Source organism: Acidovorax sp. SUPP2539 (assembly GCF_030158975.1).
Lineage (GTDB): Bacteria > Pseudomonadota > Gammaproteobacteria > Burkholderiales > Burkholderiaceae_C > Paracidovorax.
In genome coordinates, this window is record NZ_BQXJ01000007.1 from 227,293 (window position 1) to 283,459 (window position 56,167).

Consider the following 56,167-nt stretch of genomic DNA (forward strand, 5'->3'; position numbering starts at 1 on the left):
GAGCTGTTCTCGTCGTTCTTGCGCAGGAAGCTGTCCACCGCATAGCCGATCACGCGGGACAGGAACACCACGAAGGTGTTCATCACGCCCTGAATCAGCGTCATGGTCACCATGTCGCCATTGGCGATGTGGGCCACCTCGTGGCCGATCACCGCCTCGACCTCCTCGCGCGTCATGCCCTGCAGCAGCCCGGTGGACACCGCCACGAGGGCGTTGTTCTTGAAGGCGCCGGTGGCGAACGCGTTGGGGTCGCCGGGGAAAATGCCGACCTCGGGCATGCCGATGCCGGCCTTGTCGGCGAACTTGCGCACGGTCTCGACGATCCAGGCCTCATCGGCCGACCCGGTGCCGTCGATGATCTGCACGCCCGCGCTCCACTTGGCGACGGGCTTGCTGATCAGCAGCGAGATGATGGCGCCGCCGAAGCCCATGATGAAGGCAAAGCCCAGCAGTGCCCCCAGGTTCAGGCCATTGGCGGTCAGGAAGCGGTTGACGCCCAGCAGGCTGGCGACGATGCCCAGCACCACCACGACGGCGACGTTGGTCAACAAGAAAAGCGCGATTCGTTTCATCGAAGGGTTCTCCACGGAGGGATACGGGGGTGTGACCAGCGGCAGGAACGCGCTGTCACAAACCGGAAAATGGGGATGGTGCGCAGGCGTTCAAGCCGTGTTCGCAGCGTTGCGATGGCCCTGGTGTGGTTTGTTATGCGGGGCGCGCGCTGCGGAATACGAGGGAGTCATCATAGAAGCAAAAGTTCTCGTTCTCGGGCCACCAGCCGGGCACTCCGAGCACCGGCAACGGCAGAAAAGGCTTGGTGGCCAGGTGCGCCGCATCGAGCGCGCCGGCCAGCCAGGCATCCACATCCGCTACCGAATCCATAGCACCCTGCAATTGATACACATGCGCCGTGATCGGTTTCCGGGGTGCCTCGAGTTTTTCCAGCAAGGCATGGCCGAACAGCACCAGCTGCGCCTGCCGCCACAGCGGCCGCAGATCGACGAACAACCGCCGCCAGTCGCGCGCCGCCAGCGCCTGCCACAGCGGCGCGGGGGCGAGCAGCACGGCGCCGTTTTCATCGAACAGCGTGATCGCGTCGCGCAGCGGCCCGCGCACCGCACCCACCCCGGTCTGGGCGATGGCCTCGGCCTGCAGGGCATTCAGCCGGCGCTTGGCCTGCGGATAGCGCAGCCAGACCAGGCCGTTGAAAAAATCGTGCAGGTTGTCGCGGGTGGGGACGGTGCCGGTGTCGAAGATGAACGCCTCGTAGGCCCGGCCCGCCGGCAGGGCCGAGTGCGACACGAATCGCACGGCGGCGCCCGGCATCCGGTTCAGGGCGTCCGGCAGGGGCGTGCCGGCCTGCCATGCCGCCCGGACCCCGGGGCCCAGGTCTTCAAACGGCTGCAGCCAGGGCGGCACCGCGCCGAACGCGCCGGGGTCCACGGATTCAGCGTGCCTCAGGGAGGTAACGGACCGCGTTGGGCTGCGTCTGGGGCTTCAGCTCGAAATGGTCGGGGAATTTCTTGAACAGCTTGGTCGATGCCGTGTTCTTTCCCAGCAGCTTGGCGTCGTGCAGCAGTTTCACGATGTCGCCCAGCGGCTGCCACTGCCCGGCTTTCAGGGCGGGGGCGTGGTCCAGGATGTGGCGGACGCTCACGGCCTCGCCGGCGCCCGAGCCCGCCCGACGGCCATCCGCCCCAGCGTTAGCCGCCGCCTTGGTCGCCGTGGTGGAAGCCGCCTTCTTGGCGACGGCTTTCTTCGCAGGCGCCTTCTTGGCCGGTGCGGCCTGCACCGCCGGCTTGGGCGCAGCGGCCTTGCGCGGGGTGGTTTTGCGCGCAGGCGCTTTCTTGGCCGCGGGGCTTCGGGGGGCCGGTGGCGTGGCCTCCGGCATTGCGGCGGGGACCTCGGTCACCTGATCGCCCTCCGGCCCGACCAGGAACACCTGGTCGTAGGCATTGACGGCCTCGGGCGCCATCTTGCCGCGATCGGAAAGGCACACCACCCGGAACCCGCGCTCGCGCAGCCGCAGCACCAGCGGCACGAAGTCGGCGTCGCCCGAACCGATCGCGATGGTGGACGGGCGCGAAGGCGCATAGGACAGCTCCATCACATCGACCGCCAGGGCCACGTCCGTCGTGTTCTTGGTCAGCGACAGGTTCATGTAGGGCCGGATCATGCGGGTGCGCAGCACCTCCCCGAGCCCCTTGAGCTTGTCGGCACTGCCGTACGCGCGGCGCAGGGACACGCTGCCCTCGTGCTGCTCCAGGGTGCGAAAGGCCTCCTCCACCCAGGCGGGCGCGCACAGGTTGTCGGCGTCGATGAAGAAAGCGGTCATGGGTGGCCTCGCAGGGACTGTCGGAGCACGGCCGCCAAGGCGGGCAGGCACGCCGGGTGCGCGGTGGCGTTCACCCCACCACCCGCCACGGCAGCGCTTCGCCCGAGCGCAGCGGTTTGAGTTCGGCCTCGCCGAAGGCGAAGCTGCCCGGCGGCGTCCACGATTCGCGGCGCAGGGTGATCGTGCCCTGGTTGCGCGGCAGGCCGTAGAACGCGGGGCCGTGGAAGCTGGCGAAGCCTTCGAGCTGGTGCAGCGCACCGGCATGGTCGAACGCTTCGGTATACATCTCGATCGCTGCATGGGCGGTGTAGCAACCGGCGCAGCCGCTCGCATGCTCCTTGAGGTGGGCCGGGTGCGGCGCGCTGTCGGTGCCCAGGAAGAATTTGTCGCTGCCGCTGGTGGCCGCCTCCACCAGCGCCACCCGGTGCGTTTCACGCTTGAGCACGGGCAGGCAGTAGTAGTGGGGGCGGATGCCGCCGGTGAAGATCGCGTTGCGGTTGTAGAGCAGGTGGTGCGCGGTGATGGTGGCCGCGGTGAAACGGTCGGCCTGCTGCACGTACTGCGCCGCATCCCGGGTGGTGATGTGCTCGAAGACGATCTTCAGTTCCGGAAAGTCGCGGCGCAGCGGAATGAGCTGCTGCTCGATGAACACGGCCTCGCGGTCGAACAGGTCGATGTCGCTGCTGGTCACCTCGCCATGCACCAGCAGCAGCAGGCCGGCCTTCTGCATGGCCTCCAGGGTGCGGTAGGTCTTGCGCAGATCGGTCACGCCGGCATCGCTGTTGGTGGTGGCGCCGGCGGGATACAGCTTGAGGGCGACCACGCCCGCCGCCTTGGCGCGCACGATTTCCTCGGGCGCCAAGTTGTCGGTGAGGTACAGCGTCATCAGCGGCTCGAAGGCGACGCCGGGCGGCACGGCCGCCTGGATGCGCTCCTTGTACGCCGTGGCCAGGGCCGCCGTGGTCACGGGCGGGCGCAGGTTGGGCATGATGACGGCGCGCCCGAACTGGGCGGCCGTGTGCGGCACGACGGTGAGCAGCGCTTCGCCGTCGCGCACGTGCAGGTGCCAGTCGTCCGGGCGGGTGATCGTGAGGGTGTCGGGGGAGTGGGCAGCGGTCATGGGCGCCATTGTCCCATCGCACCGGCCCATGAAAAAACCCTGCCCACCCGGGAGGATGGACAGGGTAAACCCCAAATAATGGGGCGAGGGGGTTGCGGGTTGGTATTTCGGATCAGCAGCCGGACGGGCGGTTGCCGCGCATGGGCACGATGCCCGAGACGGTGATGCGGTCGCCCGAGCCATCGGTGGCCGTGAGCGTCTTGCTCAGGAGGCGCACCTGGTTGGAATCGCGCGACACGGTGGTGTCGCTCCAGTCGGTGGCGCTGAACTCGCGCTGCGAGAACGTGAGGAAGGCGATGTACAGGTTGCCGGCATTGGGCTGGTAGCGCACGTCGCCGGAGGCCTGGTCGCTGGAGCCGACCTTTTTGGCGCCGTCGAAACGGAAGGTGCAGACTTCGGGCGACGAACCCACCGGGTTCTTCTTGTCCACGTCGGTCAGGTTGATGGTGCCGTCGCCGTACACGCCGTTCAGGCCCGAGACCGTGGCGTTGCTCACCGTCAGCACACCGGGCTGGTCGCTCGGGGTGGGATCGTCGTCGTTGCCGCCGCCACAGGCGGTGAGCAGCAAGGCGGTGCAGGCGGCAGCGGAAAAGGTCTTGAGAAAAGCGTTCATGGGTCAGTCAGGATCGGTCATTGGAAAGCCGCAGGAGCGGGTGTCAGATCCCGTCCTCGCAACAAGCCCCGATCCTAGAAATGGCCTTTCGCCCCTGCTGTGGGCCTTTGGCAGCGGGGTCCGTAGGACAGATTCCCGCACCGCCCGGGCCCGCCGGGCGCAGCGCAGGCGGGGAGGCAACCCTTCAGGCCAACGCCTGGGGCGCCACCGCCGGAAACCGCACGGTGAAACAAGAGCCCCCCTCCGGGCGGTTTTCCACCTCGACGGTGCCACCCTGGCGGACCACCAGGGCATGGACGATCGACAGCCCCAGGCCAGAGCCTTCGCCCCCGTGTCCGGGTGCGTGCGGAAAGCGTCGAAACGGCCGCGACAGCATCTCGGTAGGCAGCCCGGCCCCGGCATCGCTCACGCGCAGCGCCACGCCGGCAGCCGTCACCTCGACCGCCACGCCCAGCCAGCCGCCGTCGCCCGCGTGGCGCAGCGCGTTTTCGACCAGGTTGAACAGCACCTGCCGCAGGCGGTCGGGGTCGGCATTCACCAGCGCCGTGCTCGGGGCCTGCGGCACCTGCAAATCGAGCGCCACGCCGTGTTCGGCGATGCGGCTGGCGTGGCCTGCCAGCGCTTCGCGCACCAGTTCCGCCAGGTCCTGCGGCGCCATCTTGAGCGATAGCTGGCCGGCCTCGGCCATCGACAGGGTGTGCAGATCGCCGACCAGGCGCCCAAGGTACTCGACCTGCTCCAGAAGCGCGCGCGACTCGGCGGCGTCGGCCTCGATGACGCCGTCGCAGATCGCGTGCAGGCGCGCGCGCAGCACGGTCAGCGGCGTGCGCAACTCGTGCGAGATGGAGGCGGCGGTGGCGCGGCGCTCGCGCGCCATGTCCTCCAGCGCATCGGTCATCTGGTTGAAGTGGCCCACCATCTCGGCCATCTCGCCCTTGTAGCGGCCCGGCTGCGCCCGCACGGTGAAGTCGCCCATCGCCACGCGCGTGGCGGCCTCGGCCATCGAGGCCACGGGCTGCGTGACCAGGCGCGACACCCAGAACCCCACGGCCAACCCGAAAGGCAGGCACACCACCAGCCCGACGACCAGCGACCACTTCTCGCCGAACAGCAGGTCGCCGCGCCAGTACTGCCCGTAGATCGCCATCGCCTGGGGGCTGTCCTCTTGGTCATGGTCGTTGAGCTCGTCCAGTTCGTGCTGCACGGTGGCGGGCAGGCTGCGGTAGAAATCGCGGTACTGCATTTCGGAGAACACGACCACGCTGGCCGCCAGCAGGCCCATGGTGGCGAGCAGCGTCCCGGCGATGTATAGCCCGAAGCGGACCCAGATGCGATCGAGGATGGAGCCTTGCATGGCGCGGGGCTCGGGTCAGGCCTCGGCGGACTCGCCGGGCCACAGGCGGTAGCCGATGCCGCGCACCGTCTCGATCAGCTCGCCCTGCCCGGCCTGCTGCAGCTTGCGCCGCAGCTTGGACAGGTGGGAGTCGATCACCCGGTCGAGCGCGTCGCTCTCGGGCAGGCAATGCTCGATCAGGTGGCCGCGCGAGAAGCAGCGCTTGGGCTGCGCCGCCAGGCAGGCCAGCAGCCGGAACTCGGTCAACGTGAGCGGCAGCGGCACGGCGCGCCCGTCCTCGCCATAGGCCAGGGCGGCATGGGCCTGCTGGTCGATCTCGATCCGGCCCACGCGGATCGGCGTGGTGGCAGGCGCTTCCTGCGACCGCGTGCGGCGCAGCACGGCGCGCACACGGGCCACCACTTCGGGCGGGCTGAAGGGCTTGACCACGTAGTCGTCGGCCCCCAGGCGCAGGCCGAGCAGCTTGTCGATATCGTCCGCCAGCGCGGTGACCATGATGACCGGGGTCTGACCCTCTTCGCGGATGGAGCGCAGCACGTCCAGCCCGTCCATGCCGGGCAGGTGGATGTCCAGCAGCACCATGTCGGGCCGCAGCTGGCGAAACAGCCGCAGGGCGTCCAGACCGTTGCCGGCCTGCTGCGCCCGCAGCCCGTCGCGCTGCAGGTAGGCCGTGAGGATGCTGGCGATCCCGGGTTCGTCCTCGACCACGAGGACAAGCGGACCAGGCAGAGGGGCAGGACTGTTCATGGCACCAGGGGCTAGGGCGGCGGCCACGGGGCCCGGGGAGGGTCCGAGGGCGGCACACCGCCGGCCGATTATCCATGGGCCGCCCTCCGCACCGGGCCCCGGCGCGTCTCCACGCTTTCTCCACACGGTATTCACGGCTGCGCGAATTTTGGCGGGCCCAATGCCCGCTGAAAACCTTCCCGAATGCCCTTCCCCCTCCAGGTCCTGTCCGCGTGAACCGATCCCTTCGCCTCCTGCCGTGCGCCGCGCTGTCCGTCCTGGTGGCCGGGTGCGCCGCGCTCGGGGGGGCCGACGCCCCCTCGGTGCAGGGCGTGGCCCCGGTGCCAGCGGCCTGGAGCCAGCCGGCGCCCGCCGGTGCGCCGGCAGCCGACCTGCGGTCCTGGTGGAAAGCCTTCAACGACCCTGCGCTGGACGCCCTCGTGCAGGAAGCGCTGGCCAGCAACCTCGACCTGGCGCAGGCGGCCAGCCGGCTGCGGGAGGCCCGACTGCAATCGGGCCGGGCGGCCCTGCAGTTCCGGCCGTCGCTAGGCGCCAGCGCCCGTTCGCTGCAGGACATTTCGGCCACCGACACCTACTTTCACGCCAGCCTGGACATGGTGTGGGAACTGGGCCTTTTCGGCGCCGGCGAAAGCACGCGCCAGGCCGGCGAAGCCGAGCTGGATGCGGCCGGGGCCGATGCCCAGGGCGTTCGCGTGGCGGTCGTGGCCGATGTGGTGCGCAACTACCTCGACCTGCGCGCCGCGCGCCGCCAGGCCCAGCGGCTGGCGCAGATGGCCGCCCTGGACGAACGCAGCGCCGCCTTGGCCGAGGTGCGGCTGCGCACCCGCCTGGGGCCGGCGGACGAGATCGTGCAGGCCCGCGTGCGGGCGGCACAGGCCCGCGCCGCGCAGGCGCCCCTGACCGAAGCCGGTGCCCGTGCCGCGCAGGCCCTGGCGGTGCTGCTCGGCCGCACCACCCCCGATCCGGCCTGGAGCGCCGAGGTGCCCGGCAGCGCCCCTTCGGCGCTGGCGCCGTTCGCCCTGGCCGAACTGCCCGCCGATCTGCTGCGCACCCGCCCCGACGTGCACGCCGCCGAGGCGGAGGTGAACAAGGCGGCCGCGGCGCTGGGGCTGGCGCGCTCCGAGCTGTACCCGCGCATCTCGCTCATGGGTTCGCTGCTCTATTCGTACAACATCACCCAGCATTTCCGCACGCGCAGCGAAAACGCCCCCGCGCTCGGGCCCGTCATCGACATTCCGCTGTTCGACTGGGGCCGCCGGCAGATGCAGGTGCAGGCACGGCAGGAAGCGGTGAACGCCGCGCTCCTCGGCTACCGCAAGGCCGTGAACAACGGCGTGGCCGAGGTGGAGGGCGCCCTCGCGGCCCTGGGGGCACAGCAGGCCCGCGCGGACGCGCTTGCCCAGGCCCTGGGCCTGCTGCGCCAGCGCACGGCGGCCGGGCAGGCGCAGATCCGCCTCGGGCTGGCCAGCGAATACGACGGTCTGCCGCAGCGGCGCGCCGAGCTGCAGGCCGCCGCGGAATGGGACACGGCGCAGGACGCCCGCGCCCTCGCCTTCGTGGCGCTCTACAAAGCCCTGGGCGGTGCACCACTGCCGCCGGCCGAGCCCACGGCCGGGGCGGCTGCGCCCGAGGCCACGCGCATCGCCGGGACCGCGCCATGATTCCACTGGCCCGCAAGACCCTGGTACACGAATGGCGCCGCTTCGTGCCGGCGGTGTTCGCCGTGGGGTTCTCCGGCCTGCTGCTGATGGTGCAGGCCGCGCTGGTGCTGGGCATCTTCGGCAGCGCCGCCGTCTATGTGCGGGCCTCGACAGCCGATCTCTGGGCCGGCTACCCGGGCACGCAGAGCGTGAACTTCGGCCGCGCCATCGGCCGCGACGTGGAAAGCCGGATGCGCATGGACCCCGCCGTGACCGCCGTCGAGCCCTACCTATGGGTCGATGGCGACTGGCGCAGAGCCCAGGCAGGCGCGGGCGGCATCTCGGTCTATGTCTCGGGTATCCGTAGCGCGCCCGACGGCATGCTGTTTGCCCGCCTCATCGCTCCATGGCAACGCGATGCGCTGCGCGAGCCGGGCGCGGTGATCGTGGACCGGGCCGATCTGGACACGCTGGGCGTGCGGGTCGGCCAGACCGCGTGGATCAACAGCCATCCGGTGCGCGTGGCCGCGGCCGTGGACGGCCTGCGCGGCCTGGGTGGCGTGAACGTGCTGGCCTCGCTGGACACCGCACGCGAAATCGCCGGTGCCGAAGCCGGCTCCGGCAGCACCTACGTGGTCGCACGCACCCGCAGCCCTGCGGACGCCGCGGCCGCCCAGGCCCGGCTGTCGCAGGGCGACCCGGGTTTCGGCCCGTTCGAGGTGTGGACGGCCCGGCAGTTCTCTCGCCGGTCGCAGCTGTACTGGATGTTCGACACCGGCGCCGGCGTGGCCGTGCTGTTCATGGTGATCGTCGTGTGCCTCGTCGGCACCGTGGTCACCAGCCAGTCGCTCATGGGCGTGGTGGCCGGCACGGCGCGCGAATACGCCGTGCTCAACGCCCTGGGCGCCAGCCGCGGCGCTTTGGGCCGGCTCGTGATCGAGCAGGCCTGCTGGATCGGCGGGCTGGGCCTGCTGGTCGCCGGCGCCACCAGCGCGGCGCTGCTGGGGGTGGCGGCCGCCTATGGTGTGCCGGTCGCCATGACGCCACGGGTGGCGGCCGCCTGCGCGGTGCTGGTCGGGATCGTAGCCCTGTTTTCGGGTTTCTTCGCCATCCGTGGCCTGCTGCGGGCCGACCCGGCCCTGCTCCTGCGATGAACCACGGTACCGCTCCCGAAGCCCCCCGCCTCACGCCCAGCCTGCAGGCGGTGCAGGTGCACAAGTCCTTCGTGTCGGGCGTCGTGCGCGTGCAGGTCATCGAAGGCCTCACGCTGTCCATCTACCCGGCCGAGCTCACGCTCATCTCCGGCCCCTCCGGTTGCGGCAAGAGCACGCTGCTGTCGCTGCTGTCCGGCCTGCAGCGGGCGGACGCAGGCCATTCCATCGCCCTGGGCGAGAACCTGGGCGCGCTCAGCGTGCGCGCGCTCGAGCGCTTTCGGCTGCACCACACGGGGTTCGTGTTCCAGGGCTTCAACCTGTTTCCCGCCCTGACGGCGCTGGAACAGGTGCAGCTGCCGCTGGGCTACCTGGGCCTGAGCGACCGCGAGAGCGAAAAGCGCGCCCGCCGCGCCCTGGACGAGGTGGACCTGTCGCACCGCGCCAGCATGCGGCCCGCGCAGCTGTCCGGCGGAGAAAAGCAGCGCGTGGCCATCGCGCGGGCCATCGCCAAGGAACCGCAACTGCTGTTCGCCGACGAGCCCACCAGCGCGCTGGATGCCGACAGCGGCCAGCGCGTCATCGACATCCTTCACCGCATCGCCCATGCGCACGGCACCACGGTGCTGTGCGTGAGCCACGACCCCCGGCTGGTGCGCCATGCCGACCGGGTGCTGGGCATGGAGGACGGCGCCATCCGCAGCGACTGGCGCCAGCCCGACGCGCCACTGACCACGAACACCCCATGACCCGCCTGCCCCTTACGCCCCCGTCGCTGCTCGGCCTGATCCCGGCGCTCCTCGCCACGGCCGTGCTGCTGGTCGCCTGCAACGAAAAGCCCCTGCCCTCGGCCGTCGCGGCTGAGCCCCCGCCCCCGGCCCAGGTGGCCGTGGCGCGCGGCAAGATCGAAGTGCCGGGCGGCCTGCTCGAACTGTCGCCCGCCCAGGAAGGGCTGGTGCAGGCCGTCGCCGTGCAGGAAGGGCAGACCGTGCAGCGCGGCCAGTTGCTGCTGCGCCTGGCGGGCGATGCCGCGGGCAGCGAAGCCGCGGTCGCCCAGTCCGAGCTGCACCTGGCCCAGGCCCGCCACCAGGCACGCGCCCAGCGCCTGCCAGCCCTGCGCCGCACGGCGGCGCGGCTGTCCGAGGCAGTGACCGCCGGCGCCGCCGAACCCCAGCGTGCCGACGAAGCCTTGCAGGCCGTGCGCGATGCCGAAGCCGACCTCGCCGTCTCTCAGGCCGAGGCCGAAGTGGCGCGCAGCCGCCTGGCCCAGGTGCAGGCGCAGCGCGCACGGCTGGAGCTGCACGCGCCGGAAGACGGCACCGTGGTCCGCGTGGGCACGCAGGCCGGCCAGCGCGCGCCGGCGTCGGGCAGCGCAGCGGCCATCACGCTGCTGCCGCGCCGCCCGCTCGTGGTACGGGCCGAACTGAACGAAAGCTACGCGGCCCAGGTGCACGTGGGCCAGCGCGCCACCGTCACCACCGATGGCGACACCGCCGCTGCGGCGATGCCGCCGGCGCATGTGGTGCGCATCAGCCCCGTGCTCGGCACCGGGCGGCTGCAGGACGACGTCCAGCGCGGCCCCGTGCGCATCGTCGAATGTGTGTTGGAGTTCGATCAGGCGCCCACCGCGCGGGTCGGACAGAACGTGAGAGTGAGCTTCCATGAATGACGCCAGAACCCACCGCATCGCCCTGGTCGATGCACGCCATGTCTCCCAGCCCGCGACCGGCTCGGGCTGGATGGTGCAATGCGACTTCGACGGCACCATCAGCACCGAAGACGTGACCGACTCGCTGCTGCAGCGCTTCGGCCGCGACGGCTGGGAGGCGCTCGAGGCCGCCTGGGAGCGCGGTGAGATCGGCTCGCGCGAATGCATGAAGGGCCAGGTGGCCCTGCTCGACATGGACCGCGCCGAGCTGGACGCGCACCTGGCCACCATCGCGGTGGACCCGCACTTCGGCGCCTTCGTGCGCGCAGCCCGCGAGCGGGGCATGCCGGTGCAGGTGGTGAGCGACGGCATCGACTACGCCATCCATGCCGTGCTGGAACGCCACGGCCTGGGCGACCTGCCGGTGATCGCCAACCGGCTGGTGCAGACCGGCCCGCGCAGCTGGCAGCTGCAGTCGCCCTGGGCCAGCGCCGCCTGCGCGCGCGCCAGCGGCAACTGCAAATGCGAACGCCTGGCCGAGCAGCGCGAGCGGCATGGCCGCGTGCTGTACGTGGGCGACAGCACCTCGGACTTCTGCGTGTCCGGCCGAGCCGACTTCGTGCTGGCCAAGTACAAGCTCATCCAGCACTGCGTGGACCACGGCATCGCCCATGCGGCGTTCACCGATTTCTCGCAGGCGCTGGCCCTGCTGCCGCAGCCCGTGGCACTGGAACTGGCGGCATGAACGCCGCCGTGATGTCCCGCGAAACCGTCCTCCCCCTGGGCGACGCGGCGGCCCGCCCCGGCGATGCCGGCACGCAGCACGAGTACCTGCTGCGCGGGCACGGCCCGAACGCCGGCACCGGCGTGCTGCTGATCCACGGGCTGACCGGCACGCCCAACGAAATGCGCCTGCTGGCCAAGGGCCTGCACCGCGCCGGTTTCACCGTGCTGGCCGTGCAGCTGGCCGGCCACTGCGGCACGCAGGACGACCTGGTCGCCACACGCTGGCAGGACTGGCACGCCAGCGTGCAGCGCGGCGCAGACCGGCTGGCGATGGTGACCGGCGGCCGGCTCGTGGCGTGCGGCCTCTCGATGGGCGCCGTGCTGGCGCTGGCGCTGGCCGCCGATCGCCCGGCCCAGGTGGCCGGCGTGGTGGCGCTGTCGCCCACCTTCCGCTACGACGGCTGGAGCATGCCCGCGTACACGCGGCTGTCCTTTTTGCTGCCGCTGTTTCGCATGCTCGGCATCGGGCGGCACCGCGTCTTCATGGAGCAGCCGCCCTACGGCATCAAGGACGCGGCGCTACGCGAGCGCGTGGTGGCGCAGATGCAATCGGGCGACAGCGCGGCGGCCGGCCTGCCGGGCAACCCGTGGTGGTCGGTGATCGAGATGCGCGCGCTGGCGGCCCACGTTCGCCGGCGCCTGGACGCCGTGCGCTCACCCTGCCTCGTGCTGCATGCTCGCCACGACGACATCGCCTCGGCCGCCAACGCCCAGGCCATCGTGCAGGGCGTGCGGTACGCGCCGGTGGAGCTGGTGCTGCTGGACGACAGCTACCACATGATCACCATCGACCGGGAGCGCCGCGCCGTCGTGGCGCGCACCGTCGCGTTCGCGGAGCACGTCGCCCGCGGGGGCACGCCGTGAACCCGGCCGGGGCCGAGAGCGGCATCACGCCGCTGGTGGCAGCGCTCTGGGCGCTGAACATGCTGGTGGACACGGGCGGGCAGCTGGCGTTCAAGGCGGCGGCCACGGCCGACCCGCGCGCCGGCAGCGGCCTGGCCCGCTGGGCGTTCATGGCGCGCCGGCCGTGGCTGTGGATCGGCGTGGGCTGCTACATCGCCGAGTTCCTGGTGTGGTTGGCGTTCCTGTCGCTCGTGCCGCTGTCGGACGGCGTGCTGCTGGGCTCCATCAACATCGTGGCCGTCATGGTGGCCGGCCGGTTCCTGTTCCGCGAGAAGCTGTCGCGCATGCGTGTGGCCGGCATCCTCCTGGTGTCGGCCGGCGTGGCCGTCGTGGGGCTGCACGGATGAAGCGCTTCTATGCCCTCGGGTTCCTCGCGCTGGTGGCGTTCGACACGCTGGCGCAGATCAGCTTCAAGCTCGCGGGCGAGCACGCGCTGCCGCTGGAACTGTCCGCCGACTGGCTGGTGCGGGTCTTCGGGCACCCGTGGATCTACGGGGCCTTCATCGGCTACCTGGGCGCGTTCTTCACCTGGATGACGCTGCTGGAGCACGCCCCGATCGGCCCGGCGTTCGCCGCTTCGCACCTGGAAGTCGTCTCGGTGCTGGCGATCTCTGCCGTGTGGTTCAACGAACCCATCGGCTGGCCGCAGGTGGCGGGCGCGGTACTCATCCTGGGCGGCATCGCCTGCCTGGCTCGCAGCGAGGCCGATGCCGAGCCCAAGACCGAGCACGTCCCGGCGCACGATGGCGCGTGAAGCCCCGCCCACCGCGGGCCTGCCGCTGCGGATGGCCGACCTGCTACCCGGCGGCGATGCCGACCTGGGCGGCGCGCTCGCGCGCTTCCTGGGCGTGCCCGCCGTGCAGGTGGAGTGCTCCGGCACCGCCGCGCTGGTGGTCGCCCTCACGGCACTGCGCACGCTGGCGCCCGACCGCGACGAAGTCGTGGTGCCGGCCTATACCTGCCCGCTGGTGGCCATGGCGGTGGCGCACTGCGGCCTGAAGCTGCGGCTGTGCGACCTCGGCCCCGGCACGCTCGACCTGGACCTGGCGGAGCTCGACCCGCTGTGCGGCCACCGCACGCTGGCGGTGCTGCCCACGCACCTGGCCGGCCGCGTAGTGGACACGGCCAACGTGCGCAGCCTGGCGCGGGCCGCGGGCGCCTGGGTCATCGAGGACGCGGCGCAGGCCCTGGGTGCGCGCGCGGCCGGCGCGAGCGTGGGGGCCGGCAGCGACCTCGCTTTTTTCAGCCTGGCGGTGGGCAAGGGACTGACCCTTTTCGAGGGTGGCGCGCTCATCGCAGCCGACCCGCAGCTGCGCACCGCATGCCTGCACGCCAGCCGCAGCACCGTGCCGCGCCGCATCTTCTGGGAACTGCGCCGCAGCGCCGAACTGCTGGGCTACGCCGCGCTCTACCGCCCGGCCACCCTGCCGATGGCCTACGGCGCACCACTGCGGCGGGCGCTCGCCCGGGGCGACCGCGTGGGCGCCGCGGGGGACGATTTCTCGCCGCGCATTCCGCTGCACCGCGTGGGCCGCTGGCGGCAGGCGGTGGGCGTGCGGGCGCTCGCCCGGCTGCCCGACTGGCTAGCCGCGGCGCAGGCGCGCGCCGCAGCGCGGGTCGCACGGCTGCGCGGCATCGCAGGGCTGCAGGTGCTGGAGGACAGCGTGGCCGCCGGCGGTGCGCAGGGCACCTGGCCCACCCTGCTGGTGCTGCTGCCCCACGCCGCGGCCCGCGAGGCCGCCCTGGAGTCCCTGTGGGGTGCCGGCCTGGGCGTGGGCGTGCCTTTCGTGCACGTGCTGCCCGACTACGGGCGCTACGCCCACCTCGTTTCGGCGGAGGACCGCGCGGCAGGGCTGCCCCAGGCCCGGCGATTCGCCACGCAGGTGCTGTCCATCAGCAACAGCCCCTGGCTGGACGACGCGGGCTTCGAGCGGGTCTGCGCCACGCTGGCGCAGGCGGTGCGGACTCAGCCCCGCGCGCCGTTCAATCCGCCGCCATCGCCAGCTGACCCAGCAGCACCCGATTGAACGCCGCCTGCTGCGCCTGCCACTGCGGCAGCGCCGCGTCGGTCTGGGCAGTGTCCTGCCCGTCGCCCGCACTGAGCCACCGCTTCCACGCCGTACGATAGCGGTGCACGGACACCTCGCCCGTCACGTCGCTGCCCACAAGCTGCCCGCGCAGCGCGGAGATCAGGGCGGCGCCGTGGTGCGCGCTCAGGACGCCCTGGTCCCAGTTGGTGCGCACGACCGAGGGCAAGAACGCGTCCTTGTCGATGCTGAGGTAGGTGGGCTGGCGGTGGGCCGAGAGCACGCGGTACAGCGTGGCGGCGAGCGCGTCGGCATCGGGCAGGCTGCGAAACCGCGCCTGCAGACCCAGCCAGCGCGCCCAGCGTGTATCCACCCCCACGCTCCAGTAGGTGAGCCGGCCGGCCCGCAACGGCGCGAGGTAGTTCTCCCAGGCGTGGCGCAGGCCGATGTCGCCCGAGGTGATGCCGACCACGTGCACGTGCGACACCTGCGGCAGCATCGCCACGCGGCGCACCCACGAGCCGCAGTGCACGCCGAACGGAAAGCGCATGTTGTCCGGGTGGTTGTCCAGCACCACCACGCGCAGGGGCCGCGCGGCGGTGTGCCCGCGCGCGGCGATGCAGCGGGCGATCAGCGGCCAGCTCAGGTGGTGGAAATCACCGCTGCCCATGAAGACCGGGCCGTGGCGGTCGAAGGCCGGCAGACGGGCGTCGAGCAGGCCGCCGAAGGCCCGGATGCGGGCCAGGCCGCAGCCGAACCGCAGCGCCTCGTGCCAGTCCTGCGCCAGATCGATGCGCCGCTCGTCCGGCAGCGCCCCGACGGCGCCGTCGAGGTCGAGCACGACCGGTGGCCAGTCCGCCGGCCTCATGCGGCCTCCGCGCGGTCGCGCCACTGCCGGTCGCTCTCGAAGCGCCCGGCGAACCGCCGCGCCAGGGCGCGCAGCACGGGCTGGCGCACGTACACCGCGTGGCGCGTGAAGGTGAAGCGCGCGCCCAGGCTGCGCTTGACCTCGGGGTCCGTCCAGCCGGCGACATAGTGCGTGAGGCCGTGCGCCAGCGCGTATTCGAGGTTTTCCATCCAGCTCACGAAGTACAGGTTGGCCTCGCGCGCGGCCGGATAGGCCAGCCCGATGTACTTGTCCACCAGGCGGCCGCCATGCACGTAGCACAGGTTCCAGCCCAGCAGCTCGCCCGTGGCGGCGTGGCGGTATTCGAAGGCGATGCCGCCGCTGGACGCATCGCGCAGCACGGCGGCGAAGAAACCGCGCGTGAGCCGGTCGAAGTGCACCTCGCTCTGCGCGTACACCGCCTCGTACAGCGCGTAGTAGGCATCCACCACGGCGTCGTCGGCAAAGGCCTCGCCCGTGGCGATGTGACGCACCGCCAGCCCAGCGCGGCTGCGCAGCTTGCGGCGCAGGTTCTGGCGCCGGCTGGCGGACAGGCGGCCCAGGTAGTCGGCGATGTTCGCGAAGTCGATGGGCACATAGGCCAGCGCCTGCCCTTCGACCAGCACGAAACCCTGGCGCTCGCAGGCGTGCGCCAGGGCGGCCGCGTAGGCATTGTCAGCGTCGGACAGCAGGGGCGACTGCTGCGGCAGGTCCTTGATGATGGCCAGCGCGAAGCGCCGCCCCGGCCCCGCGCGCACGGCATGCGCCAGGGCCTCGGGCGCGGTGCCATCCGCGGGCAGCGGTGCGTATTCGGTCACCGTGGTGCCCACGAACCCCGTGGCCACCCGCAGCCAGCGGGACCAGCGCGCGAACAGCGGCAGCGCCCGCACCCGGGCCTTGAGCGCATCGTCCGCCGTGGTGAGCAGGTCCAGCGGCGCCGCGAAGGCCGGCGCCGGCAGGCCCTGCAGCACCGTGAAGCCCTGCGGCGGGTGCGCGGCGAAGTGCCCGGCCAGCGCCTGCGGCTCGAGCGCGTTGCGCCAGGGCATCAGCTGCGCTTGGCGCGCGTCAGGAGCTGCTCCAGCAGCACCAGGGCCTCGTCGATCTCGGGGCGCGTGATCATGAGCGAAGGTGCCAGCGTGATGACGTTCTTGTAGTAGCCGCCCACGTCCAGCACCAGGCCGCGCTTCTGGCCCTTGTATTCGAGATTGCCTTCCAGGCCGATGTCCACCATCTTATCCAGCAGCGCGCGGTTGGGCGTGAAGCCGTCCTCGGTGCAGATCTCGGCCCGCAGCGCCAGCCCCAGGCCGTCCACGTCGCCGATCTCCTTGTGGCGCTTTTGCAGGTCCTTGAGGCCTTCCAGGAAGTAGGCGCCGCTGTCGCGCACCTGGGCGCCGAAGTCCATCTCGTGCGTCATCTTCATCACCTCCAGGCCGAGCGCCGTGCCCAGCGGGTTGGAGGCGAAGGTGGAGTGCGTCGAGCCCGGCGGGAAGATCGTGGGGTTGATCAGTTCCTCGCGCGCCCACAGGCCGGACAGCGCGTTCAGGCCGTTGGTCAGCGCCTTGGCGAACACCAGCACGTCCGGCTTCACGCCGAAGTTCTCGACCGACCACAGCTTGCCGGTGCGCCAGAAACCCATCTGGATCTCGTCCACCACCAGCAGCACGCCGTGCTCGTCCAGCACCTTCTTGAGGCCCTTGAAGAAATTGGCCGGTGGCACGACGTAGCCGCCCGTGCCCTGGATGGGCTCGACGTAGAAGGCCGCGTATTCGCACTGGCGCGTCTTGGGGTCCCACACGGCGTGGTATTCGTTCTCGAACTTGCGTGCGAACTCCTGCACCAGCGATTCGGAGTATTCCTCGGCCGTCATGCCCTTGGGGCGGCGGAAGGGATAGGGAAACGGCAGGAACTGCGCGCGGTCGCCGAAGTGGCCGAAGCGGCGGCGGTAGCGGTAGCTGGAGGTGATGCTGGAGGCGCCCAGCGTGCGGCCGTGGTAGCCGCCCTCGAAGGCGAACATCAGGCTCTTGCCGCCGCTGGCGTTGCGCACCACCTTGAGCGAATCCTCGATGGCCTGTGCGCCGCCCACGTTGAAGTGCACGCGGCCCGCGTTGCCCCACTTGGCTTCGGCGTCCTGGGCGATGAACTTCGCCAGCTCGATCTTCGTGGGGTGCAGGTACTGGCTGGCCACCTGCGGCAGGGTCTGCAGCTGGCGGATCATGACCTCTTCCAGCCGCTTGTTCTTGTAGCCGAAGTTCACGGCCGAGTACCACATCTGCAGGTCGAGGTAAGGCGTTCCCTCGGCGTCGTACATGTAGCTGCCGTCGCAGCCGTCGAAGATCTTGGGCGGGTTGACGTAGTGAACGGTGTCGCCGAAGGAGCAGTACTTGGCTTCGTCCGCGAGGAGCTGGGCAGCGTCGATGGTCATGAAAGAAAGACTCCGGAAAAAAGATTTCGGCGAAGTCTGCGCAGCCAACCTTGATCGACTATCGAGCTTTTGTGCGCACTTTGTGCAGACGGCAGGAAAACGCCGCCACGCTCAGGCCGTGCCGCCCGGCGGTAGCGCCGCCTCGGCGTGCCGCAGGTCCACGTTCGCCTGCAGGAAATCGAGCACGGCGCGCGTGCGCGGGGGCAGCCGGTCGGGACGGCCGATGTAGACGGCGTGGATGGGCTCCAGGTCGCCGGCATTGAACGCCTCCAGCACGGGCACCAGGCGCCCGTTCGCCACATCGTCCCAGGCGTGGTAGAGCGACAGCCGGGCCAGCCCCGCGCCCTCCAGCGCCAGTCGACGCATCACGTCGCCGTCGTTGACGCGGATCGCATGGCCGATGTCCACGGCCACGCGCCGGCCGTCCACCATGAAGGGCCAGTGCGGAATGGCGCGCGGGTAGTTCCAGCCCAGGCGCACGTGCCGGTGCAGGTCGTCAGGATGGCGGGGCTCGCCGTGGCGCGCCAGGTACTGCGGAGCGGCCACGACGATCTGGCGCGTGTGACCCAGCAGGCGCGCCACCACGTCCGACGCGGGCAGCGCGCCCCAGCGGATCGCGATGTCGATGCCCGCGTCCGCCAGATCCACCACGTGGTCGGTGAAGTACAGGTCCAGGCTGAGACCGGGGTGCAGCGCCCGCAGGCGCGGCACCAGCGGCAGCAGCAGCACGGCGCCCGTGGACGTGCTGGCGCCGATGCGCACCGTGCCCCGCGGCGCGCTGCGGGCCGCCACGTCGGCCTCCAGATCGTTCAGGTCGGCCAGCAGGCGCTTGGCCCCCTGGTACAGCTGCGTGCCCTCCGGCGTGAGCAGCACGCGCCGCGTGCTGCGCTGGAGCAATTGCACGCCCAGCCGCGCTTCCAGCCGCGACATCGCCTTGCTGACGGCCGAGGGCGACACGCCCAGTTGCCGCGCCGCGGCGGACAGGCTGCCGCGCTCGGCCACCAGCACCAGCACCTCCAGTTCACCGGACCGATGGGTTTCGGCCGTGGTGCTGTCGGGCTGGGGCTGGGGCTGGGGCTGGGGTCGAGGCATCGGAGGCACCGGACGATGGGGTTCGGGAGGTGGGAAAAAGAAAGCCGAGAGGCCGCCGATTTGTGCCCATGAGGCACAAAGGCCTTTCCATTATTCCCGCTACACAAAAGCCCTTGGGGCCGTCACATTCCACGCATCGACCCATCTTCGTCCCTGTGGACGCTTTTTTCCATGCCTCTCTCCCTCCTCGCCCTGGCGGCCGGTGCCTTCGGCATCGGCACCACGGAATTCATCATCATGGGCTTGCTCACGCAGGTGAGCCAAGACCTGCACATCTCCATTCCCACCGCGGGCACGCTGATCTCGGGCTACGCCATCGGCGTGGCCGTGGGCGCGCCGGTGCTGACGCTGCTCACGCGCCAGTGGCCGCGCAAGCGCCTGCTGCTGGCCCTGATGCTGATCTTCATCGCCGGCAACGCGGCGGCCGTGGTGGCCCCCGGCTATGGCTGGCTGCTGGCGGCACGCGTGCTGACGGCGCTCACGCACGGCACCTTCTTCGGCGTCGGAGCGGTGGTCGCCACCGGGCTGGTGCCGCAGGAGAAGAAAGCCTCGGCCATTGCGCTCATGTTCTCGGGCCTCACCCTGGCCACCCTGCTGGGCGTGCCGGCGGGCGCCTGGATCGGCCAGCACTTCGGCTGGCGCATGGCCTTCGCCGCCGTGGCGGTCGTGGGTGTGGCGGCCCTGGCGATCCTGGCGGCCTTCGTGCCGCGCGATACGGGCCGGCCGGCCGCCACGCCCCTGCGGCAGGAGCTGGCCGTGCTCGCCCGCGCCCAGGTGTGGCTGGGCCTGGGCATCACGGTGTTCGGCTTCGCCGGCGTGTTCGCGCTCTACACCTATGTGGAGCCGCTGCTCACCCAGGTGACGCACATGGACGGCGCGTGGGTGGCCCTCACGCTGCTGCTGTTCGGCGCGGGCCTAGCGGCCGGCAACCTGCTGGGCGGCAAACTGGCCGACCGGGGCGTGATGCGGGCGCTGGCGATGTCCATCGGCGCCCTGATGCTGGTGCTGGTGGCCGGCCGCTGGGCCTTCGGCCATGCCGGCGTCGCCATGGCCTACGTGGTGGTGCTGGGCACCGCCGCCTTCGCCACCGTGGCGCCCATGCAGATGCGCGTGCTGCAGCAGGCGGGGCCCGAAGGCGCCACGCTGGCCTCCAGCCTCAACATCTCGGCCTTCAACCTGGGCAACGCCATCGGCGCGTGGCTGGGCGGGCTGGCAATCGCCCATGGCCTGGGCCTGCTCTCGGTGACCTGGGTGGCCGCCGCCCTCGCCGCGCTGGGGCTGGCGCTGGTGGGCGCGAGCACCCGCCGCGACGGACGCGCCCCGTCGAGGGACGCCCCGGCCCGCGCCTGAGAGCGCTCCCGGCGCTACCACTACCGCGCCAGCACCGGCCCCAGGGCCTTGCCCGTGTGCGTGCCCAGCCGCACCACCTCTTCCGGCGCGGCGGCCGCGACGATGCGCCCCCCTTCCCGGCCGCCTTCCGGCCCCAGGTCGAGAATCCAGTCGGCCTCGGCGATCACGTCGAGGTCGTGCTCGATGACGACCACGCTGTGCCCGCCGTCCACCAGCCGGTGCAGCACCTGGATGAGCTTGTGCACGTCGGCCATGTGCAGGCCCACCGTGGGCTCGTCCAGCACGTAGAGCGTGTGCGGCGCCTTCTGGCCGCGGCGGCCGACCTCGTCGCGCACCTTGGTCAGTTCGGTCACCAGCTTGATGCGCTGCGCCTCGCCGCCCGACAGCGTGGGGCTGGGCTGGCCCAGCGTGAGGTAGCCCAGGCCCACGTCCTTGAGCAGTTGCAGGGGGTGCGCGATGCTGGGCATGCTGGCGAAGAACTCCACGGCCTCGTCCACCTCCATCTGCAGCACGTCGCCGATGCTCTTGCCGCGCCAGGTGACGGCCAGCGTCTCGGGGTTGAAGCGCGCGCCGTGGCAGGTCTCGCAGGGCACCTTCACGTCGGGCAGGAAGCTCATGGCGATGGTGCGGATGCCCTGGCCTTCGCAGCTGGGGCAGCGGCCTTCGCCGGTGTTGAAGCTGAACCGCCCGGCCGCATAGCCGCGCGCCTTGGCCTCCAGCGTTTCGGCGAACAGCTTGCGGATGGTGTCCCAGAAGCCGATGTACGTGGCGGGGCAGCTGCGGGGCGTCTTGCCGATGGGGGTCTGGTCCACCTCCAGCACGCGGTCCACCGTCTCGAAGCCCGACAGGCCGCTGCAGCCCACGAGGGGCGGCGCCTTGCCGGCGTCCATCGCATCGCGCCCGGCCTTGGTGGAGCGCTGCTGCACCCAGGCCTGCACGTTGGCCAGCAGCACGTCGCGCGCCAGGGTCGATTTGCCCGAGCCGCTCACGCCGGTCACGGCCACCAGGCGGTTCAGCGGCACGCTGGCCGTCACGCGCTGCAGGTTGTGCAGGTGCGCGCCGCGCACGGTCAGCCAGTGCTCCGGCTGGGCGGTTTCGGCCTCTTTTTGGCCGGATGCCCTAGTACTTTCTGCCTTGTTAGCTATTAAAATAGTAGCATCCGAGCGGGCGATGTGCACGGGCGGCACCACCGGGCGACGGGCTTTGAGCGGGTGCCGCATGGCATGCAGCAGGTAGCGGCCGGTCTGCGAATCCTCGGCGGCCTGCACGTCGGCCACGCTGCCCTGCGCCACCAAGCGCCCGCCGCGCTTGCCGGCGCTCGGGCCGATGTCGATGATGTGGTCGGCGCGGCGGATGGTGTCCTCGTCGTGCTCCACCACCACCAGCGTGTTGCCCTTGTCGCCCAGCTTGTGCAGCGCGTTCAGCAGGATCTGGTTGTCGCGCGCGTGCAGGCCGATGGTGGGCTCGTCCAGCACGTAGCACACGCCCTGCAGGTTGCTGCCCAGTTGCGCCGCCAAGCGGATGCGCTGCGCCTCGCCGCCCGACAGCGTGGGCGCGCCCCGGTCCAGCGTGAGGTAGCCCAGGCCCACCTCTTCCAGGAATTCGAGCCGGCTCTGGATCTCGGGGATCAGGTCGCGCGCGATGTCGGCCTCGCGCTGGCTCAAGGCCGCGCCCTGCTGCAGCGCCTCGATCCACTGGCGGATGTCGGTGACCGACAGCGCGGCGATGTCGGCGATGCCCACGCCGGCACGGCCGGCGGCGGCGTTCTCGCCGAAGCGCACGGCGCGGGCCGTGGCGTTCAGCCGCGTGCCCTGGCAGGTGGGGCAGGCCACGTCGGCCACGTCCTCGGCTTCGGGCTCGGCGAAGGTCTGCTCGCGGCCCTTTTCCTTGTCGTCCTGCACCGAGTCGTCGAACACCTTGCGCTGCTCGCGGGTGAGCTTGACACCCGTGCCCACGCAGTCCGGGCACCAGCCGTGCTTGCTGTTGTACGAGAACAGGCGCGGGTCCAGCTCGGCATAGCTGGTCGCGCACACGGGGCAGGCGCGCTTGGTGGAGAACGCCTGCAGCGCCCCGATGTGCGCGGTGGCGGTGCCGGCCACCATGGCGTCCTTCAGGCCATCGAGCTGGCTCAGCACGTGGACCACGCCCTTGCCCAGTTCCAGCGCGCGCGCCAGCGACGAGCGCAGCAGCCCCTCGTTCTCGGGCGACACGTCCAGGCTGGCCACGGGCAGCTCGATGGTGTGCTCCTTGAAGCGATCGATGCGCGGAAAGCCCGTGGTGGGCAGGAAGTGCCCGTCCACGCGCAGGTGGGTGTAGCCGCGCGGGCGCGCCCAGTCGGCCAGCTCGGTGTAGACGCCCTTGCGGTTCATCACCAGCGGCGCCAGCAGGCCGATGTGCTGGCCCTTGAAGTGGCGCAGCAGCTGCGCGGCGATGCTGTCGGGCGTCTGCGGCTGCACGGCGGCGCCGTCGTGGATGCAGTGCTGCACGCCCAGCTTGACGTACAGCAGGCGCAGGAAATGCCACACCTCGGTGGTCGTGCCGACCGTGCTCTTGCGCCCGCCGCGCGACAGGCGCTGCTCGATCGCCACCGTGGGCGGAATGCCGTACACCGCATCCACCTCGGGCCGGCCCGCTGGCTGCACGATGGAGCGCGCATAGGCGTTGAGCGATTCGAGGTAGCGGCGCTGCCCTTCGTTGAACAAAATGTCGAACGCCAGCGTCGACTTGCCCGAGCCCGACACACCGGTGATCACGTTGAACTGGCCGCGCGGAATGTCCACGCTCAGGTTCTTGAGGTTGTGCTCCTTGGCGTTGACGATTTCGATGGCGTTTTTGGCCGCCGGCGCATGTTCCGCTAGGGCACGTTGCTTCTCTTTTCGTAGCACCGCCGCCTTCTCGTGCACCGAGTGCCCGCCCGCGCCCAGGGCCTGCTCGTACTCGCGCAGCGCGGCGCCCGTGTGCGAGGTGGGGTGCTGGCGCACGTCCTCGGGCGTGCCCTCGGCCACCAGCAGGCCGCCGCCGTCGCCGCCCTCGGGGCCGAGGTCGATGAGCCAGTCGCTGGCACGGATCACGTCCAGGTTGTGCTCGATGACCACCAGCGAATGCCCGGCGTCCAGCAGCTTGCGCAGCGCCCGCATGAGCTTGGCGATGTCGTCGAAATGCAAGCCCGTGGTGGGCTCGTCGAACAGGAACAGCGTGCCCTTGCGCGCCAGCGGCTGGCGCGATTTGCTTTCCACGCGCGCCGCTTCCGCGAGGAAACCCGCCAGCTTCAGGCGCTGGGCCTCGCCGCCCGACAGCGTGGGCACGGGCTGGCCCAGCTTCACGTATTCCAGCCCCACGTCCACGATGGGCTGCAGCGCGCGGATCACGTCGCGGTCGGCGGCGAACAGGGCGGCCGCCTCGCTCACCGTGAGGTCGAGCACGTCGGCCACGTTGAAGGAGCGGCCACCGCGCTCGATGGTCACCTCCAGGATCTCCGGCCGGTAGCGCTTGCCGTCGCAGTCGGGGCAGCGCAGGTACACGTCCGACAGGAACTGCATCTCCACGTGCTCGAACCCCGAGCCGCCGCAGGTCGGGCAGCGCCCGTCGCCCGAATTGAAGCTGAACTTGGCCGCGGTGTAGCTGCGCTGGCGCGACAGCGGCGCCACGGCGAACAGCTCGCGGATCGCGTCCCACGCGCCCACGTAGCTCACCGGGTTGGAGCGCGCGGTCTTGCCGATGGGCGACTGGTCCACGAACACGACCTCGCCCAGGTGGTCCGCGCCCAGCAGGCGGTCGTGCGCGCCGGGCGTCTCCGTCGCCTTGCCGAAGTGGCGCAGCAGCGCGGGGGCCAGCACGTCCTGGATCAGGCTCGACTTGCCCGAGCCGCTCACGCCGGTCACGGTGACCAGGCGCTGCAGCGGAAACTCCACCGACACGTTCTGCAGGTTGTGCTCGCGCGCACCCTCCAGGATCAGGCGCGGCGTGGCCTCCGTCACGCGGCGCTGGTAGCCCATGCCGATCTGCTTGGTGCCGGCCAGGTACTGGCCGGTGAGCGTGTCGGCGCGGCGCAGCTCGCCCGTGGTGCCGTCGAACACGATGGAGCCGCCGCGCTCGCCGGGGCCGGGGCCCATGTCGATCACGCGGTCGGCCGCCAGCATGACGGCCGGGTCGTGCTCCACCACCACCAGCGTGTTGCCCGCATCGCGCAGGCGCAGCATGGCCTCGGTGATGCGGTGCATGTCGCGCGGGTGCAGGCCGATGCTGGGTTCGTCCAGCACGAACAGCGTGTTCACCAGCGAGGTGCCCAGCGCCGTGGTCAGGTTGATGCGCTGCACCTCGCCGCCGCTGAGCGTGCGGCTTTGCCGGTCCAGCGTGAGGTAGCCGATGCCCACGTCGCACAGGTATTTGAGGCGCGTGGTGATCTCTTCGTGCAGCAGCTTGAGCGCCTGCGCGTCGCCACCCGCGGCGGCATCGCCCTCGGGCAGCTCCATGCGGTCGAAGAAGCGCCGCAGCCGGTCGATGGGCAGCAGCATCAGGTCGTGCAGGCACAGGCCGGGCAGCGCTTCGAGCTGCGCGCGGCTCCACTGCACGCCCTGGGGCATGAAGCGGCGGGCCGGGTCGATCGCGATGTCGGCGTCCTCCTTGCTGCCCACGCGCCACAGCAGGCTCTCGGTCTTCAAACGCGCGCCGCCGCAGGTGGGGCACGGCGTGTAGCTGCGGTACTTGGACAGCAGCACGCGGATGTGCATCTTGTAGGCCTTGCTCTCCAGGTACTCGAAGAAGCGCTTGATGCCGTACCACTGCTTGTTCCACTGCCCGTCCTTGTAGCCGGGCGCGCCGCCGATGACCCACTGCTTCTGGTCCTCGGTGAGCTTGTACCAGGGCGTGTCGCGCGGAATGCCGGCGGTCTCGGCGTGCCGCATGAGGTCGTCCTGCGCTTCCTTCCACGCCGGCGTCTGGATGGTCTTGATCGCGCCCGCGCGCAGCGTGAGCTTCTCGTTGGGGATCACGAGCCCGTAATCCACGCCGATCACGCGGCCGAAGCCGCGGCAGGTGTCGCATGCCCCCACGGCGGAGTTGAACGAGAACATCGACGGGATCGGCTCGCTGTAGCGCAGGTCGCTGTCGGGGCAGTGCAGCCCGGTGGAGAACCGCCACAGCTCCGGCTCGCCGTCGTCCACCAGCCGGTACACGTTCAACCGCCCGGTGCCGCGCTTGATCGCCACCTCGATGGCCTCCACCACCCGCGCCTTCTCGGCGTTGCCCAGGCGGAACCGGTCGGCCACCACATCGAGCAGCTTGCGGGGCCCGGTGGGCGTCGCGACCTCGCGCTCGGCCTGCACCTTGGTGAATCCGCTGGCGGACAGCCACTGCTCGACCTGCTCGGGCGAGGTGTTGGCGGGCAACTCGACAGGGAAGGTCAGCACCACGCGCGGGTCGCCGGCCTCGGCGCAGCGGCGCTGCAGCTCGGCGTAGATGGTCTCGGGCGAATCGTGGCGCACCGGCTGCGCGGTCTGCCGGTCGAACAGCTGGCCGGCGCGGGCGAAGAGCAGCTTCAGGTGGTCGTTCAACTCGGTCATCGTGCCGACCGTGGAGCGGCTGGAGCGCACCGGGTTGGTCTGGTCGATGGCGATGGCGGGCGGCACGCCCTCCACCTTGTCCACGGCCGGCTTGTCCATGCGGTCGAGGAACTGGCGCGCGTAGGCGCTGAAGGTTTCCACGTAGCGGCGCTGGCCCTCGGCGTAGAGGGTGTCGAACACCAGGCTGGATTTGCCCGAACCGCTGGGGCCCGTCACCACCGTCAACTCACCCGTGCGGATGTCCAGATCGAGGTTTTTGAGGTTGTGCTGGCGTGCACCGTGGATGCGGATCAATCCCTGGGTCATCGGGGGTCTTTCGGGTAGGGGAGGCGGAGCATTCTAGGGACGGCTTCCGCGCGCGGAAGGTAGGGCGTTTTCCCATATCGGGGCGAGGCCGCCGTTGGCAACCGCCCGCGGCATGGAAAAGGCCTTCGACCCAGGGTGTTACCTATTGTCACGAATCGTCAACTTCGGCAAGGTGGCGCCCAGGCAGAGGGCTTTCCTCGGCAACCCCTCACGGATTGGAGACACACCATGGCATTCATGCGCAACACCGGCGCCGCACTGGTCCTGGCCGCCTTGCTGTCGGCGGCCCAGGCACAGATTCTCATCGGCCAGACCGCCGGATTTTCGGGGGCAGTGGCCTCGGGCGTGCAGGAGACGACCGAGGGCGCCAAGCTGTACCTGGACGCCGTCAACGGGCGGGGCGGGGTCCACGGCCAGAAGGTGGAGCTGGTCTCTCTGGACGACAAGTTCGATCCGCAGCTGTCCGTCGCCAATGCCCGCAAGCTGATCGAGGAGCAGAACGTCTCCGCCCTCTTCCTCACGCGCGGCACGCCCCACACCGAGGCCATCATTCCGCTGCTGGACAAGCACGGCGTGGCACTGGTCGGCCCCTCCACCGGCGCCATGGTGCTGCACAAGCCGGTGCGCAAGAACGTCTTCAACGTGCGCGCCACCTACCAGCGCGAAGCCGAAAAGGCGATCTCCCACCTGGTCTCCATGGGCATCACCCGGATCGCCGTGGTGCAGGCGGACGACAGCTTCGGGGCCGACGGCATGGTCGGCGCGCAAAAGGGGCTGGAAGCCGCCAAGCTCAAGGCCGTGCTGCAGGAGAAGTTCGACCGTTCCAAGCCGGACTTCGGCCCCATCGCGCCCAAGATCGTGCAGTCGCAGGCCCAGGCCGTGCTCATGATCGCCTCGGGCACCGCCGTGGCTGAAGGCTATGCGGCATTTCGCGCCGCCGGCTCGGGCGCGCAGATGGTCACGCTGTCCAACAACGCCTCCGCCGGCTTTGCAAAAAGCCTGGGCGCCAACGCCCGCGGTGTGATCGTCACCCAGGTGTTCCCCAACGAACGGGCCATGAACTTCCCCCTGGTGCGCGAGGCGCAGGACCTCGCCAAGGCCCAAGGCAAGGAAATCAGCCCCGCCATGCTGGAAGGCTATGCCGCCGCGAAAGTCCTGGTCGAAGGCCTGCGCCGCGCCGGACCCAAGCCCTCCCGCGACCGCATCCAGGCGGCCCTGGAAGGGCTGCAGAAGTTCGACCTGGGCGGGCTGGAAGTCAGCTACAGCCCCGAGGACCACACCGGCCTGGACTTCGCCGACCTGTCTATCATCGGAACCGACGGAAAGTTCCGCCGCTGAAGGCCCGGGCAGCGTGCCCGAGCGGCCGCAATGGCCCAGCCCATCCGGGGGATATGAGGAAAGCCGCGGCCATCGCCTCGGCACAATCGCCGTACCTTTCGGTTACGTCCCTTCCTGAGAAGCGCCATCGCCGGACATGCCGGGGCCGGAGCGAGTCCGGCACGCCCCTCCATCCTTTGACCAGAGAGCTATGAGAACCCTCCAGAAAATCAGCGCGGGCGTGGCCCTGACGGCGCTGCTGTCGGCCGCGCAGGCGCAGATCCTCATCGGACAGACCGCCGGTTTTTCCGGCACGGTGGCCGCCGGGGTGCAGGAAACCACCGACGGCGCCAAGCTGTACCTGGACGCCATCAATGCACGGGGCGGCATCCACGGGCAGAAAATCCAGCTCATCTCGCTGGACGATAAGCTCGACCCCCAGCTGGCCGCGGCCAATGCCCGCAAGCTGATCGAAGAGCAGAACGTCTCCGCCCTCTTCCTCACCCGGGGCACGCCGCCCACCGAAGCCGTCATCCCGCTGCTAGACAAGTACGGCGTGGCCCTGGTCGGCCCCTCCACCGGCGCCATGGTGCTGCACCGGCCCGTGCGCCGGAACGTCTTCAACGTGCGGGCGCCCTACCAGCGCGAGGCCGAGAAGGCCATCGCGCACCTGGTGTCCGTCGGCATCACCAAGATCGCCGTGGTCCATGCGGACGACAGCTTCGGCGCGGACGGCCTAGTCGGCGCACAAAAGGGGCTGGACGCCGCCAAGGTCAAGGCCGTGCTGCTGGAGAAGGTCGATCGCTCCAGGCCCGACTTCGCCGCCCTCGTGCCCAAGATCGCGCAATCCCAGGCCCAGGCCGTGCTGATGATCGCCTCCAGCACCGCGGTGGCCGAAGGCTACGCGGCCCTGCGCGCCGCGGGCTCGACGGCCCAGATGGCCACCCTGTCCAACAATGCCTCCGCCGGTTTCGCCAAAAGCCTGGGCGCCAACGCCCGGGGGGTGATCGTCACCCAGGTGTTCCCCAGCGAGCGCGCCGTGAACCTGCCCCTGGTGAGCGAAGCGCAGGACCTCGCCAAGAGCCGGGGCAAGGAAGTCAGCCCCGCCATGCTGGAAGGTTTCGCGGCCGCCAAGGTGCTGGTGGAAGGCCTGCGCCGCGCCGGCCCCAAGCCCACCCGGGAGCGGATCCATGCGGCGCTGGAAGGCTTGCAGAAGCTCGACCTGGGCGGCCTGGAGGTGAGCTACGGCCCCGACGACCACACCGGGCTGGACTTTGCCGACCTGTCCCTCCTCGGCGCGGACGGAAAATTCCGCCGCTGAGGGGCTGAAAACCTCGCTTTCGCCCCGCCAGCCCTCCGCGCTCGGCAAAAAGCCCGCATCAGCGGGCTTTTCACGTCTGCATCGGGCAACCGCCTGCTTTAGGAAGCGCTGCTGGCTCCCGAGGCGGGCACGGCAGGCGCCGATGCGGGGCTGCTGGCCGCAGGGGCCACCGTTTCAGGCACGTGCACGGCATCGGCCCCGTGCTTTTCACCGCTCATGTCCACTTTGTCTCCGGCTTTCATGATGACGAAGAGCGACAGCGCTGCGAACAGAACGAAGCCCACGACAATTTTCCACATACCTATCTCCTTTTTAGTGAAACGAACGGCTGAAAAAAAAGCCCCACACCCCTTTCGGGATGTGAGGCTCGGATCGTCTGGAACGCGGGTTGGCAGCCGGGGCCGCCGACCCGCGTCAACCATCAGAATGCGTGGCGAACGCCCACGGCCACGGAGCTGAAGTCAGCGCCGGCGATGCCCGTCATGTAAGCGGCGTTGCGGCTGTTGTTCACCTTCGTGTAGTAGCCGTACACCTTGGTGCGCTTGCTCAGGTTGTAGTTGTAGCCCAGCGTGTATTGCGTAGCGGCGCTGTCAGCCACGTTCTTGTACTTGCCGGCGCGGCCCACGTTCACGTGGAATTCCGAAGCGCCCATCAGGTAGGCACCCGACAGACGGAACGTGTTGCGCTTGCCGCCGTTCAGGACGTATGCGTCTTCGTCACGTTGGTAGTAGCCGCCGAACATGAACGAACCCATCGTGTACAGGCCGCGCAGTGCGAACTGGTTCACGTCGCCTTGCTTGCTGTAGCCAGCGCCCAGGGCCAGAGCGCCCAGGTTGTAGTTGGCAGCCAGGTCATAGGCGTTCTTCACGCCGACAGCTTGCTCGTGCAGTGCCACGGCGCCTTCGACGGTCAGGCCGCCGAAATCGGGCGTGCGGTAGGAAATCTTGTTGGCATCGGGCATCACGTAGGCGTAGAACGCGTCGGACGACGAACCGGTGTCATGGTTGTGCAGGCTGACGTAGTCGGCCGTGGCGTAGTAGGACTCAGCCGTGAAGCGGCCCAGACGCAGGGCGCCGAAACCACCCGACAGGTTCACTTCGCTTTGACGGGCGAAGAAACCACGTGCATCGGAAGAACCGGTGTCGGAAGCGAAGCCGCTTTCCAGTTGGAAGCCAGCCTTCAGGCCACCGCCGAGGTCTTCCACGCCCTTGAAGCCGAAACGCGAAGCATTGTTGAACAGACCGGTGGTCTTGGTGTCGCCCACTTCTTGGCGTTCCACCGTGGTGTTCACACGGCCATACAGCGTGACGCTGCTTTGGGCGAAGGCAGCGGTGCTACCCAGGAGAGCCAGCACAGCCAGTGCCAAACGATTCGTCTTTTGCATGTGATTTCCTTGAATGCTTTTATCCGTCAGATGGTGTGGTAGGCACTGCAGAGCGGGTGGCCGCCGGGCGTTGGTGCAACTACTTACGAAATTCTAGGGGGTGGCGCCTCAATACCACCCCCAAAAGTCATTTTCATAACAGCGTTGATGCATCGCCACCACACTTTGGCGTTTTTTGCCAACACATGCAGCCCTTTTCCGCACTGCGGGCTCCCGATTCACGGGAGCCCGGGCGGTTCCCATCAGTCGTTGGCGTAGATGTCCACGTCCTTGGTTTCGCGGATGAACAGCGTGCCGATCACCGCCGTGGCGCCCGCGATGATGATGGGGTACCACAGGCCGTTGTACATGTTGCCGGTCTGCGCCACGATGGCGAACGAGGTGGTGGGCAGCAGGCCGCCGAACCAGCCGTTGCCGATGTGGTACGGCAGGCTCATCGACGTGTAGCGGATGCGGGTGGGGAACATTTCCACCAGCATGGCGGCGATGGGGCCGTACACCATGGTCACCAGCAGCACGAGGTAGGTCAGCAGGACGACCATCATTACCTTGTTCATCTTGGCGGGGTCGGCCTTGGTGGGGTAGCCATCGGCCTTGAGGGTGTCGGCCACGGCCTTCTTGAACTCCGCGTCCTTGGCCTTGACCTGGTCGGCGGGCAGGCCCTTGGCGCTGTAGCTCGGGATGGTGGTGGCACCGATCTTGATCACGGCGGGCGTGCCGGCCGGTGCGACTTCGTTGTCATAGCTCACCGAACCGGCGGCCAGCACCTGCTTGGCGATGTCGCACGAACTCGTGAACTTGGACGTGCCCGTGGGGTTGAACTGGAACGAGCACTCGGCCGGGTCGGCCACGATCACCACCTTGTTCTTGGCCTGCGCGGCGGCGAGATCGGGGTTGGCGGCTTCGGTCAGGGCCTTGAACACCGGGAAGTACGTCAGCACGGCGAGCACGCAGCCCAGCATGATGATGGGCTTGCGGCCGATCTTGTCCGACAGCGTGCCGAACACGATGAAGAACGGCGTGCCGATCAGCAGCGCGGCGGCGATCATCAGGTTGGCCGTGACGGCATCCACCTTCAGCTGCTGCGTGAGGAAGAACAGCGCATAGAACTGCCCCGTGTACCAGACCACGGCCTGGCCGGCGGTCAGGCCGATCAGCGCGAGGATCACGATCTTGAGGTTCTTCCACTCGCCGAACGACTCGGCCAGCGGCGCCTTGGACGTCTTGCCTTCGGCCTTCATCTTCTGGAAGGCGGGCGATTCCGACAGCGACAGCCGGATCCACACCGAAATGCCCAGCAGCAGGATGGACACCAGGAACGGAATGCGCCAGCCCCAATCGCCGAACTCCTGCTCGCCCATCACGGTGCGGGTCCCCAGGATGACCAGCAGCGACAGGAACAGGCCCAGCGTGGCGGTGGTCTGGATCCACGAGGTGTAGGCGCCGCGCTTGCCTTGCGGCGCGTGCTCGGCCACATAGGTGGCGGCCCCGCCGTACTCGCCGCCGAGGGCCAGGCCCTGCAGCATGCGCAGCGCGATCAGGATCACCGGCGCGGCCACGCCGATGCTGGCGTAGGTCGGCAGGATGCCCACGATGAACGTGGACAGGCCCATGATCAGGATGGTGACGAGAAAGGTGTACTTGCGCCCGATCATGTCGCCCAGGCGCCCGAACACCAGCGCGCCGAAGGGCCGCACGATGAACCCGGCCGCGAAGGCCAGCAGCGCGAAGATGAAGGCCGAGCCCGCATCCAGCCCGCTGAAGAACTGCTTGGCGATGATGGCCGCGAGCGAGCCGTACAGGTAGAAGTCATACCACTCGAACACGGTGCCCAGCGACGAGGCGAAGATGACTTTTCTTTCTTCCGGCGACATGGGCCGGGATGCAACATTGGTAGCCATGGTGCTTGTCTCCATTGGTGGTCGGATGGATGCGGAAATGCACGGTGCGATGGGGTTTCCGGGCACTCGTCGCAGCCTGGACCGCAATATCGGACGTGCATCTGACCAAACACTGACAAGCGCCAGGCGCCCCACGCCGCCCCGGACTGACAGCCACCTGACAAACCCCGGGCCAACCCTGTGCCCGCATTTCTCGATGCGGTAAATCGGGGGTAAAACTGCGGTGCAGCTCACCGAACGGGCCACGGAGGCACCAACGACGCACCGCCGCGCCGCGGGAAAACCCTGCCAGGGACTAACCCTGAAAGGGCGGAGATGTCGGGGGAATCGGCCGCGTCAGCGCGATCAAGCGGGCCGACTCGGTGCCTGCCACCGGGTTCGGCGGGATCAGGCGGCGGCGGGCGGCAAGCCGGAGGGCAGCGCTTCGGCACGGTCCCATGCGGGGCCGTCGAACCAGGGGTCGCCGCTCAGGCAGGCCCGCAGCATGGGCAGGCTGTCCAGCCCCCAGAACAGGCGGCCTTCCACCTCGAAAGCCGGCACGCCGAACACGCCACGCTGCGCCGCCGCGTCGGTGTTGGCGCGCAGCAGGGCCTTGGCGGCAGCGCCTGCGGGGTCCGGGCGCACCTGTTGCGCAAGCGTCTCGGCCAGCGCCTGCAGACGCGCGGGGTCGTTGGCATCGTGCCCGCCCAGCCACACGTGGCGCAGCACGGTGCCAGCCACGAAGCGGTTGATGGCGCCGTCCTCGCTGCAGGCCAGTGACTGGCGCAGCAGCGGCAGCGGGTTGAACGGGTGCTGGGCCGGCATGGCCAAGCCCGTGCCGAGCGAATGGCCCAGCCATTCGGCATGGCGGTACGTCCACAGCCGCTTGGCCGGAATGCCCGCCGGGCCCGGGTTGCCGTGGCGCTGCAGCAGCGCGCCCAGCAGAACGGGGCGGTACTCGACGCTGTAGCTCAGTCCTTCCAGGGCCTGCGGCAACTGCTCGAACGCCAGCCAGGCATAGGGCGAGACGAAGTCCAGGTAGAAGGTGATGTGTTTCACGGCAGGTCCGGGAAAGGGGATGGCGGGGGAAACGCGAAACCCGCGCGTTGCGCGAGGCGGGCCCAGATCGCGCGGCGTTCGGCGTCATCCGCGCCCGACCATGCGCGGATCTCGTCCAGCGTGCGAAAGCAGCCGTCGCAGTAGGTGCCGTCGGCCGACAGGCGGCACACCGAGATGCACGGCGAGGGCACGCCGTCCGTGCTGTCCTCGTCGAAATAGCCTCCCGCGCTCAGCAGCATCGCGCGGTTGGCGATCGATTCGGTCGCACTCATGGTTCGATCGGCGCTTGCACCACATCGACCACGGGCGCGCTGGTGAGCTTTTCCAGGTCCTGCGGGCGCAGCGCGAACACGCTGTGCGGGTGGCCGGCCGCGGCCCAGATCTCCTCGAAGCGGAACAGTTCGCGGTCGATCAGCGTGACCGGCGGCGTGGCGTGGCCCACGGGGGACACGCCGCCGATCGAGAAGCCCGTGCGCGCCTTGACGAACTCGGCATCGGCGCGGCCGATCTTGCCGACGTGGGCCTCGACCTTCTTCTCATCCACGCGCCGGTCGCCCGAGGTGACGACCAGCACGGCCGCATCGTCGCTTTTGCGCCGGAAGATGATGCTCTTGGCCACCTGGCCAACCAGGATGCCCAGGCCATCGGCCGCCTGCTGGGCGGTGCGCGCCGCATCGTCGAGCATGCGCGGCATGTGCGGATGGCCCAGCGACTGCAGCGTGGCGGCCACGCGCTGGACGCCTTCGGGAAGGGGAATGAGTTCGGCTGCGCACATGGGATCTCTCAAGGCCGGAAGGCCGGTGGTCCAAAGCGTTGATCTTAGCGATGGCCGCCGGGGCGCGCAGCCTCTCGGGGGACCTTCAAGCCTCCGCGCGCTCCTGGTGCACGCCGGGCCCCTGCTCCGCCAGATCCCAGAACAGGCCGGCCATGATCTGCAGCGATTCGCGCGTAACGTCAGCCAGGATGTGCTCGTTGGGCGCGTGCTGCGAGCACGCCGGATACGAGTGCGGCACCCACAGCGTGGGCAGGCCCAGGGTCTCGGAGAACACATCGTTGGGCAGCGAGCCGCCCAGGTTGGGTAGCAGCGCCGGGCGCCGGCCGGTGGAGCGCTCGATGGAGGCAAGGCCCCAGCGCACCCAGGCATCGTCCGGGTCCAGCCGGGTGGCGGCCATGTGCACGTCGGTGCCACGCACTTCCACGTCGGTGAAGCCGCGGGCCTGCAGGTGCTCGCGGATGTGGTCCAGGAACGCCGTGGGGTCGGAGCCCACCACGTAGCGCATGTGGCAGTGCGCGCGCGCCTCGGCGGGAATGGCATGCACCGGCATGGCCGGGTTGCCGGTGGTGAAGGCCAGCACCTCCAGGCTGTTCCAGCCGATCACGCGCTCGGACGGGGTCAGGCCGGGCTCGCCCCAGTCCGGGTCGATCTCGGGGTCGTCCGGGCCGCCGCCCACGTCGATGTCGCGCAGCGCCTCGCGCACGCTGGCGGGCAGCTCGGTGGGGCGCAGGCCCGGCACCTGGATGCGGCCGCGCTCGTCCACCAGGCTGGCGATGGCATGCGCCAGCCGGATGCCCGGGTTGCGCAGCAGGCCGCCCCAGTTGCCCGAGTGGTGGCCGCCGTCGCGCAGCTTCACGTGCAGGTCGAAATTGAAGACGCCGCGCGATCCCAGGAACAGGGTGGCGCGCGAGGCGGACACCCGGGGCCCGTCGGAGGCGATGAAGAGGTCGGCCGCGAGCGCATCGCGCTCGTTCGCGCACACCGCGTTCAGGCCCGGCGAGCCGTCCTCCTCGCCCATCTCCAGGATGATCTTGACGTTGTAGCCCAGGCGGCCGCCCCGCACCGCCAGCACCTGCTCCAGCGCGGTGAGGTTGATGGTGTGCTGGCCCTTGTTGTCGGCCGTGCCGCGGCCATACCAACGGTTGCCCTCCACCACGATGTCCCACGGCTTGAGGCCCGCGCGCCATTGCGCGTCGTAGCCGCGCACCACGTCGCCGTGGCCGTAGGTCAGCAGCGTGAAGGCCGCGCCCTCCTCTGCGCGCTCGGCCAGCAGGAAGGGGCTCTTGCCCGGCACCGGGTTGTCCACCACACGGCATGCAAAGCCCAGCGCCTGCAGTTGCGGCACCATTTCCTCGGTCAGGTAGGCGTGCAGGATGGGGCCGCTGGCGGCGTCCTGGCTTTCGGTGCGGAAGGCGACCCGGCGCGCCAGCGTCTGCTGAAAGCGCCCGTCGTCGAAGCAGGCCAGCGTCTGGGCAATGGCTTGGTCACGGCTCATGGGAAAGGTCCTCGGGTGGGGTGGGTGGAGTGAGTTGAAGGTGCGTATCGGCCGCTCAGGCCAGGGCCGCACGCTCGATGTCGGGAATGCCCAGGCCCGGCTCGGGCGTGAGCGCGGAGGCCAGCAGCCGGCGGGTGTAGGCGTGTTCGGGCCGGGCGAAGATCTGCTCGCGCGTGCCCAGTTCCACGATGGCGCCGCGGTACATCACGGCCACGCGGTCCACCAGGTGCTCGACCACGCCCAGGTCGTGGCTGATGAACAGGTAGGTCAGGCCGAACTCGGCCTTGAGGTCGAGCAGCAGGTTCAGGATCTGCGCCTGCACCGACACGTCGAGCGCCGAGGTCGGCTCGTCGCAGATCAGGATGTCGGGCCGCAGCACCAGCGCCCGCGCGATGGCCACGCGCTGGCGCTGCCCTCCTGACAGCTGGTTGGGGTACTGCGCATGGGTGCGCTCGGGCATGCCGACCAGATCGAGCATCTCGCGCACGCGCCGGCGCTGCTCCAAAGCCGTGCCCACTTGGTGCAGGCGCAGCGGCACGCCGACGATGTCGGCCACGGTGCGGCGCGGATTGAGCGACGAGTACGGGTCCTGGAAGATGGGCTGGATGCGCCGCGCCAGCGCGCGGCGCTGGCGCGGATCGATCTCCTTGCCATCGACCAGCACGCTGCCCGAGCTGGGCGGCAGCAGGCCCAGCAGCATCTTGGCGAGCGTGCTCTTGCCGCAGCCGGACTCGCCGACCAGGCCCAGCGTTTCGCCCTTGCGAACGCGCAGCGAGACATCGTTCACCGCGTGTATCTCGCCGGGCGCGCGGAACAGTCCGCGCTTCAGGCGGAAGCTGCGGTGCAGCGCGCACAGCTCCAGCGCGATGTCGCTGCCGGGTGCCGGGGGTAGGGGTTTGGGGGTCATGCGGCCTCCGCCAGGGGATGGGCCTGCACGCAGCGGACCGCGTGGTGGGCATCCACCGCCACATAGGGCGGCGTGTGCGCGCAGGCCGGTTGCGCATGCGCGCAGCGGTTGGAAAAAGCGCAGCCCTGCACGGTGCCGACGAGACTGGGCACCACGCCGGGAATGGCTTGCAGCCGGCTGCCCGGCAGCGTCTTGCCGCGCACGGGAATGCAATTGAGCAGGCCCTGCGTGTAGGGGTGCGTGGGGCGCGCGAAAAGCTCGCCCACCGGCGCGGTTTCGATCACCTCGCCCGCATACATCACCGCCACGCGGTCGGCGATGCGCGCCACCACGCCCAGATCGTGGGTGATGAAGACCACGGCCGTGCCGAACTCCTGCTGCAGCTCGCGCAGCAGCCGCAGGATCTGCGCCTGGATGGTCACGTCCAGCGCCGTCGTGGGCTCGTCGGCAATGATGAGATCGGGCTCGCACATCAGCGCCATGGCGATCATCACGCGCTGGCGCAGGCCGCCCGAGAGCTGGTGCGGGTACTGGCGCAGGCGCTCGGGCGCCTGCGGCACGCCCGCTCGCTCCAGCAGGTACACGGCCCGCTCGCGCGCCTGGGCCATGCTCACCTTGCGGTGCGCGCGCAGCGCCTCGCACAGCTGGTCGCCCAGCGTGTACGACGGGTTGAGCGAGGTCATCGGCTCCTGGAAGATCATCGCCATGCGGGCACCGCGCAGCGCCGCCATGCCGCGCTCGGGCAGGCCCTGCAGCTCGGCACCGTCGAAGCGGATGTGGTCGGCCGTGCGCACCGCCTTGCGCGGCAGCAGGCCCATGAGCGCGAGCGAGGTCATGGACTTGCCGCAGCCCGATTCGCCCACCAGGCACAGCAGTTCGCCGCGGTTCACATGGAAATCGATGCCGCGCACCGCGTGCAGCATGCCGCGCTCGGTGGGCAGGTCCACGCGCAGGTTCTTCACGTCGAGCAAAGGGGTGGTCATGGGTCTTTGCCTTTCAGTTCCGGCCATCGGGGGCCGTGAGATCGCGGATGCCGTCGCCCACCAGGTTGATGGCCAGCACCAGCACCGCCAGCACCACGCCGGGGATCAGGATCACCCAGGGCTGGAAGAACATGTAAGCCTTGCCTTCGGCCACCATCAGGCCCCACGACGGGGTGGGCGGCTGCACGCCCAGGCCCAGGAACGAGAGGGTCGATTCGAGCAGGATGGCGTGCGCCATCTCCAGCGTGGCGACCACGGTGAGTGCGCTCATCAGGTTGGGCAGCAACTCGCGCACCAGGATGTAAGGCGTAGAGGCGCCCAGCGCCTTGGCCGCCGCGATGAACTCGGCATCGCGCAGCTGCTGCGTGGCCGAGCGGGTCACGATGGCGAAGCGGTCCCACAGCAGCAGGCCCAGCAGCACGATCACCACCTGCAGCGAGCCGCCCACGAGCGAGGCCATGGCCAGCGCCACCAGCACCACCGGCATGGCCAGGCGCGTGGTGATGATGTAGCTGATGACCGCATCCACCCGGCCGCCGAAGTAGCCGGCCAGCACGCCCAGCGTGGTGCCGATGGCCCCGGCGATGAGCGCCGTGACCACGCCGATCAGCAGCGACACGCGGGCGCCGTAGATGAGCCGGCTCAGGTAGTCGCGGCCGAGCTTGTCGGTGCCCAGCACGTGCTCCCAGCTGCCCTTGGCGTGCCAGACGGGCGGAATGAGGCGCTGGGTCACGTCCTGCGCGTAGGGATCGTGCGGGCTGATCCAGGGGGCGAGCAGCGCGGCCACCAGGGCCAGCACGAGCACGATGGCGCCGAGCACCAGGCCGCGCTGGCCCAGCACGCGGCGCAGCCAGCGGCGCCAGGCCGGTGGCGACGGCAGGGCCAGGGTGGCCGCCGCGCCGGGAGAGGAAAGGGTGGTGGAAGCGTTCATGGCAATCTCCGGTGCGGCGGCTTCAGCGGGTGCGCATGCGCGGGTCGAGCGCGGCGTTGAGCACGTCGGCCAGGAAGGTGAGCGCGATGTAGAACACCGCGATGATCAGCACCACGGCCTGCACCACGGGGTAGTCGTTGCGCGCGATGGAGTCCCAGGCGAGCTGCCCCAGTCCCTGCATGGAATACACCGACTCGATCACCACCGAGCCGCCGAGCATGAAGCCCAGCTCCACCGCGGCCAGCGCCACCACCGGAATGATGGCGTTGCGCAGCGCGTGCTTGAACACCACGCGCGAGCGGCTCAGGCCCTTGGCGCGCGCGGTGCGGATGTAGTCCGCGCCCAGCACGTCCAGCATGCCGGCCCGCGTGAGCCGCATCATGGCCGGCATGGCGTAGTAGCCCAGCGCCACCGCCGGCAGCACGAAATGCTGCCAGCTCGTGTTGCCCGCCACGGGCAGCCACTTCAGGCCCACGGCGAACAGCAGCACCAGCGTGAGCGCGAACCAGAAGGTCGGCATGGCCTGGCCCACCACCGCCACCATCAATGCCAGGCGGTCGATCCACGTGTCGCGGTAGAGCGCGGCCAGCACGCCCAGTGGAATGGCCACGGCCACGGCCAGCAGCAGCGCCACGCCGCCGAGCTTGAGCGTGATGGGCAGGCGCTCGCCGACCAGCTCCATGACGGTGTTCTGGAAATAGAACGACCGCCCGAAATCCAGCCGCGCCGCCGCGCCCAGCCAGTCGAAGAACTGCTCCACGATAGGGCGGTCCAGCCCGTACTGCACGCGGATCTTCTCCACGTCGGCAGCGCTCGATTCCGGGCCCGCGATCGCGGTGGCCAGGTCGCCCGACAGGTGCAGCAGCATGAAGCTGACGACCGCCACGGTCAGCATGACGCTCAGCGCCACCAGCAGGCGGCGAAAGATGTAGATCAGCATGGCAGGGGCCCGCGAGGGTGTGGGAGGGACACGAACGCCGGGGCCGTCACTTCCAGCTGGCCTGGAAGAAGCGCGGCAGCTCGTCGGGCTGGGCCTCGAACTTCAGGTCCGAGGTGAACGCGTAGTTGGTCGAGTACGAGAACAGCGGCGCCCACATGGCCTGGGTGGAGATGCGCTGCAGCGCCTGGGCGTACTTGGCCTTGCGCTCGGCCTTGTCCACCGTGGCGTCGGCCGTCTGCATCAGCGCGATGACCTGCGGGTCCTTGGCGGTGTCGTCCGGGCCGCCCTTGAAGAAGTTGCCCACGAAGGCCGAGGCGTCGTTGATCGAGAACGATCCCCAGGCCTGGAAGGTGAGCGGCGCACGGCCGGCGCGCAACTCGGTGCGCAGGGCCGGGTACTGCACGAAGTGCAGCCGCGCGCGGATGCCGACCTTGCGCAGGTCGCCGATCATCGCCTCGGCGTACTCGCGCTCGCGGTAGGCCCACAGCGCGGTGTCGAAGCCGTTCGGGTAGCCCGCCTCGGCCAGCAGCGCCTTGGCCTTGGCCGGGTTGTATTCGTACTGCTGCACCTTGCTGGTGTCGCAGCCGAACTGCGTGCGAAAGCACGGCGCATACACCGGCTGGCTGCCGCCGCGCACCAGGCTGTCGGCCAGCCCCTTGCGGTTGATGGCGTAGTTGAGCGCCTGGCGCACGCGGGGGTCCTTGAAGGGCGCGGCCTCGGGCGTGGTGCCGTTATTGTTGATGGAGATGAAACCCACGCGCATGGTCTCGCCGCTCAGCACCGAGAGGTTGGGCGCGGCCTTCAGCGAATCCGCCTGGTCGGCTGGCACGCGCCAGATCCAGTCCACCGCGCCGGTCATGAGCTGGGCCATGCGGGCTTCCGGGTCGCGGATGACGGTGAACTTCACGGTGCCGATCTTGGGCTGGCCCGCAGGGCTGTCCTTGAAGTAGGCGGTGTTCTTCACCATGGTCACGCCCTGCCCCGGCACCACGCTGGTGATCTTGTAGGGGCCGCTGCCCACCGGCGCCTTGCTGAAACCTTCCAGCCCCACCTTGGTGAAATAGGCTGCGGGGTAGATGGGCGTGGGGCCGGCCAGGTATTCCAGCGCCGCGGGGAACGGCGTCTTGAGGTGGATGCGCACCTCGTAGTCGCTCACCTTGTCCACGCCCTTGATCCAGTCGGTGTTCTGGCGCGTGGCGATCTTGGCGTCGGGGCCGGTCACCACGTTGAAGGTGTAGGCCACATCGTCGGCCGTGAACTTGTCGCCGTTGTGGAACGTGACGCCCTGGCGCAGCGTGACCAGCAGCGCGGTGGGCGACTCCCACTTCCAGGCGGTGGCGAGCTGCGGCTTGAGCTCGCCCGTCTTCGTGTCGCGGTAGAGCAGCGTGTCCCACGCCATGGCCGCGAGCACGACGCCCTCGCGCATGTTGTTGTGGTACGGGCTCACGTTCTCGACCTCGTTGTCCGACGCGTAGGTCAGCGTGTCGTTGGCCTTGCCGGCGTGCGCGCCGGCCCCGAAAACCATCATGCCCAGTGCCAGACAGCCCCGGCGCACCCAGTGGGTGAATAAATGCCCCATTGCGAACTCCTTCATCGTGATGAAACAGGAAACACAGTGAACGGGAGCAAGAATGGGACCTCGGAGGCGTTTCCGCCATTACCGAATATCGCGGCGAGCGATCTCAAAAAGGCAATGCTCCCGCCGCATTGCGCCTATGCTCGAGGGATTGCCGCAGTGCACCACGCCCCGTCGCCCACCGCCATGAAACGCTCGCAGATCGTCGCCCGCCAGTTGCAGGACACGGCCCTGCGCTACTTCCTGGAGGTGGTGCGCTGCGGCTCGATCAGCGAGGCCTCGCAGCGGCTGAACGTGGCGGGCTCGGCCATCAGCCGCCACATCGCGCACCTGGAAGACCTCCTGGGCGCGACGCTGTTCGACCGCCACGCGCGCGGCATGGTGCCCAGCGCGGCGGGCGAGCTGCTGGCGGTGCACGCGCAGAAGTCCGCGCACGACGCGGAGCGCGTGGTGCATGAAATGCAGGCGCTGCAGGGCATGGAGCGCGGGCGGGTGCGACTGGCCTCGTCGGAGGGCTTCGCGCTGGAATTCCTGCCCCGGCTCATCAGCGATTTCCGGCGGCGGCACCCGGGCATCCAGTTCCACCTGGGGGTGTTTCCGCCGGCCGAAAGCACGCGGCGCGTGCTGCTGGGCGATGCGGACATCGGCATCACCATGAGCCGCAGCGCCGAAAAGGACATCCGCATCGAGCTGCTGCAGCCTTCGCCCGTGCTGGCCGTGGTGCAGCGCGGCCATCCGCTGACGCGCTTTCAGCAGGTCAGCCTGTCGCAGCTGCAGAACTATCCCGTGGCGCTGCCCGAACTGGACACCACCGTGCGGCAGCTGTTCGACATCGCGTGCAGCCGCCAGAAGGTGCAGATCGACCCCGTGCTCACCAGCAACTACATCGCCAGCCTGTTCGGCTTCGTCAAGCACGAGCCCGAGGGCGTGTCCATCTCGGGCGAGATCACCATGCGCTACCAGATCGAGCGCGAGGAGATGGCCTGCGTGCGCCTGCGCGACCGCGGGCTGGACCTGCGCAACATCGAGGTGCAGACGCTGATGGGCCGCACGCTGTCACGCGCGGCGCAATCGTTTCTCGCGCACCTCAAGGAGCAACTGCAGAACGTGGCCGCGCCGCTGCCCGGCGGCTGACCGCACCCAGCGCCCAGGCCCCGCGCGGCCTCAGCCCAGGCGCTTGGTCAGCAATGCCTTGGCGGCGCGCGAGTTGGACGGCCGGCCCAGGAAGTCGCTGATGTACGCGCCCGCATCGATGAGCGCGTCCAGATCGATGCCCGTGTCGATGCCCATGCCGTGCAGCATGTAGACCACGTCTTCGGTCGCCACGTTGCCCGTGGCGCCCTTGGCGTAGGGGCACCCGCCCAGGCCGGCCACCGAGGTGTCGTACTGCCAAACGCCCATCTCCAGCGAGGCCAGCGTGTTGGCCAGGGCCTGCCCGTAGGTGTCGTGGAAGTGGCCCGACACCGCGTCGATGCCGTAGTGCTGCAAGGTGGCCTCCATGGCGCGCTGCACCTTGCGCGGCGTGCCCACGCCGATGGTGTCGGCCACGCCCACGTGTTGCACACCGATCTGCTTCATCAGGCCCGCCAGGTACGCCACGCGCTCGGGCGCCACCTCGCCCTCGTAGGGGCAGCCCACGGTGCAGCTCATGGCGCCCCGCACGGCAATGCCCGCCGCGCGCGCGGCCTCCACCACGGGCGCGAAGCGCTCGATGCTCTCGGCGATGCTGCAGTTGATGTTCTTCTGGCTGAAGGCCTCGCTGGCCGAACCGAAGACGACGATCTCGTCGGGCCGCGTGGGCACCGCGGCCTCGTAGCCCTTGAGGTTGGGGGTGAGCACCGAATAGCGCACGCCGGGCTGGCGCTCGATGCCCGCCATCACCTCCACGTTGTCCGCCATCTGGGGCACCCACTTGGGCGAGACGAAGCTGGTGACCTCGATCTCCGTCAGGCCGGCCGCCTGCAGGCGGTGCACGAGACCGATCTTGACCTCGGCGGGCACGGGAGACTTTTCGTTCTGAAGGCCGTCGCGCGGGCCGACATCGACGAGTTTGACGCGGGAAGGAATGCTGCTGCTCATGGGGAAATCCTGCGGTGATGAATGCGGGGCGGTGCCCGAGGCCTAGTAGCCGCGCCGGGGATCCACGATGCCGGCCACCGGTTCGCCGCGCTGCATGGCGGCGATCTTGCGCGCGATCTGGGCGATGCTTTCTTCGCGCAGCGTGCGGGCGGAGGTGTGGGGCGTGGTCGTGATGCGGGGGTGCGTGCGCAGCGGGTGGTCGGCGGACAGGGGCTCGGTGCGGAACACGTCGAGCGTGGCCCCGGCCAGGTGGCCGGCGTCGATGAGGGCGATCAGGTCGTCTTCGACCAGGTGCGCGCCGCGCGCCACATTGACGACATAGCCACCCGGCTGCAGGCGCGAGAGCGTGTCGCAGTTCATGATGTCCTGCGTGTCGGGCGTGAGCGGCAGCAGGTTCACCAGCACGCGGCTGGCAGCCAGGAAGCCGTCGAAACCCGCCGCGCCATGAAAGGTCCGCACGCCCTCCACGGCCTTGGGCGAGCGGCTCCAGCCGTTCACCGGGAACTCGAAGTGCGCCAGCGCCCTCGCCACCCGCTCGCCCAGCACCCCCAGGCCCATGACGCCGACGGAGAAGTCGCTGCGCAGGCGCGGCCGGCGGTAGGCCCAGCCCCCGGCGCGCATGTCGGCCTCATAGGCCTCGAACTCGCGGAAGTGGCGCACCACCGCGTGGCACACGTATTCGGCCATCTGCACGGCCATTCCGGCATCGTCCAGCCGCACCACCTGCGCGCCGGGCGGCAGGCGCAGGGCCAGCAGCGCATCCACGCCTGCGCCGATGTTGAAGAGCGCATGGATGCCGGCCTGCTCGTCCATGAACTGCTGGGGCGGTGCCCAGACCACGGCGAAATCGGCCGGGGGCGCGCCGGGTTGCCAGACGGTGATGTGCGCCCCGGGCAGCGCGGCCTGCAGGCCCTGCAGCCAGGGCTCGGCTTTGGTGTGCGTACAGCAAAAGGTGATGTTCATGGCCCAGGAGCGTATCGCGGCTGCGGATTGCGCGCTGTCACGCGGGCGAGAGCTTGAGCAGCTCGGCGCCTTCGGTCACCTGGTCGCCGGGCGCATAGAGCAGCTCCTGCACCGTGCCGTCCACGGGCGCGGCGATGGTGTGCTCCATCTTCATGGCCTCCATCACGGCCAGGGCCTGGCCCTTGGTCACGGCGTCGCCCGCTTTCACGGCGAACGACACCACCTTGCCGGGCATGGGCGCGGTCAGGCGCCCGCCTTCGGACTGCGCCTCGCCCGCATGGGCGAGCAGGTCGATGGCGACGATCTGCGTGGCGCCGCGCGGCGTGAAGACGTGGTCGGTCTCCCCCTGGGCATGCACCACGGCGCGCGTGCGCTGGCCGGCGAAGTGCAGGTCCAGGCCCTCGCCATCGGCGGTGAAGGCCAGCGGCCCAGCCACCGCGGCATCGCCCTCGCCCACCGCCAGCTCCATTGCGCCGCCCGCGGCGTAGGTGAGCCAGGCGTTGGCGGGCTGGCCGCCGAACTCGAACGCGAACCGGCGGCGCGTCACGCCGTGCGATTGCCAGCCGTCGCGACGGCTGAACGGGTCGGCCCCTTCCGTGGCGCGCTCGCGCTGCAGCGTCCGGGCCACCGCTGCCGCCGCGGCCAGCGGCAGGCCCACCGGCTCCTGGTGGAACAGCACGGCCTGCTCGCGCGGGATCAGCGCCGTGTCCAGGTTGGCCTGCACGAACGAATCGGTGCGGGCCACGCGGCGCAGGAACTGCACGTTGGTGGACAGGCCCACGATGCGGGTCTGCGCCAGCGCCTCGTCGAGCCGGGCCAGCGCCTGCTCGCGCGTGTCGCCGTGCACGATGAGCTTGGCGATCATCGAGTCGTAGAAGGGACTGATGGCATCGCCCTCGCGCACGCCGTCATCGATGCGCACACCGCCGCTGCCCAGAGGCGCCCGCTCGAAGCTGGTGGCCGCGGGCTTGCGGTACACCTGCAGCGTGCCGGTAGCGGGCAGGAACTGGTTGTCGGGGTTCTCGGCGCAGATGCGCGCCTCGATGGCATGGCCGCCGATGCGCAACTGGTCCTGCGCCAGCGGCAACGGCTCGCCGCAGGCCACGCGCAATTGCCACTCCACCAGGTCCTGGCCGGTGATGGCCTCGGTCACCGGGTGCTCCACCTGCAGGCGGGTGTTCATCTCCATGAAGAAGAAGTCCATGGACCCATCGGCCCGCTGCTCCACGATGAATTCCACCGTGCCCGCGCCCACGTAGTTCACCGCGCGCGCAGCGGCCACCGCGGCGTTGCCCATCTCGGCGCGCATGGCCGGGGTCATGCCGGGGGCCGGGGCCTCTTCCAGCACCTTCTGGTGGCGCCGCTGCACCGAACAGTCGCGCTCGAACAGGTACACGCAGTTGCCCAGGGTGTCGCCGAACACCTGGATTTCGATGTGGCGCGGGCGCTGCACGTATTTTTCGATGAGCACCGCGTCGTCGCCGAAGCTGTTGATGGCCTCGCGCTGGCACGACGCCAGGGCGGCGGCGAAGTCTTCCGACCGGTCCACCGCGCGCATGCCCTTGCCACCGCCCCCCGCGCTGGCCTTGATGAGCACGGGATAGCCGATGCGGTCGGCCTCGCGCTGCAGCAGCGCGGGGTCCTGGTCGGCCCCGTGGTAGCCCGGCACCAGGGGCACGCCGGCCTTTTCCATGAGCTGCTTGGACTCGGCCTTCAGGCCCATGGCCTGGATGGCGGACGGGGGCGGGCCGATGAACACCAGCCCGGCATCCGCACAGGCCTGGGCGAACTCCTCGTTTTCCGACAGGAAGCCGTAGCCGGGGTGCACGGCCTGCGCGCCCGTGGCCCGGGCCGCGTCGATGATGCGCTGCCACTGCAGGTAGCTTTCCTTGGGCGAGCTGCCGCCGATGTGCACGGCCTCGTCGCATGCGGCGACGTGCTTGGCGCCAGCGTCGGCATCGGAGTACACGGCCACGGTCTTCACGCCGAGCCGGCGGGCGGTCGCGGCCACACGGCAGGCGATTTCACCGCGGTTGGCAATCAGGATCTTCTTAAACATAGGCCACCTCCGCGGTGAAACCGCCTGCGCACGCTGCGCGTGCCACGCCATTGGACGAAACGGCTGCGATGCGGCCGTTTTCACCGCGGTTGGCCATCAGGATTTTGGAGAACATTCAAACCACCTTCGCAGGACCGGAAAAGAGGGACGACACGCGCCGCAGCACGGCACGCAGGAATTTGAAAAGCACGATCATCAGCAGCGCCGACAGCACCAGCATCACGACCAGCGCAATGCCGAACAGCACTGGGTGCTGCGTGGCCATCCACACGACGGCCACCACCAGGCCGTCCTCGAAGAACGACAGCAGCCAGTTGGAGAACGGCTCGGGCGAGGTGTTGGCCGCGGCGCGCGTGGTCATCTTGGTGGCCAGGGCCGTGGCCGAGAGCGAGCCGCCCAGCAGCCCCGCGACGAGGCCCATGGTGGCGTTGTCGGCGCCGAACACGCCCGCGGCCAGCAACGCGCCGCCGGGAATGCGGATGACGGTGTGCACCGCATCCCAGGCGCTGTCCAGCCAGGGCACCTTGTCGGCGAAGAACTCCACGCACAGCAGCAGCCCGCTCACGGTGAGGACGGCCGGGTGCTGCAACGCGTGCAGCCCGGCAGGCAACGGCAGCCAGCCGCCCGCGCCCATGAGCCCCACGATGAAGACCACCGCATAGAGCCGGAACCCGCTGGCCCAGCCGAGCGCAGCGGCCAGCGCCAGCAGACCCGGCAGGTCCATCGCCGCCGTGGCCTGGGCCGCGCCGGCCGCCACGTCGTGGGCGGTGCCGGGGTCCACGTGCAGCCCCATGGTGTGGAGCCACTGAACGATGTGCAGCCAGAGCGCGTCCATGCCGTCCCCGGTCAGCCCGGCCCCACCAGCCAGGACGGCTTGCGCTTTTGCAGGAAGGCCTGCACACCCTCGCGGCCCTCGTCGCTGGCGCGGATGTCGGCAATGCCCTGCACCGTGGTGGCGATGAGCGCGGCATCGATGTCGCGGCCGGCCACGTCCTGCACCAGCCGCTTGCAGGCGCGCACCGCAGCCGGGCTGGCGCTGGTGAGCGCCTTGAGCCAGGCATCCACCGTGTCGTCGAGCTGCTCGAACTCCACCACCGCCTGCACGAAGCCCAGGCGCAGCGCCTCGGCCGCGCCGAAGCGCTCGGCGGTCAGGAAATAGCGGTGGGCGGCGCGCGCGCCCATGGCGCGAATCACATAGGGGCTGATGGTCGCGGGAATGAGCCCCAGCTTCACCTCCGACAGGCAAAAACCCGCCGTATCGACGGCCACCGCCATGTCGCAGGCCGCCACCAGGCCCATGCCGCCGGCATACACGTCGCCCTGCACGCGGGCGATGGTGGGCTTGGGGCATTCGTAGATCGTGCGCAGCATATCGGCCAGCGCGCCGGCGTCGGCCACGTTCTCCTCGCGCGTGTAGTCGGCCATGCGGCGCATCCAGTTCAGGTCGGCGCCGGCACAAAAGGCCGTGCCCTGCGCGGCCAGCACCACGGCACGCACGCCGTCGCGGCTGCCTGCCTGCGCGAAGGCGTCGGTGAGCGCGGCAATGGTTTCGTCGTTGAAGGCGTTGCGTAGATCGGGCTGCGCCAGCGTGATGCGCGCCACGGCGCCGTCATAGGCCGTCTGGACGGAATTCATGGGTTGGGTCCTCGGTGCTCTGGAGAAAAAGCCGGACGCGGATGCGGCCGGATGCGTGCGGCGGGAGAATGCCGGGGCCTCATGGCGCCTCCCACACGACGTGGTCGTCCACGGCATACAGGTGGCAGGCCGCCGCCTTGGCGTTTTCGTTGCAGCGGGCCACGGCCGCGGCCATGGCATCGGCCCGGCCGTAGTAATAGGCCCAGGCGCCGCTGGGCGCGATGGCGTAGGCCCGCGGCCACGGCGCCGCAAGAAACTTGCGGTAGCCCTCGCGCGCCGCGTCGCGCACGTAGGGGATGGCCGACGCATCGGCGACGGGGTAGGCGTCGGTGGCCCGGGGCACGGCGCTGTCGTGCGGCATCATCGGAATGTGCGTCACCGGCCGGGACGGCAGGCCCAGGCCGGCCAGGAAGCGCTCCACCTCCGGCAGCCAGATCGGCACGCCGCTTTGCGAGGCGAACAGCCGGTGCGAATCGGTTCCGAACCGGCCATACGCCACCAGCTGCGCCCGCCCACCGGCGGCCACGTAGCGCGCGTACATGTCGCGGTACAGCGAGGTGGGCCAGTACGAATCGTTGTCGCCGTAGAACCACAGCGACGGCAGGCGCGTGCCCTGGCCGTAGGCACCGAAGGCGCTGGCCAGGTTGTTTTCCCAGCCGGGGCATTGCTCCTGCCGCAGCCCGCCGGCGAAATTGATGAGCCCGCGCACGCCGGGCGGGTTCAGCGTGCCCAGCGCCAGGGTGGTCAGGCCGCCGTGCGACTGGCCGACGACCACGATGCGCTGGCTGTCCGCGTCCGGCAGGCGGCGCACGTAGGCCAGCGCGGCCTGCACGTCCTCGGCCTGGTTGCGGCCATTGCCTTCCACGTTGCAGCCGCTGCCCAGGTAGGCGCCTGTGGACCGCGAGAAGCCCTGGCGCATCGGGATCACCACGAGGTAGCCGCGCTCCACGAACACGCGGGCGGCCGCCAGGTAGCGCGCCCGCTCCTGCAGGCGCGGGTTGCCGTTGGCCTTGCCGTGGTTGATCACGACGACGGGAAACGGCCCCGTGCCCGCCGGGCGGTACACGGTGGTTTCCAGCTCGGTGGCCAGCAGCCCTTCGCCCTTGGGCACCATCACGATCTGCTCGCGCAGCGTGGCATCCAGCGTGGGCGGTGTGGACGGCGCCAGTTGCGCCAGGGCGGGCAAGGCGCCCAGCAGCAGCACGCAGCGCAGCAGCCAGGCCAGGGCATGTCGGCGAAGGGTCATGGCAGGACCTGCGGCGAAAGTTTTCGGGGGATGGTCGAGGTCACATGCGGAACAGGCCGAACTTCGTGTCTTCGATGGGCGCATTGCGCGTGGCCGAAAGGCCCAGCGCCAGCACGCGGCGCGTGTCGGCCGGGTCGATCACGCCGTCGTCCCACAGGCGCGCGGTGGCGTAGTAGGGGTGGCCCTGGCTCTCGTACTGCTGGCGGATGGGGGCCTTGAAGGCCTCTTCCTCCTCGGCGCTCCACTGGCCGCCCTTGCCCTCGATGCCGTCGCGCTTGACGGTGGCCAACACGCTCGCGGCCTGGTCGCCGCCCATGACGGAGATGCGCGCGTTGGGCCACATCCACAGGAAGCGCGGCGAATACGCCCGCCCGCACATGCCGTAGTTGCCCGCGCCAAAACTGCCGCCGATGACGATGGTGAATTTGGGCACGGCGGCGGTGGCCACGGCGGTGACCATCTTGGCGCCGTTGCGCGCGATGCCCTCGTTCTCGTACTTGCGGCCCACCATGAAGCCGGTGATGTTCTGCAGGAACACCAGCGGGATCTTGCGCTGGCAGCACAGCTCGATGAAGTGCGCGCCCTTCAGCGCGGACTCGCTGAACAGGATGCCGTTGTTGGCGATGATGCCCACGGGCATGCCCTCGATGCGCGCGAAGCCCGTGACCAGCGTGGTGCCGTAGCGCGCCTTGAACTCGTCGAACTCGCTGCCGTCGACGATGCGGGCGATGATCTCGCGCACGTCGAAGGGCTTGCGCGTGTCCACCGGAATCACGCCGTACAGCTCATCCGCTATGAATTTAGGAGCAACAGAGGCATGCAATTCCCCGGCATGGGCCTTGTTTCTATTCAAATTGCGCACCGCGTTGCGGGCCAGCTGCAGCGCGTGCAGGTCGTTTTGCGCCAAGTGGTCGGCCACGCCGGACAGGCGCGTGTGCACATCGCCGCCGCCCAGGTCCTCGGCCGTCACGACCTCGCCCGTGGCCGCCTTCACCAGCGGCGGGCCGCCCAGGAAGATGGTGCCCTGGTTCTTGACGATGATGGATTCGTCGCTCATGGCCGGCACGTAGGCGCCCCCGGCGGTGCACGAGCCCATCACCACGGCGATCTGCGCGATGCCCTGCGCGCTCATGTGCGCCTGGTTGTAGAAGATGCGGCCGAAGTGGTCGCGGTCGGGAAACACCTCGTCCTGGTTGGGCAGGTTGGCGCCGCCGGAGTCCACCAGGTAGATGCACGGCAGGTGGTTCTGCGCGGCCACCTCCTGCGCGCGCAGGTGCTTCTTCACCGTCATGGGGTAGTAGGTGCCGCCCTTCACCGTGGCGTCGTTGCACACCACCATGCAGTCCACGCCGCTCACGCGGCCGATGCCGGCGATCAGCCCGGCGCCGGGCGCGTCGTTGTTGTACATGTTGAGCGCGGCCAGGGGTGCCAGTTCGAGGAACGGCGTGCCGGGGTCCAACAGCATCTGCACGCGTTCGCGCGGCAGCAGCTTGCCGCGGGCCGTGTGCTTGGCGCGGGCGGCTTCGCCGCCGCCCTGGGCCACCTGGGCAGTGCGGGCGCGCAGGTCATCGACCAGGGCGCGCATGGCGGCGGCATTGGCCAGGAAATCGGCCGAGCGGGCATTGAGTTGGGATTCGAGGATCATGCGGTGGTGCTTTCCTGCAGGCCGAGCTGTTCTTTCATGGCGTCGCGGATCTTGAATTTCTGGATCTTGCCGGTCACCGTCATCGGGAACTCGGCGACGAATCGGATGTAGCGCGGCACCTTGTAGTGCGCGATCTGCCCCTTGCAGAACGCGCGGATGTCGTCCTCGTTGGGCGCGGCCGTGCCGGGCTTGGGAATGATCCAGGCGCACAGCTCTTCGCCGTACCGGGCATCGGGCACACCCACCACCTGCACGTCCTGCACCTGCGGGTGGCGGTAGAGAAACTCCTCGATCTCGCGCGGATACACGTTCTCGCCGCCGCGGATCACCATGTCCTTGATGCGGCCGACGATGTTCACATAGCCCTCGGCGTCCATGGTGGCCAGGTCGCCGGTGTGCATCCAGCCGGCGTCGTCGATGGCCTCGCGGGTCTTGGCCGGGTCGTCCCAGTAGCCGTGCATGACCGAGTAGCCGCGCGTGCACAGCTCGCCGCGCTCGCCCACGGGCACCACGGCGCCGGATTCGGGGTCGATGATCTGGATCTCCAGGTGCGGCTGCACCTGGCCCACGGTGGACACGCGCTTGTCCAGCGGCGTCTCGGTGCTGCTCTGGCAGCTGACCGGGCTGGTTTCGGTCATGCCGTAGGCGATGGTGATCTCCGACAGGTGCATGTCGCTCACCACGCGCTTCATCACCTCGATGGGGCACGGCGATCCGGCCATGATGCCGGTGCGCAGCGTGGACAGGTCGAACTCGGCGAAGCGCGGGTGGTCCAGCTCGGCGATGAACATCGTGGGCACGCCGTGCAGGCCGGTGCAGCGCTCGGCCTGCACCGTCTCCAGCACCTTGAGCGGATCGAAGCCGTCGCTCGGGTACACGATGGCCGCTCCGTGCGTGAGACAGGCCAGGTTGCCCAGCACCATGCCGAAGCAGTGGTACAGCGGCACGGGAATGCACAGCCGGTCCTCAGGGGTGAGCCGCATGCACTCGCCGATGAAGAACCCGTTGTTCAGGATGTTGCGGTGCGTGAGCGTGGCGCCCTTCGGAAAGCCCGTGGTGCCGCTCGTGAACTGGATGTTGATGGGGTCGTTGGCGTCCAGCGTGGTGGCCACGGCATCGATGCGCGCATCCTGCGCGTCGCCGCGCGCCATCAGCTCGGAAAACCGCAGCAGGCCGGGCGAGTCGTCGCCGCCCGCCGCGTCCCCCGGCGCGCCGTCGATCCACACCACCGTGCGCAGCTGCGGCAGCCGGTCGGACTGCAGTGCGCCAGGCGTGCCGGCGGCCCACTGCGGCGCCAGTTCGCGCAGCATGCCCAGGTAGTCGCTGGTCTTGAAGCGCGCCATGGTCACCAGCGCCTTGCAACCGACCTTGTTGAGCGCGTATTCCACCTCCGACGTGCGGTAGGCGGGGTTGATGTTGACCAGCACCAGGCCCACTTGCGCGGTGGCCAGCTGCATGAGCACCCATTCGGCGTTGTTGTGCGACCAGATGCCCACCCGGTCGCCCGGGTTCAGGTCCAGCCCCAGCAGCGCGCTGGCCAGGCGGCGCACCTCGGTGTGCAGCTGGCCATAGGTGTAGCGCAGGCCCTGGTGCACGCTCACCAGCGCCTCGCGGTCCGGCTGGCGCTGCGCCATGTCGCTGAAGAAGGCGCCGATCGTCTGCTCGATCAGGGGCACCGCCGTGCTGCCGCGTGCAAAGGCGGAAGTCAACGGGGCGGTGGGGCTCACTGGGTCCATGGCAATGTCTCCTCGTGTGGCACGCCCCCGGCCCGGCCGGGAACGGCGATGGGCCGCAGCATACGCTCGCCCGGGCCCGGACCGCATGACAGATGGGGTCACAAAGGTTGCAATATGCGCCACGCAAGGCAAACTCCCCCCATGCCCGAAGCCGCCACCGCCCTGCCACGCCCCGCCCCCCACGCGCCCACTGCCGCCACGCCCATGGCCTTCGTGCGGGCCATCGTGCAGGCCTACACCCAGCGCGGCATGGACGCCTCGGCCGTGCTGCGGCAGGCACAAATCACGCCATCGGACATCGCGCATCCGCACGGGCGCATCACGGCGCTGCAGATGGAGCAGCTCTCCGACGGCGCCATGCGCGAACTGGACGACGAGGCCCTGGGCTGGTTCGGCCGGCGCCTGCCCTGGGGCAGCTACGGCATGCTGGCGCGGGCCTCGATCAGCGCGCCGCACCTGGGCCTGGCCCTGCAGCGCTGGTGCCGCCACCACGGCCTGCTGACCGACGACATCGCCCTGCACCTGACCAGCGACGGCGCCACCGCCACGCTGGCGATCACCGAACACCGCGAACTGGGCACGCTGCGCGAGTTCTGCCTGGTCTCGATGCTGCGCAACGCGCTGGGGCTGGCCTGCTGGCTCATCGATTCGCGCCTGCCGCTGCAGGGCGCGGATTTTCCCTTCGCGCCGCCGCCGCACCAGGCGGCCTATCCGCTGCTGTTCGCCGGCCCCATCGCCTTCCGCGCGTCGCATGCCGCGCTGCGCTTCGATGCGCGCTATCTGGCAATGCCGCTGCAGCGCGACGAGAACGCGCTGCGCACCATGCTGCAGCGCGCGCTGCCCCTGACCGTGCGCCAGTACCGGCGCGACCGCCTGCTGGTGCAGCGCGTGCGGCAGGCGCTGGCGGCAGACACCGGCACGCTGCAGGGCGCGGACGCGCTGGCCGAGCGGCTGCACCTGTCGCCGCGCACGCTGCACCGCCAGCTCAAGGAAGAAGGCGCGTCGCTGCAGGCGCTGAAAGACGAGGTGCGCCAGCACCGCGCCATCGAATGGCTGCACCGCACCGACCGGCCGATCAAGCAGGTGGCGCAGGCCGCGGGTTTCCTCAACGAAAAGAGCTTCATCCGCGCGTTTCGGGGCTGGACGGGGCAGTCCCCCGCCGCGTTCCGCCGCGCCGCCCGGCTCACAGGCGGGGGTTGATCCGGCCAGGGCCTGCGACCTATGCCTTGCCGGCGGCAACCTCGTCCGCAATGGGGCGCACAAACAGCTTGGCATAGCTGCGCAAGGTGCCCGATTGCGACAGGTCGTCGGTGATGAACGCCCGGTACTTGGCGCTCAATGCATCGCCCGACGCGCCGCTGCCGTGGTTGACCTGATCGAGAAAATCCTGCCGCATCTGCTGCAGTTGCACGTGCGACATGCCGCGGTCCTTCAGCGCCTGGAACGCCGCCTCCCGCTTCATCCCGGCGAGGGCGATGGGCTTGGCTCCTGGGGCAGCGGGTACCGCCGCCGGCGCTTGCTGCACCTTGGCGGAGGGCTTCGGCGCCTCCTGCCGCCCGGCGCCCGCATTCGGCCGGGGACCGTTGTCTGGCTTGGGGCCGGCATCCGCCTTGGCACCTCCGGCCTCCGCTTTCGGCGGAGGCGGCAAAGCCGTCAGAAAATCCACCACACCGGCGGTGTCGTTCAATAGCAACTGCTTCAGTTCCGGCTCGGTGAAGTTCTCGCGCAGCCGCTGCCAGTTCTCGACACGGACCTCGGGGCCCTTGCCCTGGGCATGCCCGCCCAGGATCGCCACGAGATCCTTCAGCCTCGGCGGGTCCATGCGGTCGATCTCATGCAACTGGAACACGGCCAGCACCTGGGCCGCAGGCGATTTGGGCAGCGCCGGCGCCGTCAGGAACTTCATCACGTCGGCGGTCTTCTTCAACAGCAACTGCTGCAGCTCAGGCCCTTTGAACTGGCTGCGCAGCAGCTTCCAGTTCCGGGCCAGCAGCGCGGGGTCCACGCCCAGAGTGCGCCCGCCCAGGAGCTTCGTGAACTGCTTGACCTGCATCGGGGTCATGCGGTCGACTTCGTGCAGCGGGATGCTGGACAGCACCTGCGCGACCGTCGGCTTCACTGGAACGATCGGTGGCGCGCCCGGCCGCCGGGCATGGGCGCTGGCGTGTCCCGCGAACTTCTGCGGAGCAGGCCCCCGTCGGTCGGTGGCAGTGGCGCTGTCGGCCGGGTGGCCCGCCGCCCTGCGCTGCGGCATGGGCCCCGCGCCCACGCCGGGCTTGGAGCGGCCCTGCCGTGCAGGCTCCCGGTACTCCGGAACGGCGTTGGCCCCGCGTTCGGAGGCGCTGTTGAAACGGGAGAAAGGGTTCTTGGGAAATTGAATCGACATGGGCGGCTCCTGAGGGAGGGCAGCAAGCGGTGCCGCGCACCACGTCCCATCCCACCGCTTCGGATCGTGGGAGCAAAAGCCCCGGACCTGCCGCGGCGGAGCGAACCCATGCCCCGTGCTGCGAAGGCGCGTCGGCATGGCCGCCCCGGTCACCCGCCCCGACGGCACCGGCAGCCCGTGGCCACCGTGCCGCCGCCTCTCCGTCAACCCAGCAGTTCGGGCAATTCGGCCATGTGGAGCATCACGTGCACCGCCCCGGCGGCGCGCAGCGCCTGGGCCGACCCATGTCCCAAGGGCGCCGGGCTGTAGCCGACCACCGTGGCGCCCGCCGCCACGCCGGCCTGCACGCCCGTGACCGAGTCCTCCACCACCAGGCAGCGGGCCGGGGCCACGCCCAGCGCGGCGGCCGCGGCCAGGTACACATCGGGCGCGGGCTTGGTGCGGGGCATTTCGTGGCCGCTGAAGACGCGGCCCTGGAAGAACGGCGTCAGGCCCACCTTGGCCAGTTGCAGCTCCACTTTGAAGCGGTCGGCGCCCGACGCGCAGGCGATGCGCCCACCGAGCCGCGCATGCACGGCCCGCACGGCATCGGGGGCGCCGGGGATGGGGCCCAGCTCGGCCTGCAGCGCGGCATTGCGGCGCGCGTAGAAGTCGGCCATCCAGGCGTCGGTCAGCGGCTGGCCGGTTTCGGCCTCGATGCGCGCCGCCTCGCTGCGCACGGCCTTGCCCAGGAAGATGGCCAGGCATTCCTCGGGCGTGAGCGACCAGCCCGAGGCTTCGAGCCGGTCGCGCAGCACGCGGTGGGTGATGGGTTCGCTGTCCACGAGCACGCCGTCGCAGTCGAACAGCACGGCGTCGTAGGAAGAGGGCAAGACGGATGGGGGCATGGCAGGGTCGGGGCGGGAGCGCGCAGGATCGGCGCGAGGGACAGGCAGCACAGGCACTGCGTGCGATGCATCCGGCGGCGCCGAAGCCGGCGCCGCTGGAAACCAGCCCCGGAATCTACCGCATGCCTGCGGCGGCCCGGACGCTGCCGGCCTTTACGGGTAGGTGATGCCCGCCAAGGGGTTGCGCATCGCGACCGCGCCGCCGACCGAGACCGAGAACCGCGCACTCTGGCTGGTGCCGACATCGGTGACGCCCACGTCGCTGTAATAGAACAGGCCCTGGGCCGCCCGCGCATTGAACTGGGACTGCAGTTGCGCCAGGCTCTGCGCACCGCTCGACGGCTCCACGCTGTAGCGGATGGCACCGCTCTGGGCCGCGCTCTTTTCGAAGATGCTCGCGCTCGCGCCCGCCTGCAGCAAGAAGTCGCCGATCCACAGGCGGCCTTGCCCGCCCTGCTCGTCCAGCCGCTGCCGCAATGCATCGCCGTAGGTGGCTGGGGACGACGGCAAGCCGTCCAGGCCCACGTAGGCATAGGTATTGGCCGACGAATCCTTCAGGTACAGGTTGAAGGATTCACCGCCTGCCACCATCGGCCCCACCAGGCGAAAGCCGCGCGCGCCCTGCGCGTTCAGCTGGGCCACGAAGCCGTCGCGCGACAGCGCGGACGACATGGGCTGCCGTTCATAGGTGTAAGTCAGGGACTTGGAGGTGTCCTTCACGAAGAGACCGCGGATGCCCGATGCCGAGCCGAACGACAAAGGCGCCTTGTACGCGAAGCCGCCCGCGCCCTGCTGGTTGAGCAGCGCCAGCAGCGCGTCCGCCGTGGCGGGCTGCGCGATGGCCGCGTACTGCAGGCGCGAGCCGGCATGGGCCGTGTCCTGCAGGTAGAAGTCGCCCGATGCCTGCGCACTGCCACCGGCATCGGCCACGAAGGTGGACACGAACGCGTAGCCCTGGGCGCCCTGGGCATTCATGGCCGCCAGGGCGGCATCCATCGACGTGGCCGCGCTTTCCTGGCGGT

Annotated in this window: 50 protein-coding genes (2 of these 50 running past the window's edge); 14 read left to right on the forward strand and 36 right to left on the reverse strand. The window is 69.9% G+C overall.

All coding sequences use genetic code 11. From position 1 onward, the window contains the following. The 7 genes from htpX to AVTE2539_RS22295 form a co-directional block, all read right to left on the reverse strand. Positions 1-572 carry the 5' portion of a protease HtpX gene (htpX, locus tag AVTE2539_RS22265; protein ID WP_272565273.1) on the reverse strand. Its footprint begins 301 nt before the window's first position, so the window shows 572 of its 873 coding nt (coding positions 1-572); its start codon is at positions 570-572; its stop codon lies beyond the left edge, outside the window. 133 nt (positions 573-705) lie between these two features. Then, a complete protein-coding gene (locus AVTE2539_RS22270; protein ID WP_502868964.1) occupies positions 706-1,443 on the reverse strand; it encodes a DUF3025 domain-containing protein in 738 nt (245 codons plus the stop codon). A gap of 4 nt (positions 1,444-1,447) precedes the next feature. Beyond that, entirely contained in the window at positions 1,448-2,335 is an 888-nt protein-coding gene (locus AVTE2539_RS22275; protein ID WP_284413969.1) for an NYN domain-containing protein, read from the reverse strand. Positions 2,336-2,405: 70 nt separating this feature from the next. Next, positions 2,406-3,455: a dihydroorotase gene (pyrC, locus tag AVTE2539_RS22280; RefSeq protein ID WP_284413971.1), complete on the reverse strand. Its 1,050-nt coding sequence runs from the start codon at positions 3,453-3,455 to the stop codon at positions 2,406-2,408. Between the two features lie 112 nt (positions 3,456-3,567). Beyond that, the gene (locus AVTE2539_RS22285; protein ID WP_284413973.1) at positions 3,568-4,068 is read right to left on the reverse strand and encodes a hypothetical protein; all 501 of its coding nucleotides are present in this window, start codon (positions 4,066-4,068) and stop codon (positions 3,568-3,570) included. 184 nt (positions 4,069-4,252) lie between these two features. Beyond that, complete coding sequence (locus AVTE2539_RS22290) at positions 4,253-5,422, reverse strand: sensor histidine kinase (protein WP_284397857.1); 1,170 nt, start codon at positions 5,420-5,422, stop codon at positions 4,253-4,255. Positions 5,423-5,437: 15 nt separating this feature from the next. Continuing rightward, entirely contained in the window at positions 5,438-6,169 is a 732-nt protein-coding gene (locus tag AVTE2539_RS22295; RefSeq protein WP_284413975.1) for a response regulator, read from the reverse strand. Between the two features lie 212 nt (positions 6,170-6,381). Here AVTE2539_RS22295 and AVTE2539_RS22300 point away from each other — a divergent pair, with 212 nt between their 5' ends. From AVTE2539_RS22300 to AVTE2539_RS22340, 9 genes are all read left to right on the forward strand, one after another. Continuing rightward, positions 6,382-7,830, forward strand: coding sequence for an efflux transporter outer membrane subunit (locus AVTE2539_RS22300; protein WP_284413977.1), 1,449 nt, complete (start codon positions 6,382-6,384; stop codon positions 7,828-7,830). Then, positions 7,827-8,963, forward strand: a complete 1,137-nt coding sequence (locus AVTE2539_RS22305) for an ABC transporter permease (protein ID WP_284413979.1) — start codon at positions 7,827-7,829, stop codon at positions 8,961-8,963. Before AVTE2539_RS22300 ends, AVTE2539_RS22305 begins: the two co-directional genes overlap by 4 nt. After that, positions 8,960-9,709 (forward strand): ABC transporter ATP-binding protein, encoded by a 750-nt coding sequence (locus AVTE2539_RS22310; protein WP_272565281.1) that lies wholly within the window; start codon positions 8,960-8,962, stop codon positions 9,707-9,709. Before AVTE2539_RS22305 ends, AVTE2539_RS22310 begins: the two co-directional genes overlap by 4 nt. Then, complete coding sequence (locus tag AVTE2539_RS22315) at positions 9,706-10,629, forward strand: HlyD family secretion protein (protein ID WP_284397843.1); 924 nt, start codon at positions 9,706-9,708, stop codon at positions 10,627-10,629. Before AVTE2539_RS22310 ends, AVTE2539_RS22315 begins: the two co-directional genes overlap by 4 nt. 70 nt (positions 10,630-10,699) lie before the next feature. Next, a complete protein-coding gene (locus tag AVTE2539_RS22320; RefSeq protein ID WP_284414081.1) occupies positions 10,700-11,353 on the forward strand; it encodes an MtnX-like HAD-IB family phosphatase in 654 nt (217 codons plus the stop codon). A gap of 11 nt (positions 11,354-11,364) precedes the next feature. Then, complete coding sequence (locus AVTE2539_RS22325) at positions 11,365-12,258, forward strand: alpha/beta hydrolase (RefSeq protein WP_284414082.1); 894 nt, start codon at positions 11,365-11,367, stop codon at positions 12,256-12,258. Positions 12,259-12,317: 59 nt separating this feature from the next. Further along, entirely contained in the window at positions 12,318-12,644 is a 327-nt protein-coding gene (locus AVTE2539_RS22330) for an EamA family transporter (RefSeq protein WP_284414084.1), read from the forward strand. Continuing rightward, entirely contained in the window at positions 12,641-13,051 is a 411-nt protein-coding gene (locus AVTE2539_RS22335; RefSeq protein ID WP_284413981.1) for a DMT family transporter, read from the forward strand. Before AVTE2539_RS22330 ends, AVTE2539_RS22335 begins: the two co-directional genes overlap by 4 nt. Further along, positions 13,041-14,324 (forward strand): DegT/DnrJ/EryC1/StrS family aminotransferase, encoded by a 1,284-nt coding sequence (locus AVTE2539_RS22340; RefSeq protein ID WP_284413983.1) that lies wholly within the window; start codon positions 13,041-13,043, stop codon positions 14,322-14,324. The genes AVTE2539_RS22335 and AVTE2539_RS22340 overlap by 11 nt, the downstream gene beginning before the upstream one ends. Here AVTE2539_RS22340 and AVTE2539_RS22345 read toward each other — a convergent pair. The 4 genes from AVTE2539_RS22345 to AVTE2539_RS22360 all read right to left on the reverse strand — a co-directional run bounded on the left by AVTE2539_RS22345 (position 14,281) and on the right by AVTE2539_RS22360 (position 18,724). After that, positions 14,281-15,192: an arginase family protein gene (locus AVTE2539_RS22345; RefSeq protein WP_284413985.1), complete on the reverse strand. Its 912-nt coding sequence runs from the start codon at positions 15,190-15,192 to the stop codon at positions 14,281-14,283. The two genes, AVTE2539_RS22340 and AVTE2539_RS22345, sit on opposite strands and share 44 nt — an antisense overlap. Continuing rightward, positions 15,189-16,256 carry a GNAT family N-acetyltransferase gene (locus AVTE2539_RS22350; protein ID WP_284413987.1) on the reverse strand — a complete coding sequence of 356 codons (1,068 nt, stop codon included), beginning with the start codon at positions 16,254-16,256 and terminating at the stop codon, positions 15,189-15,191. The genes AVTE2539_RS22345 and AVTE2539_RS22350 overlap by 4 nt, the downstream gene beginning before the upstream one ends. After that, on the reverse strand, positions 16,256-17,632 hold the full coding sequence (locus tag AVTE2539_RS22355; RefSeq protein ID WP_284413989.1) for an aspartate aminotransferase family protein: 1,377 nt from the start codon (positions 17,630-17,632) through the stop codon (positions 16,256-16,258). The genes AVTE2539_RS22350 and AVTE2539_RS22355 overlap by 1 nt, the downstream gene beginning before the upstream one ends. Before the next feature lie 111 nt (positions 17,633-17,743). After that, positions 17,744-18,724, reverse strand: a complete 981-nt coding sequence (locus tag AVTE2539_RS22360; protein WP_284413991.1) for a LysR family transcriptional regulator — start codon at positions 18,722-18,724, stop codon at positions 17,744-17,746. Positions 18,725-18,895: 171 nt separating this feature from the next. On the opposite strand from AVTE2539_RS22360, the gene AVTE2539_RS22365 reads away from it, so the two are divergent. Next, a complete protein-coding gene (locus tag AVTE2539_RS22365) occupies positions 18,896-20,074 on the forward strand; it encodes an MFS transporter (RefSeq protein ID WP_284413993.1) in 1,179 nt (392 codons plus the stop codon). Between the two features lie 20 nt (positions 20,075-20,094). On the opposite strand, the gene uvrA is transcribed toward AVTE2539_RS22365, so the two are convergent. Then, positions 20,095-25,941 (reverse strand): excinuclease ABC subunit UvrA, encoded by a 5,847-nt coding sequence (uvrA, locus tag AVTE2539_RS22370; RefSeq protein ID WP_284413995.1) that lies wholly within the window; start codon positions 25,939-25,941, stop codon positions 20,095-20,097. A 237-nt stretch (positions 25,942-26,178) separates the two neighbouring features. Between uvrA and AVTE2539_RS22375 the strand changes: the two genes are divergently transcribed. Both AVTE2539_RS22375 and AVTE2539_RS22380 read left to right on the forward strand, forming a co-directional pair. Then, on the forward strand, positions 26,179-27,279 hold the full coding sequence (locus AVTE2539_RS22375; protein WP_284414086.1) for an ABC transporter substrate-binding protein: 1,101 nt from the start codon (positions 26,179-26,181) through the stop codon (positions 27,277-27,279). 190 nt (positions 27,280-27,469) lie between these two features. Then, a complete protein-coding gene (locus AVTE2539_RS22380) occupies positions 27,470-28,579 on the forward strand; it encodes an ABC transporter substrate-binding protein (protein ID WP_284413997.1) in 1,110 nt (369 codons plus the stop codon). Positions 28,580-28,677: 98 nt separating this feature from the next. Here AVTE2539_RS22380 and AVTE2539_RS22385 read toward each other — a convergent pair whose 3' ends face one another. From AVTE2539_RS22385 to AVTE2539_RS22440, 12 genes are all read right to left on the reverse strand, one after another. Next, positions 28,678-28,878, reverse strand: a complete 201-nt coding sequence (locus tag AVTE2539_RS22385) for a hypothetical protein (RefSeq protein WP_284413999.1) — start codon at positions 28,876-28,878, stop codon at positions 28,678-28,680. 122 nt (positions 28,879-29,000) lie between these two features. After that, on the reverse strand, positions 29,001-29,963 hold the full coding sequence (locus AVTE2539_RS22390; protein ID WP_272565303.1) for a porin: 963 nt from the start codon (positions 29,961-29,963) through the stop codon (positions 29,001-29,003). Between the two features lie 242 nt (positions 29,964-30,205). Next, complete coding sequence (locus tag AVTE2539_RS22395) at positions 30,206-31,864, reverse strand: MFS transporter (RefSeq protein ID WP_284397816.1); 1,659 nt, start codon at positions 31,862-31,864, stop codon at positions 30,206-30,208. A 387-nt stretch (positions 31,865-32,251) separates the two neighbouring features. After that, positions 32,252-32,902: a 2-hydroxychromene-2-carboxylate isomerase gene (locus tag AVTE2539_RS22400; RefSeq protein ID WP_284414001.1), complete on the reverse strand. Its 651-nt coding sequence runs from the start codon at positions 32,900-32,902 to the stop codon at positions 32,252-32,254. Further along, positions 32,899-33,174, reverse strand: coding sequence for a DUF1289 domain-containing protein (locus AVTE2539_RS22405; protein WP_284414003.1), 276 nt, complete (start codon positions 33,172-33,174; stop codon positions 32,899-32,901). The genes AVTE2539_RS22400 and AVTE2539_RS22405 overlap by 4 nt, the downstream gene beginning before the upstream one ends. Next, on the reverse strand, positions 33,171-33,677 hold the full coding sequence (locus AVTE2539_RS22410; protein WP_272565308.1) for a YbaK/EbsC family protein: 507 nt from the start codon (positions 33,675-33,677) through the stop codon (positions 33,171-33,173). Before AVTE2539_RS22410 ends, AVTE2539_RS22405 begins: the two co-directional genes overlap by 4 nt. Positions 33,678-33,762: 85 nt before the next feature. Beyond that, positions 33,763-35,172 (reverse strand): M20 family metallopeptidase, encoded by a 1,410-nt coding sequence (locus AVTE2539_RS22415; RefSeq protein ID WP_284414005.1) that lies wholly within the window; start codon positions 35,170-35,172, stop codon positions 33,763-33,765. Positions 35,173-35,227: 55 nt separating this feature from the next. Next, positions 35,228-36,079: an ATP-binding cassette domain-containing protein gene (locus AVTE2539_RS22420; protein ID WP_284414007.1), complete on the reverse strand. Its 852-nt coding sequence runs from the start codon at positions 36,077-36,079 to the stop codon at positions 35,228-35,230. Beyond that, entirely contained in the window at positions 36,076-37,062 is a 987-nt protein-coding gene (locus AVTE2539_RS22425) for an ABC transporter ATP-binding protein (protein WP_284414009.1), read from the reverse strand. The genes AVTE2539_RS22420 and AVTE2539_RS22425 overlap by 4 nt, the downstream gene beginning before the upstream one ends. Positions 37,063-37,075: 13 nt before the next feature. Next, the gene (locus tag AVTE2539_RS22430; RefSeq protein ID WP_272565313.1) at positions 37,076-37,993 is read right to left on the reverse strand and encodes an ABC transporter permease; all 918 of its coding nucleotides are present in this window, start codon (positions 37,991-37,993) and stop codon (positions 37,076-37,078) included. 22 nt (positions 37,994-38,015) lie between these two features. Beyond that, a complete protein-coding gene (locus tag AVTE2539_RS22435; RefSeq protein ID WP_272550879.1) occupies positions 38,016-38,933 on the reverse strand; it encodes an ABC transporter permease in 918 nt (305 codons plus the stop codon). Between the two features lie 46 nt (positions 38,934-38,979). Then, entirely contained in the window at positions 38,980-40,461 is a 1,482-nt protein-coding gene (locus AVTE2539_RS22440) for an ABC transporter substrate-binding protein (RefSeq protein ID WP_272569814.1), read from the reverse strand. Between the two features lie 234 nt (positions 40,462-40,695). Here AVTE2539_RS22440 and AVTE2539_RS22445 point away from each other — a divergent pair, with 234 nt between their 5' ends. Beyond that, a complete protein-coding gene (locus AVTE2539_RS22445; protein ID WP_284414011.1) occupies positions 40,696-41,643 on the forward strand; it encodes a LysR family transcriptional regulator in 948 nt (315 codons plus the stop codon). A gap of 30 nt (positions 41,644-41,673) precedes the next feature. On the opposite strand, the gene AVTE2539_RS22450 is transcribed toward AVTE2539_RS22445, so the two are convergent. The 9 genes from AVTE2539_RS22450 to AVTE2539_RS22490 all read right to left on the reverse strand — a co-directional run bounded on the left by AVTE2539_RS22450 (position 41,674) and on the right by AVTE2539_RS22490 (position 51,872). After that, a complete protein-coding gene (locus AVTE2539_RS22450; RefSeq protein WP_284414013.1) occupies positions 41,674-42,588 on the reverse strand; it encodes a hydroxymethylglutaryl-CoA lyase in 915 nt (304 codons plus the stop codon). Between the two features lie 42 nt (positions 42,589-42,630). Beyond that, positions 42,631-43,551 (reverse strand): 2-hydroxyacid dehydrogenase, encoded by a 921-nt coding sequence (locus tag AVTE2539_RS22455; RefSeq protein ID WP_284414015.1) that lies wholly within the window; start codon positions 43,549-43,551, stop codon positions 42,631-42,633. Between the two features lie 37 nt (positions 43,552-43,588). Beyond that, positions 43,589-45,610, reverse strand: coding sequence for an acetyl-CoA carboxylase biotin carboxylase subunit (locus AVTE2539_RS22460; RefSeq protein ID WP_284414017.1), 2,022 nt, complete (start codon positions 45,608-45,610; stop codon positions 43,589-43,591). After that, positions 45,603-45,725, reverse strand: a complete 123-nt coding sequence (locus AVTE2539_RS22465; RefSeq protein WP_284414019.1) for a hypothetical protein — start codon at positions 45,723-45,725, stop codon at positions 45,603-45,605. Before AVTE2539_RS22465 ends, AVTE2539_RS22460 begins: the two co-directional genes overlap by 8 nt. Next, entirely contained in the window at positions 45,726-46,445 is a 720-nt protein-coding gene (locus AVTE2539_RS22470; RefSeq protein ID WP_284414021.1) for a DUF4126 domain-containing protein, read from the reverse strand. 11 nt (positions 46,446-46,456) lie between these two features. After that, complete coding sequence (locus tag AVTE2539_RS22475) at positions 46,457-47,245, reverse strand: enoyl-CoA hydratase/isomerase family protein (RefSeq protein ID WP_284414023.1); 789 nt, start codon at positions 47,243-47,245, stop codon at positions 46,457-46,459. A 79-nt stretch (positions 47,246-47,324) separates the two neighbouring features. Further along, positions 47,325-48,491, reverse strand: coding sequence for a dienelactone hydrolase family protein (locus AVTE2539_RS22480; RefSeq protein ID WP_284414025.1), 1,167 nt, complete (start codon positions 48,489-48,491; stop codon positions 47,325-47,327). A gap of 40 nt (positions 48,492-48,531) precedes the next feature. Then, positions 48,532-50,136 carry a carboxyl transferase domain-containing protein gene (locus tag AVTE2539_RS22485; RefSeq protein ID WP_272565326.1) on the reverse strand — a complete coding sequence of 535 codons (1,605 nt, stop codon included), beginning with the start codon at positions 50,134-50,136 and terminating at the stop codon, positions 48,532-48,534. Then, positions 50,133-51,872 (reverse strand): AMP-binding protein, encoded by a 1,740-nt coding sequence (locus AVTE2539_RS22490; protein ID WP_284414027.1) that lies wholly within the window; start codon positions 51,870-51,872, stop codon positions 50,133-50,135. The genes AVTE2539_RS22485 and AVTE2539_RS22490 overlap by 4 nt, the downstream gene beginning before the upstream one ends. Before the next feature lie 141 nt (positions 51,873-52,013). Here AVTE2539_RS22490 and AVTE2539_RS22495 point away from each other — a divergent pair, with 141 nt between their 5' ends. Next, positions 52,014-53,072 carry an AraC family transcriptional regulator gene (locus AVTE2539_RS22495; protein WP_284414030.1) on the forward strand — a complete coding sequence of 353 codons (1,059 nt, stop codon included), beginning with the start codon at positions 52,014-52,016 and terminating at the stop codon, positions 53,070-53,072. Between the two features lie 19 nt (positions 53,073-53,091). Here AVTE2539_RS22495 and AVTE2539_RS22500 read toward each other — a convergent pair whose 3' ends face one another. From AVTE2539_RS22500 to AVTE2539_RS22510, 3 genes are all read right to left on the reverse strand, one after another. After that, positions 53,092-54,258, reverse strand: coding sequence for a hypothetical protein (locus AVTE2539_RS22500; RefSeq protein ID WP_284414032.1), 1,167 nt, complete (start codon positions 54,256-54,258; stop codon positions 53,092-53,094). 203 nt (positions 54,259-54,461) lie between these two features. Beyond that, positions 54,462-55,145, reverse strand: coding sequence for an HAD family hydrolase (locus AVTE2539_RS22505; protein WP_284414034.1), 684 nt, complete (start codon positions 55,143-55,145; stop codon positions 54,462-54,464). Positions 55,146-55,298: 153 nt separating this feature from the next. Further along, positions 55,299-56,167: the 3' portion of a hypothetical protein gene (locus tag AVTE2539_RS22510; RefSeq protein WP_284414036.1), read on the reverse strand. It continues 208 nt past the right edge of the window; only the last 869 of its 1,077 coding nucleotides appear in the window; the start codon falls outside the window, past its right edge; its stop codon occupies positions 55,299-55,301.

Bases quoted from the DNA above. Each gene is read 5' to 3' on its own strand.
- AVTE2539_RS22275 (WP_284413969.1), bottom strand. From the start codon at position 2,335: ATGACCGCTTTCTTCATCGACGCCGACAACCTGTGCGCGCCCGCCTGG.
- pyrC (WP_284413971.1), bottom strand. From the start codon at position 3,455: ATGACCGCTGCCCACTCCCCCGACACCCTCACGATCACCCGCCCGGAC.
- AVTE2539_RS22285 (WP_284413973.1), bottom strand. From the start codon at position 4,068: ATGAACGCTTTTCTCAAGACCTTTTCCGCTGCCGCCTGCACCGCCTTG.
- AVTE2539_RS22290 (WP_284397857.1), bottom strand. From the start codon at position 5,422: ATGCAAGGCTCCATCCTCGATCGCATCTGGGTCCGCTTCGGGCTATAC.
- AVTE2539_RS22295 (WP_284413975.1), bottom strand. From the start codon at position 6,169: ATGAACAGTCCTGCCCCTCTGCCTGGTCCGCTTGTCCTCGTGGTCGAG.
- AVTE2539_RS22305 (WP_284413979.1), top strand. From the start codon at position 7,827: ATGATTCCACTGGCCCGCAAGACCCTGGTACACGAATGGCGCCGCTTC.
- AVTE2539_RS22310 (WP_272565281.1), top strand. From the start codon at position 8,960: ATGAACCACGGTACCGCTCCCGAAGCCCCCCGCCTCACGCCCAGCCTG.
- AVTE2539_RS22315 (WP_284397843.1), top strand. From the start codon at position 9,706: ATGACCCGCCTGCCCCTTACGCCCCCGTCGCTGCTCGGCCTGATCCCG.
- AVTE2539_RS22320 (WP_284414081.1), top strand. From the start codon at position 10,700: ATGGTGCAATGCGACTTCGACGGCACCATCAGCACCGAAGACGTGACC.
- AVTE2539_RS22325 (WP_284414082.1), top strand. From the start codon at position 11,365: ATGTCCCGCGAAACCGTCCTCCCCCTGGGCGACGCGGCGGCCCGCCCC.
- AVTE2539_RS22330 (WP_284414084.1), top strand. From the start codon at position 12,318: ATGCTGGTGGACACGGGCGGGCAGCTGGCGTTCAAGGCGGCGGCCACG.
- AVTE2539_RS22335 (WP_284413981.1), top strand. From the start codon at position 12,641: ATGAAGCGCTTCTATGCCCTCGGGTTCCTCGCGCTGGTGGCGTTCGAC.
- AVTE2539_RS22340 (WP_284413983.1), top strand. From the start codon at position 13,041: ATGGCGCGTGAAGCCCCGCCCACCGCGGGCCTGCCGCTGCGGATGGCC.
- AVTE2539_RS22345 (WP_284413985.1), bottom strand. From the start codon at position 15,192: ATGAGGCCGGCGGACTGGCCACCGGTCGTGCTCGACCTCGACGGCGCC.
- AVTE2539_RS22350 (WP_284413987.1), bottom strand. From the start codon at position 16,256: ATGCCCTGGCGCAACGCGCTCGAGCCGCAGGCGCTGGCCGGGCACTTC.
- AVTE2539_RS22355 (WP_284413989.1), bottom strand. From the start codon at position 17,632: ATGACCATCGACGCTGCCCAGCTCCTCGCGGACGAAGCCAAGTACTGC.
- AVTE2539_RS22360 (WP_284413991.1), bottom strand. From the start codon at position 18,724: ATGCCTCGACCCCAGCCCCAGCCCCAGCCCCAGCCCGACAGCACCACG.
- AVTE2539_RS22365 (WP_284413993.1), top strand. From the start codon at position 18,896: ATGCCTCTCTCCCTCCTCGCCCTGGCGGCCGGTGCCTTCGGCATCGGC.
- uvrA (WP_284413995.1), bottom strand. From the start codon at position 25,941: ATGACCCAGGGATTGATCCGCATCCACGGTGCACGCCAGCACAACCTC.
- AVTE2539_RS22375 (WP_284414086.1), top strand. From the start codon at position 26,179: ATGCGCAACACCGGCGCCGCACTGGTCCTGGCCGCCTTGCTGTCGGCG.
- AVTE2539_RS22380 (WP_284413997.1), top strand. From the start codon at position 27,470: ATGAGAACCCTCCAGAAAATCAGCGCGGGCGTGGCCCTGACGGCGCTG.
- AVTE2539_RS22385 (WP_284413999.1), bottom strand. From the start codon at position 28,878: ATGTGGAAAATTGTCGTGGGCTTCGTTCTGTTCGCAGCGCTGTCGCTC.
- AVTE2539_RS22390 (WP_272565303.1), bottom strand. From the start codon at position 29,963: ATGCAAAAGACGAATCGTTTGGCACTGGCTGTGCTGGCTCTCCTGGGT.
- AVTE2539_RS22395 (WP_284397816.1), bottom strand. From the start codon at position 31,864: ATGGCTACCAATGTTGCATCCCGGCCCATGTCGCCGGAAGAAAGAAAA.
- AVTE2539_RS22405 (WP_284414003.1), bottom strand. From the start codon at position 33,174: ATGAGTGCGACCGAATCGATCGCCAACCGCGCGATGCTGCTGAGCGCG.
- AVTE2539_RS22410 (WP_272565308.1), bottom strand. From the start codon at position 33,677: ATGTGCGCAGCCGAACTCATTCCCCTTCCCGAAGGCGTCCAGCGCGTG.
- AVTE2539_RS22415 (WP_284414005.1), bottom strand. From the start codon at position 35,172: ATGAGCCGTGACCAAGCCATTGCCCAGACGCTGGCCTGCTTCGACGAC.
- AVTE2539_RS22420 (WP_284414007.1), bottom strand. From the start codon at position 36,079: ATGACCCCCAAACCCCTACCCCCGGCACCCGGCAGCGACATCGCGCTG.
- AVTE2539_RS22425 (WP_284414009.1), bottom strand. From the start codon at position 37,062: ATGACCACCCCTTTGCTCGACGTGAAGAACCTGCGCGTGGACCTGCCC.
- AVTE2539_RS22430 (WP_272565313.1), bottom strand. From the start codon at position 37,993: ATGAACGCTTCCACCACCCTTTCCTCTCCCGGCGCGGCGGCCACCCTG.
- AVTE2539_RS22435 (WP_272550879.1), bottom strand. From the start codon at position 38,933: ATGCTGATCTACATCTTTCGCCGCCTGCTGGTGGCGCTGAGCGTCATG.
- AVTE2539_RS22440 (WP_272569814.1), bottom strand. From the start codon at position 40,461: ATGATGGTTTTCGGGGCCGGCGCGCACGCCGGCAAGGCCAACGACACG.
- AVTE2539_RS22445 (WP_284414011.1), top strand. From the start codon at position 40,696: ATGAAACGCTCGCAGATCGTCGCCCGCCAGTTGCAGGACACGGCCCTG.
- AVTE2539_RS22450 (WP_284414013.1), bottom strand. From the start codon at position 42,588: ATGAGCAGCAGCATTCCTTCCCGCGTCAAACTCGTCGATGTCGGCCCG.
- AVTE2539_RS22455 (WP_284414015.1), bottom strand. From the start codon at position 43,551: ATGAACATCACCTTTTGCTGTACGCACACCAAAGCCGAGCCCTGGCTG.
- AVTE2539_RS22460 (WP_284414017.1), bottom strand. From the start codon at position 45,610: ATGTTTAAGAAGATCCTGATTGCCAACCGCGGTGAAATCGCCTGCCGT.
- AVTE2539_RS22465 (WP_284414019.1), bottom strand. From the start codon at position 45,725: ATGTTCTCCAAAATCCTGATGGCCAACCGCGGTGAAAACGGCCGCATC.
- AVTE2539_RS22470 (WP_284414021.1), bottom strand. From the start codon at position 46,445: ATGGACGCGCTCTGGCTGCACATCGTTCAGTGGCTCCACACCATGGGG.
- AVTE2539_RS22475 (WP_284414023.1), bottom strand. From the start codon at position 47,245: ATGAATTCCGTCCAGACGGCCTATGACGGCGCCGTGGCGCGCATCACG.
- AVTE2539_RS22480 (WP_284414025.1), bottom strand. From the start codon at position 48,491: ATGACCCTTCGCCGACATGCCCTGGCCTGGCTGCTGCGCTGCGTGCTG.
- AVTE2539_RS22485 (WP_272565326.1), bottom strand. From the start codon at position 50,136: ATGATCCTCGAATCCCAACTCAATGCCCGCTCGGCCGATTTCCTGGCC.
- AVTE2539_RS22490 (WP_284414027.1), bottom strand. From the start codon at position 51,872: ATGGACCCAGTGAGCCCCACCGCCCCGTTGACTTCCGCCTTTGCACGC.
- AVTE2539_RS22495 (WP_284414030.1), top strand. From the start codon at position 52,014: ATGCCCGAAGCCGCCACCGCCCTGCCACGCCCCGCCCCCCACGCGCCC.
- AVTE2539_RS22500 (WP_284414032.1), bottom strand. From the start codon at position 54,258: ATGTCGATTCAATTTCCCAAGAACCCTTTCTCCCGTTTCAACAGCGCC.
- AVTE2539_RS22505 (WP_284414034.1), bottom strand. From the start codon at position 55,145: ATGCCCCCATCCGTCTTGCCCTCTTCCTACGACGCCGTGCTGTTCGAC.